This window comes from Kitasatospora sp. NPDC034035 (genome assembly GCF_055575755.1).
The window spans coordinates 159662-216598 of record NZ_JBVISA010000013.1; the positions used below are offsets into that span (position 1 = coordinate 159662).

Consider the following 56937-nt stretch of genomic DNA (forward strand, 5'->3'; position numbering starts at 1 on the left):
TCCAGGGTCAGCTTGTCGCTCTGCCCGTAGAGGTTGTGGGCGTCGGCGCCGCTCAGGCCCTTGACCCGGTACTGGGCGGGGGAGCCGGCGACGTAGTCGGGTCCGGTGCCGACCGCTTCCACGAACACGTGCTGCTCGCCGGCGGTGACGACGGTCTGCGGGCCGGAGCCGCTCTTGGTCGCGGCCGGGACGGTCACCGGGACGGTGCTGGCGTACTCGCGGCCGTTCGGGGCGACGAACACGGTGCCCTTCGGGAGGGCCCGGTCGCGCTCCGGGCTCTCGTTGCGCACCCGCATGACGCCGGCCGCCTTCTTCACCACGCCCGTCAGCTTCTCGTACCGCTGGGTGCCGCCGGCCACCAGGACCCGGCCGTCCGGCAGCGAGGTGTGTCCGCCGCAGAACATGTCGGCCGGGGTGGGTATCAGCTTGTAGGTGTTCTTGGCCGGGTCCCAGAGCAGGCTCTTGAAGGTGCCCGCGTTGAACTGCTTCTCGTCGTTGCCGGAGCCGGCCACGATCAGGACCTTGCCGGTGCGCAGCAGGGTGGCGTGGACGGCGTTGACCCGGAACTCGGCGGGCAGCGTCAGGGTCTGCCAGTGGCCGTACTGCGCCTTGTACTCGGGGCGGTTGATCACGTAGTGGTGGTACTGCTGGTTCGCGAAGCCGAGGACGGCCGGCGCGTTCATCCCGGCCACCGCCAGCGCGACGGTGCTGCCGAGGGCGAGGCGCTTGGTGCGGCCGGTCTGGTGGATCCTCACGGTGGTTGCTCCCTCAGTGGATGGGGGTGCCGCTCCCGGCCCGGTCGGGTGCGGGGAGGGTGAACGGCGGCTGCTCCGGTGCCGTCCGTGCGTGCGGTCCGGTTCCGGCGGCCGGCACCGCCCGGGGGTCGCGGGCGTGGCGCGGACGGCGCTTCTCCAGGAGGACGTTCGGGGTCGCCGCGGGGCCGCCGGTGACGGTGAGGGTGGCGGACGGCCGGGTGCGGCGGCGGCGTACGGCGTCACCGGCCAGGATCAGGATCGGCAGGAGGGTCAGCGCCAGGGCGATCCAGGCCCAGGTGCGCATCGCGACGTGGTCGTAGCCGGTGAAGTGGGAGGTGGTGAGCGCGCCGCCGAACACCAGCGTCCAGAACAGGTGGAAGCGGAAGGTGCCGAGACGGTCGGTGCTGGCCGAGCGGCCCTTCGGTGTCACCTCGAAACGGCTGCGGCGGCGCACCAGCGCCTGCAGCAACGAGGCCGCGTAGATCGGGCCGCAGAGTGCCGACATCACCATTCCGGCGACCCCGGAGGAGCCGGCCGGCTCGTGCGGGCTCACGTTGTGCTTGCGGTTCCAGGTGTAGAGCAGGAGTTGGAGCGCGGCGGCGTCGCTGTAGAGCATCATCCAGATCTCGGAGGAGACGTGGACGCCCGAGGCGCCGAAGCCCAGGTAGAGCACGCTGGACAGACCGCCGAGCAGCCAGGTGAGCGCGGCCATCGGGTAGAAGCCCACCATCAGCGAGTAGTTGAGCAGCCGGCCCGGCGAGAGCTGCCAGAATATCCGCCAGTACTGGGTGAGCAGGGTCTCGTAGGTGCCCCGGCTCCAGCGCAGTTGCTGGGAGAAGAAGTCGGTCCAGGAGGACGGGCCTTCGCCGACCGCGAGCACGTCCGGGGTGTACACGGACTTCCAGCGTTCTCCGCTCTCCGGGTTCCGGCTCCGGTGGAACTCCAGGCCGGTCGCCATGTCCTCCGTGATGGAGTCGTACAACCCGCCGATCGACTGGAGCGCGCGGATTCTGACGGCGTTGTTGGTGCCGACGAACATGGGCGCGCCGTAACGGTTTCCGGCGCGCTGGATGAGCGCGTGGAAGAGGTACTGCTGGCTCTCGGAGAATGTGGTGACGGCCGAGCCGGAGCTGCGGTAGTTCCCGTACACCTGGGGCCCGACCACGAATGCCACGTCGGGGTCGCGGAAGTAGCCGAGCATGCGCTCGCAGAAGTCCGGCAGCGGAACGTGGTCGGTGTCGACGGACACCCAGAAGTCGTAGTCGTCGCCGTGCGCCTGGAGCCAGGCGTTGTAGTTGCCGTGCTTGCTCCTGGCCCGGAACCGGCCCTTGGGGCGGTTCCAGTGCGGCCGCCCGGCGCGGGTGAAGTGGCGGACGCCGAGCTCGGCGCAGAGCGCCCGCATTGCAGGATCGTTTCCCTCGTCCAACAGCCAGATCTCGTACGGTCCGTCGTGCCGCACGGCGCGGGCCGCGGCCAGCGTGGTCCGGACCATCTCCGGCGGCTCCTTGCCCGGCACACAGGTGGTGAGGAACGCGACCCGGGTGCCCGGCTCCGGCGTCACGGGGATCGGATCGCGGGCGACCAGGGTCGCGTGGGTGTTGGAGACCACGTTGACCAGCCGGAACACCTCGACCACGGCGATGATCCCGATCATCACCTTGTCGCCGAGCAGCACCAGGGGGTTCGTCTCGTCCAGCCGCTCCGGCCAGTGCTCCGGCAGCAGCAGCCAGATCAGCAGCACCGCCTCCACCACGGGGGCGGCCGTCAGCAGCAGGACGGCCCGGATCCGGTGCGGCTCGCGGCGCAGCAGGCTGCGGTACCGGACGCGGTAGGGGGCGGCGGGGGGTTCGGGTTCGGTGAGGGGCTCGGGCTGGGCCCCGGGCCCGTGGTGGTGGCCGGAAGGCTCGGGGCAGTAGACCCCGCCGCCGAGGTCGTCGTCGTCCTCGTCCGGGTCGTGCGCCGGGCCGGCGAGACGGCTGAAGTGGCCGTAGTCGTACGGGGCTTCGGGTATCGGTAACTCGCTCAGGGCGGCGGCCTCGTCGAGCCTCCCGGTACCTCGCCCGCGGGCCGTTCCGGCGTTCTTTCGCCGTGTGAACGGCGTGGTCATGGCTGCTCCCCCCGGAGTTCCGCGCCTTGCTTCGCTGCTCGGCTCTGCTGGGCATTGCTCGGCTTTGCGTTGTCCCGACCTGGGCGCCGTCCGGGTGGAAAACCCCTGTTGAACTGCGGTTTCCAGGCAGTTTCCGGGGCTGTCGTCCTACGCATCCAGTGTGTGCGACCTGTGCGCCCGGTTCGGTCGCGCGCCCGTACGGCGGTCTCGAATGCCGGATCCCGATGCGCTTTCCGGTTTCCCCTCCGGGCGCGTGGGACCTTGACTTCCTCAACTCTCCCCGAGCGTCACGGTGATCGCAACCAATCCGAGCGATGCTCACCGCACAAGCATGAAGATGCCACGGTTCCCGGCCAATGTGGCGGGCATTGATGCTATTGCGGCGAATTCGGCATGAGAACGGCCGGACCAACCCCGAAGGGCGATCCGGCCGTTGGCCCGGGTGCGAGGGTCCTGGCACCAACCACTACTCGATCCTCTCGGGCGAGGCCGGTGCCGACCGCATCGTCCGCAGCCTGCTCGCGGACGCCCCCGCCGCGGGGTAGCCGGCCAGGCCCGTCCGGCCCGGCCCGGCCCGGGAACGGCGAAGGCCGGCGGGGTTCGAACACCCGCCGGCCGTACCGCCTCTGGCTCTACCGCCCCCGGCCCTACCGCTCCCGGCCGTACCCTTCCCGGCCGGGAGCGGGCCTCCGCCCCTCGGTGCGTCAGCCGGCCGTGCCGAGGAAGCTCTCCCAGCCGCCCGCCGGCGCCTGCCCGACGTTGAGCGAGCGCAGCTTGCGCAGCGTGGACTGGTCCTGCACCTCCAGCCACTCGACGAGCTGCTTGAAGGAGACCAGCCGGACGTCCGGCTTGCCCGCGATCTCCTTGAGCGCCTGCTCGACGGCGTCCATGTAGATGCCGCCGTTCCACTGCTCGAAGTGGTTGCCGACGAAGAACGGCGCGCGGTTGCTGTTGTACGCGCGCTCGAAGCCCGCGAGGTAGGAGTTCGCGGCCTGGGTGCGCCAGTCGTTGTACTTGGCCGGGTCGCCCTTGGTGCTGCCGCTGGACTGGTTTGCCAGGATGTTGTAGTCCATCGACAGGACCTGGAAGGTGTGCCCGGGGAACGGGATGGACTGCAGCGGGAAGTCCCACACCTTGCCGTCCTGCACCTTCTGCGGCCATATCTGAAGACCGCCCGAGGAGCTGGCGTCGTACTTCCAGCCGAGCTTGGCGATGGTCGGCAGCAGCGCCTTCTGCCCCTCCAGGCACGGGGTGCGGCCGCCGATGAGCTCCTTCTTGTAGTCGAAGGGGAGCGGGTCGACGTCGGTGAACCCGGTGTTGGTCCGCCACTGGGTGACGAAGCCGATGGCCTGGTCGATCTCGCTCTGCCAGTCCTCCGGGGTCCACATGTTGACCCCGTTCTTGTCCGGGCGGCTGGAGCAGAAGTGCCCGTTGAAGTGGGTGCCGATCTCGTGTCCGGCGAGCCAGGCCTGGCTGATGAGCTTGAGCGTGCTCTTGACCGCGCCGTCCGACAGGTACGGGATGTCGGAGGCTCCGACCGAGTGCTTCGGCGGGTGGTACAGCTCGGCCTTGCCCTTGGGCAGGGTGTAGATCCCGGAGAGGAAGAAGGTCATCGTGGCCTTGTACTGCTCCGCCAGCTTCAGGAAGCGGGGGAACTGGCCGTCGTCGGTGCCGCCCGCGCCGTCCCAGGAGAACACCACGAACTGCGGCGGCCGCTCGCCCGGCTTGAGCTTCTCGGGCTTGGGCTGGTTCGGCTGGGGGCCGGTGTCGGCGTTGGAGCCGTCGCCGATCGGGGTGCCCTTGGGCACCACGGGGGCCGGGCCGCCGGTGTTGCCGCCCTGGGTGGCACCCGTGCCGCCGGAACCGGGAGAGGTGGAGCCTTGGCCCGAACCGGATCCGCCGCTGGAGCAGGCCGAGACCGCGCCGAGGGCTGCGGTCGCAGCGGTTGCACTGAGCACCGTCCTGCGCGAGATGCTGGTCATGGTCTCCCCTGGGTGCCGATGCCGGTGGTGAGGGCGGTCCGCGGCCGCACCGGTCAAATCGGGCAATTGATGAGTATTCCGCCGTTAGCATGCCATGTTGCTGCGACGGCCTCCAAGGTCGCCGAGCTCCGACGACTCTCAACACGTAGGGCGCGTCCGGCTGGGCTGCACGGATTCGGCGTCTGTTGCCGTCCTGTGACGCTTCGCACTCCTCGCGGCCCGCGCAGTACGGTACCGCCGGTCTGCCCGGGTTCAGTGGGGGTTCGTCAGCGTTCGGCCCGGTTGATCGCCCTTTTGGGAAAACTTTTGCCCCTTGATGGGCGGAGCGGCCCGAAGGCAGAGGTCCGGCGAAGGCGGCCCTCCGGAGTGCGCCGGTCAGAGCGCGGCAAGCCGCCGGTTGCGGCGCACCATCCGCGCGATCGCGGTGCTGATCGCGGTGGCCGCCGCGCAGGAGACCACGAGGCTCAGCCAGGCGGTGTTGAACCAGTGGCTGTTCAGCCAGCCCAGCGTCACGATGTAGGCGGCCCAGATCAGTGCCGCCAGCGCCGACCAGTGCAGGAAGCGGTGCGGATGGGCGGGGGAGTGGCCGATGGCCACGTCGAGGACGGTCCGTCCGGCCGGGACGAACCGCGCGATCACCACCATCGCGGCGGCGGCGCCGTGCGGACGTTCGATCAGGGCCTCCTGGACCCGGGTCACGCTGGCCGCGAGTTTGGGGCGCCGGGCCAGCCGGCGGTGCAGCATGGGGGCGCCGCGCCGCGCCAGGTGGAGCAGGAGGACGTCGCCCAGGAAGGAGGCCACTGCCACGCCCAGGCCGAGCAGCAGCGGGGCCCCGTTGATCTGCGCCGTCTTGAGTACGGCCAGGATGACCAGCGTCCCGCTGGGAATGAAGGGGAGGAGGGCGTCGCCGAGCACGGCGAACAGAGCCAGGGCGCAGATCCACGAGGATCCGATCGCCGCCACGAAGTTCAAGGCCCTTACTCCCTCCACGCCGCCCGAGCGAGCAGGTGGCTGTAGGGGTCAACGCTAGCGCCTCGATTTTTCATGCCATGAAGCACCCCGGTATGCCGCAGATCACGACCGCGGGTTCCGGCCGCCGGTCGCGCTGCCGGGCCGCACGCGCGGGCCGGTGGCACAGGGGGGCGTCCCCTGTGGAGGAAGGCTGCCGCACATCGAACGAGCCCCCGGGGCGGGGTGCCGCGCCGGGGGCTCGCAGTGATCGTTCGGAGCTGGTCCAGCCCGACGATCTTGCTGGTGGAGTGCGGACCCCGCTCGGCGATCCGCTCCTGATCACCAGACTGCCGGACGCCGGCCGCCGTCGCGAGCCCCGGCGCTGGCGACTTCCGGCGCTGGCGTGAAGTCGCCAGCCGTGTCCGTCCGATGGCTTTCCGTCAGCCGAACGGTCGGTCGGTAGCCCCGAACGGAATGGCCGAAACGCGCCCGGACCGGAACCGAACGACACCCGGCCCCCGGGAACAGCGAGCCCCCGGCCGTGGTTGACCCGGGTCGGCAGCAGCGACCGCCGGGCCCACCCGGACCCGTGCGATCGCCACACGAAGGCCGGCTCAAGGACAGCCAGGAGGGCGGACGGCATGACCACCGAGGACCAGCAGGAGCACGGGACCGAGCCGGCGGCCGGCGCGGCGATCCGGGGCACCGCCCGCGGCGCGGCGCCCGCTCCGCTCTCGATCCTCGACCTGGCCACCGTCGGCGTCGGCTACACGCCGGCCGAGGCCCTGACGGCCACCACCGCTCTGGCCCGCAAGGCCGAGCAGTGGGGCTACCACCGCTTCTGGGTGGCCGAGCACCACGGCATGCCCGGGGTGGCCAGCTCGACCCCGGCCGTCCTGATCGCCCACCTCGGGGCCAACACCACGACGCTCCGGCTCGGTTCGGGCGGCGTGATGCTCCCCAACCACGCCCCGCTGGCCATCGCCGAGCAGTTCGGCCTGCTGGAAGCCCTGCACCCCGGACGCATCGACCTCGGGCTCGGCCGCGCCCCCGGCACCGACCCGGCCACCGCCCGCGCGCTGCGCCGCGGCAACGCCGAAGGCGCGGACGACTTTCCGCAGCAGCTCGCCGAGCTGACCCACTTCCTCGACGGCGACTTCCCCGCCGGGCACCCGTACGCCCGGCTGACCGCGGTGCCCAAGGGCGAGGGCCGCCCGCCGGTCTGGCTGCTCGGCTCCTCCGGCTTCAGCGCCCAACTCGCGGGCCGCCTCGGCCTCCCGTTCGCCTTCGCCCACCACTTCAGCAGCGCCAACACCCTCCCGGCCCTGGACCTCTACCGCTCGTCCTTCCGCCCCTCCGCCGTGCTCGCCGAGCCGTACTCGCTGATCGGTGTGAGCGCCGTCGCCGCCGACGACGAGCCCTCGGCCCGCCGCCTCGCCCGCTCCGCCGCGCTCGGCATGCTCCGGCTGCGGCGCGGCAATCCGGGCCCGATCCCCACCCCGGAGGAGGCCGAGCAGTACCCGTACAGCCCGGCCGAGGCGGACTTCATCGACAGCTGGCTCGACAACGTCGTGCTCGGCGACCCGGGCCGGGTCGCCGACGGACTGGAGGCCCTGCGCAAGCGGACCGGGGTGGACGAGCTGATGGTCACCTCGCACATCCACGGCCACGAGGCCCGCCTCCGCTCCTACGGCCTGATCGCCGAGGCGTACGGCCTGACGGCCACCGCCTGACAGCCACCGCCTGACGGCCACTGCCTGACAGCCACTGCCACGGCCACGGCCTGATCGCGGAGGCGTACGGCCCGACCGAGGCCCGACCGAGGCCCGGGGCCCGACGGCGGCCGCTACCGCCCGTCCAGGGCGGGGCGGCCCTCGCGGAGTATGGCCGCGACCAGCGCGGCCTCGCCCGGTCGGGCGAAGTACCAGCCCTGGGCGGTGTCGCAGCCGGTCAGCCGCAGCCGCTCGGCCTGGGCGGCGCTCTCGATGCCCTCGGCGGTGACGGTCAGGCCGAGGGCGTGGGCCAGCTGCACCATCGCGCCGACGATCTGCTCGTCGGCGTCGCTGCGGCGGGTACCGAGCTCGGGGAGGCCGGGGCGGTCCGCGGGGGCGGGGTCGCGGAAGCCTTCGATGAAGGTGCCGTCCAGTTTCAGCACGTGCACCGGCAGTCGGGAGAGGTAGGCCAGGTTGGAGTAGCCCGTGCCGAAGTCGTCGATCGCGATCCGCACCCCCATGTCCGCGAGCGCCTGCAGGGCCTGCAGCGGGCGCCCGCCGGGGCCGAGCAGGGCGCTCTCGGTGATCTCCAGCTGGAGCAGCCGGGCCGGCAGGCCGGTGTGTTCGAGGGCCCGGGCGACGTCGGCGACGACGTCGGAGTCCCAGATCTGGCGGGCGGCCAGGTTGACGCTCACGAAGGTCTCGGTGTCCGGGAATTCGGTGAGCCACTGCCGGGCCTGGCGGCAGGACTCCTCCAGCACCCACTTCCCGAGCGGCACGATCGCGCCGGACTCCTCGGCGAGCGGGATGAACCGGTCGGGCGAGAGCGTCCCGTAGCGGGGGTGGCGCCAGCGGACCAGGGCCTCGGCCCCGTGCACGGCGCCGTCGGCCAGGCCGACCAGCGGCTGGTACTCGATGGTGAACTCGCCGCGCTCCAGGGCCGGCCGCAGCGCGGTGGCGAGCAGCTGGCGGGTGAGCTGGTGGGCGCCGCGGTCCGGGTCGTAGAGGGTCCAGCGGGCGCGGCCGTCGGCCTTGGACCAGTAGAGGGTGGCGTCGGCGTCCTTGACCAGGTCGGTCGGGGTGGTCTCGTGCACGGAGCGCTCGACCACGCCGACGCTGGCGGTGATCACCAGCCGGTGCCCGGCGATGTCGAAGGGACGTTCCAGCACCTCCAGGATCCGGGCGGCCAGCTCGGTCAGCTGCTCGCTGCCCAGGCTGTCGGTGACCAGGACGGCGAACTCGTCGCCGCCCATCCGGGCCACCAGGTGGGTGTCGTGCCCGTCGAGCCCGCGCCGCAGCCGGGCGGCGACGGCGATCAGCAGCTGGTCTCCGATGTGGTGGCCGAGGGCCTCGTTGATCGCCGCGAAGCCGTCGAGGTCCAGGTAGCAGACACCGACCCGGCGGCTCCCGTCGGCGGCTGCGCCACGCGTGGGCTCCTCGGTCACCGTGAGGCAGGCGGCGTCGAGCCGTTCGAAGAAGTAGGCCCGGTTGGGCAGCCGGGTCAGCGGGTCGTGCTGGGCCTGGTACTCCAGACGGTCGCCGAGCCGGCGCTGCTCGGTGATGTCCTCCACCAGTGCGAGGGTGTAGAGCGGCTGCCCGGCGCCGTCCCGGATCAGCGAGACGGTGACCTTGCTCCAGACCTCGTGGCCCTCACGGTGTTTGAGCTGCTTCTCCACGCGGAACCGTTCCCGCTCACCGTGGACGAGCTCGGGGAACAGCCGGGCCGGCATGCCCTCCGGGTCGATGATCTCGTGCAGGTGGGTGCGGACCAGTTCGCCGACGCTCCGTCCGATCAGGGCGGCGAAGGCGGGGTTGACCTCGATGATCCGGTCTTCGGGATCGATCAGGGCCATCCCGATGACCGCGTCGCAGAAGGCGGCCCGGAACCGGGACTCGCTGGCCCGTAGCGCGGCCAGCAGCCGGTCGGGGCCGCCGTCCGCCCGGTCGGTCCCGTCGGTGGCGCCCCGGTGCGTGCCGTCGGTGAGTGGCGCCGAGCAGGTGGGGCAGAGCAGCACCTCGGGCTCCTCCAGCGTCCCGCAGGCGCCGCGGGCGGTAGTGGAACCGGCGACCAGCCCAGCGGCGGAACCGGAGACCGGTCCGGCGGCCGGGTCGAGGATCGGCGCGGCGAGGTGGTGGTGTGGTGATCCCTCGTGCCGCACGCCCGGGTGGTGCGCGTCGGCCCCCTCGTTCTGGCCCGGCACGGCATGCTCCCGTCCGCTGCTGACGCTTGACGATGGTTCGGCCGGTCAGTCGGGACTCCGGCGGCCGGCTCCGCGCTCTGTCGTGGTCCTCGGAGTCGGTCCGCTGCGGTGCGCCCGCCGTGGGGCGCTGTCGCGTGGGGACCCGCGTGAAGGACAGGGCGCTTCGGCCGATCATAGGCCGCGACGGCAACGCGCCGTGACCGCCGCCAGGGTGATTCGCCCGCTTTGTGATCATGGGTGTCGGTACGTGCGGACGCCCCCGGTGCACATCATGAGATGTGCGCCAGGGGCGCGTGCGCCGAAGCCGCGCCCCTGGGCGCCGGTTGCGCGCCGGGGTGGGACAGGCGCAGACGAAGCGGAGGCGGTGGAGGAAGATGCCGGGGCGTCAGGCCAGCTTCGCCGTGAGGGTGATGGTGGTGCCGGTCAGGGCCTGGCTGACCGGGCAGTTGGCCTTGGCGTCCTCGGCGGCCTTGACGAAGCCCGCCTCGTCCAGGCCGGGCACGTCGCCGGTGACGGTCAGGTGGATGCCGGTGATGCCCTCGCCCGGCTGGAAGGTGACATCGGCCTGGGTGTCCAGCGTGGTGGGCGGGGTGCCGGCGCCGGACAGGCCGGCCGAGAGGGCCATCGAGAAGCAGGCCGAGTGGGCGGCGGCGATGAGCTCCTCAGGGCTGGTCTTCCCGTTGGCCTGCTCGGCGCGGGCCGGCCAGGACACCGGATACGTGCCGATCCCGGACGAGACGAAGGTCGTCTGGCCCTTTCCCTGGAGGAGGTTGCCCTCCCAGGCCGTACGAGCGGTGCGGGTGGTTGCCACGATCGGTACCTCCATTACTGGGGGACTGCTCAACGGTCACTTCCGGTCATGCACGCACCAGCCTACGGGCAACCCGCTGCCCGGCCCGGCGTGTCACGCCGCGCCGGACGACGCCCGACGGCCCTGGTGGCGCCGGGTGCCGGCGGGGTGCCCGAGGGCACCGCCGGCTGTCCGGATCGTGGACGGATCAGCTCAACGGTGCGGGGCCCGAGCGGGGGCCCTGTTAGATTTGCCCGGGCCCGAGCCCGGCCGGCGTACGGTCGGGCGCCCACCCAGCAGACACCGGGAGCCGCCCCGATGACGGACCACTCCACGACCCCCGACGCCGGCCTGTCCGAGGGGATCGACGACGCCGTACGGGCTGAGCTGACCAGCCTGCGCGAGAGCATCGACAACATCGACGCCGCGGTGGTCCACATGCTGGCCGAGCGGTTCAAGGCGACCCAGCGGGTCGGCCGGCTCAAGGCCGAGCACAAGCTGCCACCGGCCGACCCGGCGCGCGAGCGGGACCAGATCAAGCGGCTCCGCGAACTGGCCGCCGGGGCGAAGCTCGACCCGGTCTTCGCTGAGAAGTTCCTGAATTTCATCATCGCCGAGGTCATCCGGCACCACGAGGCCATCGCCCGCGCCTGAAGGGGGAGCCGCGGCACCTGAGGGGGAGCCGGAGGGAAGGGGAGCCCAGTCCGGAGGGCCCCTGGATACGGTTCCGGAGCGATCTCGGAGCCTTCCCGGTCGCACTCCTGGGGCACTTTCGGAGCGCGGCGCAGGCACCCGCCGATGTCGGTGACGGCTAAATGCCCGATTTCGCCAGGCTCCACGGTTGGCGTAGCGTGCAGGTTTCCCCAGCCGGAGAGGTGGAGCAGCGACGATGGCGGTGAACCTGCCCGCAACGCCCAGCGGAGCTCCCGACGATTCCGCCACCCAGGACGCCCCGCACGCCCCGCATGCCCAGGACTCCCCGTACGCCCCGCACGCTCACCAGGCACCCGGCGGTCGCGCCGAGGCCCGCCGTCGGGCCCGCGGTTCGGGCGGGCGCCGGGCCACCCGCCCGAACGGGACGGGCCGTACAGGCCGTACAGGCCGGTCGGGTCGCCGTCCCCGGCCGTGGTGGATCGAGCTGCCGGCGATGGTCGTGGTCGGCCTGGCGGTCGCGCTGCTGATCAAGACCTGCCTGTTCCAGGTGTTCTCCATCCCGTCCGGCTCGATGGAGAACACCCTGCGGATCGGTGACCGGGTCGGCGTGAACAAGCTGGCGCCGCTGACCGGCTGGGAGCCGGAGCCGGGGCAGCCGGTGGTCTTCAAGGACCCGGGTGGCTGGCTGCCGCCGCAGCCCACCGACCCGAACCCGTTCACCAAGACCGTGAGCTCGGCGCTCAGCTTCGTCGGGCTGGTGCCGCCGAAGGACGACAACTACCTGGTCAAGCGGGTCATCGCGACCGGCGGCCAGACCGTGCAGTGCGAGGGCACCACCCTGAGCGTCGACGGGCGGAAGGTGGACGAGCCGTACCTGCACGCGGGCGACGACTCCTGCGCGGGCCTGGACTTCGGTCCGGTGAAGGTGCCCGCGGGCTACGTCTGGGTCGAGGGCGACCACCGCAGCGACTCGGCCGACTCCCGCTACCACCAGCGCGGCACCGGTGGCGGCGCCGTGCCGGTGAGCAACGTGGTCGGCCCGGTGGCGGGCGTCGTGTGGCCGATCAATCACCTCGACTGGTTCGGCTGGACCGGCCGCTGACCGCGCGCTCGGCGGCCACCCGCTCCCGGGCGCCGTGGCCGTCGCGGGCCCCGTCGGACCCGTCGCGAAGCCCGTCGGAGCCGTCGCGGGCCCCGTCGGAGGCGGCACGGACGGGATCCGCGTCCACCGCGACCCCGGCCTTCTCCTCCGCTCCCGACGTGCTCGCCTGAGCCGCGAAGGCCCCGGCCAGCACCAGCAGACCGCCCGCGATCTGCGGCAGCCCCAGGTGTTCGCCGAGCAGCACCCAGGCCAGCACGGTGGCGACCACGGCCTCCAGGTTGGCCACCACTCCGGCGACCGGCGGCGAGAGGTACCCGACGGAGATCACGCCGGTCAGGTAGGCGAGCACGGTCGCGATCAGGACCATCCACACGGCGGGGACGAACGCGGGCAGGGTGTGCCCGTTCATCACCACGTCGCCGCCGAGCGGGCCCCAGTCGGCCTGCCAGGGCCGGGTGACGGCGGTGAGCAGGACGGCGCCGATGAGCAGCCCGTACGCGCTGACGGCCAGCGGGTCGACCGGGCGCTCGCCGTGGCGGCCGGCGTCGGCGAGCACGAAGTAGCCGACCTGGCAGCAGGCCGCGCCGAGGGCGAACAGCACGCCCAGGGCGTCGAAGCTCAGGCCGTTCCAGACCTCGACCACGCAGGCCAGGCCGGCCACCGCGACGCCGGCGCCGATGGCCGCGCCCCGGCTGATCGGCTTGCGCTGGACGAACTTGACGTAGCCGATCAGCAGCGGCGGCCCGAGGTACTCGATGAGCAGGGCGACGCCGACCGGGATGCGGGAGATCGCCGCGAAGTAGCAGGCCTGGACGCCCGCCACGGCGAGCAGGCCGAAGCCGAGCAGCAGGCCGGGGCGGCGCAGTACGGCGTCCCGGTGCCGGTAGGCGATCGGGAGGAGGGCCACGGCGGCGCCGGTGACCCGCAGCCACACCACGTGCAGCGGGGAGAGACCGGCCTCGATCAGCGGCTTGGCCGCCGTACCGGAGCCGCCGAAGGCGAAGGCGGAGACCAGCGCGAGGCTGAGGCCGAGGGTTCTGCCCGAGGGGAGGGTGGACGGGGCCGTTGATCTGTGCACCGCCGCATTGTGACAGTCATACCGATACTTCGGTAAGGCGCCATTTCGGCATTTGGTCCTGCACTGAACTGTGCGCAGTGGCGCAATCACCGGGCCGACCAACCCAGCCGACCAACCGGGCCGACCAACCGGGCCGACCAACCCGGCCGATCAACCGCGCCGATCAACCGCGCCGATCGGCCGGTCAACGGCCTCCCCGCAGGTCAGCCCCCGGACTGCGACGAGGTCCCCGCCCCGGCCCCCGTGAGAGCGCCCGCCGCGCCCGTGGGCTGGGTGGTCGGCTGCGAGGTCGGGTCCGTGGTCGGCTGGGTGGTCGGAGTCGGCCGCGTGGTGGGTCGCCCGGTCGGCCGGGAGGTGGGTTGGGTGGTCGGCTGGGTGGTCGCGGGAGCCGTCGGTGCCGTGGTGGCCCCGCCGCCGGTGCCGTCCGACGGCGACGTCGGGCCGGAGCCCGACCCGTCGCCGGGCGGGGTGGTGGCGCCGCTGCTCGGACCGCCGGTGGGGGCGCCCGTCGACGGGGTGCCGCTCGGCGTGCTCGGGCTGGTCGGCAGGTCGGTGGCGCCCGAGGAGTCGCCGCCGTCGGCGGGGGTCGGGAAGTCGCTGACCGGCTGGCCCTTGAGCGCGGCCTTCATGTAGCCGGTCCAGATCTGCGCCGGGTACTGGCCGCCCGCCGCGCCGTCGATCCCGCCGACGCCGCTCAGACTGACCTGGGCGCCGGTGCCCGGGTCCTGGCCGAACAGCGCGACCGAGGTGACCAGCTCGGGGGTGTAGCCGACGAACCAGACGGACTTCTGGTCGTCGGTGGTGCCGGTCTTGCCCGCCACCGGGCGGCCGAGCGACTTGGCCCGCCAGCCGGTGCCGCCCGGGTCGTTCACCACGCCCTGGAGCATCGAGGTGACCTGGTTGGCGGTGTCCGCGCTGACCGCCTGGGTGGTCTTGTGCGCGGGCAGCGACACGGCCTCGCCGTCGCGGTCCACCGACTGCACCAGCCACGGGGTGATCTGCTTGCCGCCGTTGTCCAGCGTGGCGTACACGCCGGCCATGTCGAGCACGCTCGGGGTGGCCGCGCCCAGCGGGATGGAGGGGACCGGGTCGAGGCCCGGGGTGGTGCCGGGCAGGCCCAGCGCGATGCCGGTGTCCCGGACCTTCTGCAGCCCGGTGTCCTGCGCGAGCTGCGCGAACGCCGAGTTGACCGACCAGTCGGTGGCCTGCTGCAGGGTGATCTGGCCGTAGCTCTTGTCACCCTCGTTCGGCGGCGCGTACGGGGTGCCCTTGCCGCCGCGGACCTTCCGGCCGCTGGTGCCGTCGTAGACCGTGCGCGGGGTGACGGTGCGGCCGTCCTGGGTCTTGGCGTCGTTCTCGAAGGCGGCGGCCAGGGCGATCGCCTTGAAGGTCGAACCGGCCTGGTAGTCGCGCCGGGTCGCGTTGTCCACGTAGTGCTTCACGTAGTCGACGCCGCCGTACAGGGCGACGATGGCACCGGTCTTCGGGTCCACCGAGACGGCGCCGGCCTGGGCGGCCGCGTCCTTCTTCCGCTTGTCCGGGTTCAGGGTGTCGCGCAGCTGCGCCTGGACGGAGTCCTGCATGGCCTGCTGGCGGCCGGGGTCGATGCTCAGCTTGATCGTGTAGCCGCCCTTGGCCAGCTCGGTCTCGCTGATGGCCCCGTTCGAGGTCAGGTACTGGGTGGCCGCGTTCACCAGGTAGCCGGCCTGGCCGGACAGGCCCGGGTTCGGCTGCGGGTCCCGGACGTCCGGGAAGGTGGTCTTGGCCCGCTCCTCGCCGGGGAGCCAGCCCTCCTTGACCATGCCGTCCAGCACGTAGTTCCAGCGGTTGACGGCGTTCTGCTTGCCCGCCTCGGTGGCGGTGGCCACGTCGTAGGCGCTCGGCGCGTTCAGCAGGGTGGCCAGGTAGGCGCCCTGCGCAGGGGAGAGCGCGGAGGCGTCGACGCCGAAGTAGGCCTGGGCGGCGGCCTGGATGCCGTAGGCGCCGCGGCCGTAGTAGGAGGTGTTCAGGTAACCGGAGAGGATGTCGTCCTTGCTCTCGGTGGCGTCCACCTTGATGGCGATGAAGAGTTCCTTCACCTTGCGGGTGACCGACTGCTTCTGGCTCAGGTACGTGTTCTTCACGTACTGCTGGGTGATGGTGGAACCGCCCTGGGTGCCCTGGCCCTGGGCGGTGTTGACCGCGGCCCGGACCAGGCCCTGGATGTTGACCGCGCCCTCGTTGTAGAAGTTGCGGTCCTCGGCGGCCAGCGCGGCGTGCTGGGCGGCGGGGGAGACCTTGTCCAGGGTGACGTTCTGCCGGTTGGTCTGGCCGGTGCGGGTGATCACCGAACCGTCCGAGTAGAGCCAGGTGTTGCTCTGCGCGGTCGCGGCGGCGTGCGCGTCCGGGACCTTCACCAGCGTGATCCCCAGCACGAACAGGCCGATGCCGAGCAGCAGCGCCGAGGCGAAGCCGAGCAGGGTCATCCGCCAGGTCGGTATCAGCCGACGCCAGCCGGTGCGCTTCGGACGGCGCGGCTTCCTGCCGCCGGACCCGCCGGAGCCGCCGGACCCGCCGGCGACACCGGACACACCGGCGAGACCGGCCGCGCCGGTGGGGCGCTTGAACCGCTTGACCGGCCGGAGACTGATCGACGGCGTGCGACGGCCGCTCTGGGCGTTTCGGGACAAAGCGCGGCCTTTCCTGCGGGCGGACCGAAGCAGCCTGCACGGGCGTGGGGCATCGGCGGGTGGGGGCATCGGCGGTGGGGACCTTTGTCCCGATTCCGGTTCTACTGCCCTGGACGAGCGGGACGGGCCCGATGGCTCCGTCGGATCGGCGATCGAGACCGACATCACACGCAAATCGGACGTCGAAGGCCAAAAAATCGGGGAGCCCCTCGCAGTGCGAGAGGCTCCCCAATGTCTGTGCGCCGCCAGGGACTCGAACCCCGGACCCGCTGATTAAGAGTCAGCTGCTCTAACCAACTGAGCTAGCGGCGCCTGCTGACCTGGAAAACAATACACGGTCCCGAGGGGTGCCTCGAACCGCCCCGGTCGACCGGCGTCCGATCCGTCCCTTTCCTTCCGGTTGGGCTGGAGTTCGCCGCTGGTTAGGGTGGAACCGTGCCCAGCCCCCAGCCAGGACAGCGCACCGCGCGGACCACGGTCGCCGCCCTGCTGCTGCTCAGCGCCGTGGCGTACACCGCCTGGGTGCTGGAGGTCGTGCTGAGCACCGGCCTCGACCCGGTGCAGGCGTACGTCAGCGAACTCGCCGCCGAGGACCAGCCGCTGGGCGGCCTGTTCCGGGCCACCGACCTGGCCGCCGGGCTCTGCCTGCTCGCCGCCGCCGGCACCGCCCTCGCGAGCGGCCTCACCGGCGGCCCCGCCACCGGCCGCGCCGGGGATTCCCGGCGCGGCCGCTGGGCGCTCGCCGGCTGGTCCGCCCTGGGCCTGTTCGGCGCCGCGACCGCCGCCGACTCCCGGCTGCCGCTCAGCTGCACCCCCACCAGCGACGAGATGTGCGCGGCCCGCGAGACCGCCGGGCTCGTCCCCGCGACCCACACCACGCACGCCGTCACCAGCAGCCTCGCGATGCTCGGGGCGCTCACCGCGCTGGTCGCGCTCACCGTCGCCGCCCGCCGTTACGGCTGGTGGCCGCCGGTGCGCCGGCTCGGGCCCTGGCTGCTGGGCGCCGAACTGCTCGCCACCGCCTGGAGCCTCGCCGCGATCGCCGCCTTCCAGGCCGGGCGCGGCACCTGGGCGCTCGGGGCCGGCCAGCGGCTGCAGGTGTTGCTGGTCGCGCTCTGGCTGGCCGTCCTGGCGGTGGGCGTCGCCCGGTCCACCGCGTCCGCCCGGTCCACCACGTCCGCCCGGCCGGACGGGCCGGAGCAGCGCCACCAGGCCGGGCCGCTCCCGGAACGGAGGCCGACATGACCGCACCCGGCGACCCCGGCACCCCCGGAGGCCCGCACACCCCCGGCGACCCCCGCCGGCCCGACGACCCCGGCACCCGGGCGTGCTTCCTGCGCATCGACGGCGTCCCGCTGCACGTCCGCATTGAGGGCAGCGGCCCGGTCTGCCTGCTCAGCGGCGGCCTCGGCAGCAGCTGGTTCGACTGGGACCTCGTCGTCCCCTTCCTCACCCCGTACCGCACCGTGGTCCGCTTCGACCGGCCCGGTTACGGGCTGAGCGCCGCCGAGCCCGCCACCGGGCGGCCCGCCCCGACGGCGGCCGGCGAGGCCGGGCGGATCCGGGTGGTGCTGGACGGCCTCGGGCTGCGCGAGCCCTGCACCGTCGTCGGCCACTCGCTCGCCGGTTTCCACGTCGAGGCCTTCGCCCGGCTGCACCCGGAGCGGACCGCCGGGCTGGTCCTGGTCGACGGCAGCGTCGAACCGGCGGCCCGGCCGTACCCGGCGCCCGGCGCGCGCGACCTGGCGGCCCGGGCGGCGGCCGGCGCCGCCACCGCCCTCGCCGTGCCGTACCTGCTGGGCCCGACCGCCCGCCGGATGGCGGCCCGGCTGTCCACCGTCCGCCGCGAGGACCTCGCCCCGGCACCGCTGGTCCGGCACTGCTACCGCACCGGCCGGGCCCTGCGCGCGCTGCTGCGGGAGAACGCGCGCTACCTCGACGTGGCGGCCGAGCTGGACGGGCTGCGGCGCACCCGGCCGCTGCCCGAGGAGCTGCCGGTCACCGTGCTGGCCGCCGACGACGGCTGCCGGACCCGCCGCACCGAGGCCTGGCTGGCCGAGCAGCGGGAACTCGCGGCGCTGCTCGGCGCCGACTTCCGCACCACGGCTCCGGCCGGGCACCTGGTGATGTTCGACCGCCCGGACGCCGTGGCCTCGGCCGTACTCGACACGAGCTGAGGTCCTGGGCGGATCGGCTCGCCCTCCGTTCCCTGCTGCAGTCGGCGTTCCAACCGGGCCGTCCCGGTCGCGGTGGGAAGGTCCACCCGCTCCGGAAACGCCTCAGGCCGCCCACCGGAGTGGACGGCCTGAGACCTTGCCATGTGCGCCGCCAGGGACTCGAACCCCGGACCCGCTGATTAAGAGTCAGCTGCTCTAACCAACTGAGCTAGCGGCGCCTGCTGACGTCGAAGACATTACACGGCGCCGGGCCGATCCGCCGAATCGTATTCGGGTGATCACTCTTTGTGATGATCCGCAGGTGGCGGCTCCGGGTGGTGGCAGGCCGCCTGGTGGTCCGCCCCCGGCGCGCTGCCGGTCAGCGCCGGCCGTTCCTGCTCGCAGCGGGCCCGGTCCGCCGGGGCCGTGAGCCCGGCGTAGCGCGGGCAGCGGGTGCGGAAGGGGCAGCCGGTGCGGCGCTCGGTGGGGGAGGGCGGGTCGCCGGCGAGCAGGATGCGGTCGCGGGCGCGCTCGGCGGCGGGGTCGGGGAGCGGGACGGCGGAGAGCAGGGCGCGGGTGTACGGGTGACGGGGGCGGTCGAAGACGGCGGAGACCTCGCCCTGCTCGACCGTCCGGCCGAGGTACATCACGCTGACCCGGTCGGCGAGGTGCCGGATCACCGAGAGGTCGTGCGAGACGAACAGGTAGGAGAGCCCGAGCTCCGCCTTGAGCGCCTGCAGCAGGTTGAGCACCCCGGCCTGGATGGAGACGTCCAGTGCGGAGACCGGTTCGTCCAGCACCAGCAGTTTGGGGCGGACGGCGAGCGCCCGGGCGATCGAGACGCGCTGGCGCTGCCCGCCGGAGAACTGGTGCGGGTAGCGGACGGCGTGGTCGGGGTCGAGGCCGACCTGGCGGAGCAGTTCGGGCACCCGGCGGGCGATCTCCGCGCGGGGGGTGCGCTGGGCGAGCAGGGGTTCCGCGACGATGTCGCCGATCGGCATCCGGGGGTCGAGGCTGGCCATCGGGTCCTGGAAGACGATCTGCAGTTCGGCGCGGAGCCGGTGGACTTCGGCCCGGGTCAGCTTCGCGGTGTCGTGGCCGAGCAGTTCGATCCGGCCGGTCTCCGGGGCGCCGAGCCGCAGCAGTTCGAACAGGGTGGTGGACTTGCCGGAGCCGGACTCCCCGACCAGGCCGAGGGTCTCGCCCTCGCGCAGGTCGAGGTCGACGCCGTCCACCGCGTACACCTCGCCGACCTTGCGCTTGAACACCGTGCCCTTGCGTAGCGGAAACGTTTTGCCGAGGCCGCTCACCGCCAGCACCGGCGCCAGGTCGGCGCGGTCGCCGGGAGCGGAGGCGGCGGGCAGCTCCGGCACGGGGTAGACCTCGGACGGCGCGGGCCGCCGCTCGGCGAGCTCCGCCGACCGCACGCACGCCGACAGGTGTTCGTCCGCACCCTCCGAAGCCGGCCCGGGGACGGCCTCCAGGACGGGCTCCGCTGTCGAGCAGCGCTCCTCCGCCAGCGGGCAGCGCGCCGTGAACGGGCAGCCCGGCGGCAGCTCGGCCATCGGCGCCGGGGCGCCGGGGATCGGCACCAGCGGACCGCCGCGCCCGTCCAGCCGGGGCAGCGCGCCGATCAGCCCGAGCGAGTACGGGTGGTGCGGGGCCGAGAACAGCTCGTCCACGGCGGCCGTCTCGACCACCCGCCCCGCGTACATCACCGCGACCCGGTCGGCCGTTCCGGCGATCACCCCGAGGTCGTGGCTGACCAGGACGAGCGCGGCGCCGGTCTCCCGGCGGGCGGTGCGCAGCACGTCCAGCACCTGGGCCTGGATGGTGACGTCGAGTGCGGTGGTGGGCTCGTCGGCGAGCAGGATGTCGGGCTCGTTGGCGACGGCCATGGCGATCATCGCGCGCTGGCGCATGCCGCCGGAGAACTCGTGCGGGAAGCTGTCCAGGGCCCGGTCGGGTGCCGGGATGCCGACCAGGTCGAGGAGTTCGGCGGCCCGGCGCCGCGCGGTGGCCTTGTCCACCCGCTGGTGGATGCGGACCGCCTCGGCGATCTGGTCGCCGATCCGGTAGACCGGGGTGAAGGCGGAGAGCGGGTCCTGGAAGACCATGGCGACCCGGCGGCCGCGGATCGCCGCGAGCTCCCTGCCCGGCAGCCCGACCAGCTCCCGTCCGTCCAGCCGCACCGATCCGCTGACCTGGGCCGTCCCGGGCAGCAGCCCGAGCACGGAGAGGGCGGTGACGGACTTGCCCGAGCCGGACTCGCCGACGATGCCGAGGGTCTCGCCGCGCCGCAGGGTGAGGTCCACCCCGCGGACGGCGGGGACCGGGCCGTGCGGCCCGGCGAAGTCGACCCGCAGGTCCCGGACGGCGAGCAGCGGGGTTTCGACGGTGGTGGTCACGGGTGCTTCCTACGGGAACGAAGGCTGCTGACGGAACGACGGCTGTCGGCGGAACGGCCGGAACGGGCGGAACGGCGGGAACGGGGAGAGCGGCGGGGCGCGGTGCCGGAGGTGGGGTCGAGGGCGTCACGCAGCCCGTCCCCGATCAGGTTGACGGCGAGGACGAACAGCACCAGCAGCCCGGCGGCGAAGTAGAACAGCCAGGGGAACACCGGGGCCTCGCTGGTCCCGGCGGCGAGCAGGGTGCCGAGCGAGACGTCCGGCGCCTTGACCCCGAAGCCGAAGTAGGAGAGCGCGGTCTCGCTCATCACGGCGCCGCCGACCGCGATGGTGGCGTCGATGATGAGGAAGGAGGCGACGTTCGGCAGGATGTGCCGGCTGATGATCCGCAGCGGTCGTACGCCCATGAACCGTGCGGCGCGGACGAATTCGCGCTCGCGCAGGGAGATGGTCATCGAGCGGACCACCCGGGCGGTGATCATCCAGTTGAACAGTGCGAGCAGCAGGACGAAGGCGATCCAGCCGGCGCTCTTCAGCCGGGACGAGACGACGGTGATGACCAGGAAGGCGGGGAAGACCAGCAGCAGGTCCACCACGAACATCAGCGCCCGGTCCGCCCAGCCGCCGAAGTAGCCGGCGCAGGCGCCGACCACGGACGCCAGCACGGTGGAGAAGAGCGCCACCAGCAGGCCGATGATCAGCGACTTCTGCAACCCGCGGACGGTCTGCGCGAACACGTCCTGACCGACCCCGTTGGTGCCGAACCAGTGGTCGGCGGAGGGGGGTTGGTGCAGCGCGGAGAAGTCGGGGGTGGCGTAGTGCCAGGGCGTGAGGTACGGCCCGCCGAAGGCGAGCGCGAACAGCAGCAGCACGATGACGGCCCCGGCGAGGGCCCCGCGGGCGGCGAGCAGCCGGGCCAGGACGAGCCGTCCGCGGCCGCTCGCCCGGGGCGCGCCGACCGAAGCCGCGGGTGCCGTGAGTGCCGTGGGCCCTGTGGGTTCGGTGGGCTCGGCCGGTTCGACGGAGAGGGTGGTCATCTCGGGTCTCCTCCGGTCAGGACCGCACGCGCGGATCGAGGGCGGCGTGCAGGGTGTCGGCGAGGAAGCCGGAGGCGAGGACGACGACCGCGGTGAACAGGTTGATCGCCACCACCGAGTTGACGTCCTGTTCGTTGATCGACTGGATCAGCCACTCGCCCATGCCGTGCCAGCCGAAGATCGTCTCGGTGAAGATCGCGCCGGTGAAGATGCCCAGGAAGCTGTAGGCGAACATGGTCGACATCGGGATCACGGCGGTGCGCAGCCCGTGCTTCAGCAGCGCCCGGCCGCGGGTGAGGCCCTTGGCCTCGGCGGTGCGCAGGTAGTCGGAGCCGAGCACGTCGAGCATGGTGCCGCGCTGGTAGCGGCTGTAGGTGGCGAGGCCGCCGAGGGCCAGCGAGATGGTGGGCAGCAGCAGGTGCAGCGCCCAGTCGGCGAGGTGGGTGCCGAGGCCGCCGGCCAGTCCGGGGGTCTCGTAGCCGGTGAACGGGATCACCTCGTGGCCGGCCGCGTCCTTGGCGGCGATGGCGCCGTTCTTGAGGAACAGCGCGACCAGGAAGACCGGCGTGGAGAGCAGCACGAAGGACAGCACGGTCAGCAGCCGGTCGGAGATCCGGTACTGGCGGACGGCGCTCCACGCCCCGACGGCGATGCCGAGGACGATGCCGAGCAGGCTGCCGATCAGCAGCAGCCGCAGGGAGACCCACACCCGCCGGCCGAAGTCGTCGGTGACCGGGGTGTCGTGGATGGTCCGGCCGAGATCGCCGTGGAGCAGCCCGCCGGCCCAGTGGCCGAAGCGCTCGACCACCGGGGTGTGGTCGTTCAGGTTGAGCGCGGTGAGCTGGCGTTCGACCGATTCGGCGGACGGGCGGGGCAGCTTGGCGTCGAAGTAGGTGCGGGGCTGCAGGGCTGTCGCGGAGATCGCGTACGCCAGGAAGACGGCGGCGATCAGCAGCACCGCGTAGTAGCTCAGCCGCTTCGCCAGGTAGCTGAGCATCAACGGCCGCCCGGGGTGGGGGCGGGGCCGACGCGTCTGGTGGGCATCGGGTGGTGGCCTTCGGTCGGGGCCCGGTCCGGGCGTCAGGTGGCAGGGGTGGCAGGTGAGTTGGGAACGTGCAGGTCAGAGTGAAACACCTGGGGACGGCGGTGGTGTTGCGGCGGTATTGCCGCCTGTGACGTTTGGATCAGGCGTTCGCTCCTCCCCCTGGTGGCGGATCTGATCCGCTGTTACGTTCCTCTGGCTCGGTGCCGGTTTGAGTGCCCATGCTCAAGCCTTGTCACACCTCGCGCGGCACAACTCCCGCATCGCAGAACTCACCCAGGGGGACCTCATGGACGCTTCCACTACGGCCCGCCGTCTCGGCAGGACGGCCGCGCTTGCCGTCGCCGTCGCGCTGGCGGTCACCGCGTGCACCTCGGGCGGGAGCGGTTCGGGCGACGGCGTGGCCAAGAGCGAGCCGCCGAGACAGGACTCCCAGGACATCAACGCCAAGCCGCTGGACCAGGTCAAGGACGGCGGCGAGGTGCGGCTCCCGCTCTACCAGTGGATCACCCAGTGGAACCCGTTCCAGGTGGACGGCACCTACGGCGACGCGATCTCGATCATGCGCACGCTGGAGCCGTCGCTCTTCAACACGGACGCCTCGGGCACCTTCCAGCCCAACCTCGACTACCTGGTGGAGGCGAAGGTCACCTCGACCTCGCCGCAGGTGATCACCTACAAGCTCAACCCCAAGGCCAAGTGGTCCGACGGCAAGCCGCTCGGTTACCAGGACTTCAAGGCGGACTGGCAGGCCAGCAACGGGAAGGACGCCGCGTACAACATCTCCGATCCGTCCGGGTACGAGCGGATCTCGGCCGTCGAGCAGGGCGCCGACCCGAGCGAGGTGAAGGTGACCTTCTCCGAGCCGTACGCGGACTGGCAGAACCTGTTCCGCCCGCTGATCCCGGCCGCCGGGATCTCCACCCCGGACGACTTCAACAAGGGCTGGGTGGAGAAGATCCCGATCACCGCGGGCTCCTTCAAGGTCGGCGTCGCGGACAAGACCGCGCAGACCCTCACCCTCGTCCCGGACCCGGCCTGGTGGGGCACCAAGCCCAAGCTGGACCGGCTCACCTTCCGGGTGATGTCCCAGTCCGCGACCACCCAGGCCTACCTCAACAACGAGATCGACCTGGCCACCGCCGGCACCGCCACCGCGTACGGGCAGCTCAAGGACGCCAAGGACACCGTGATCCGCGCGGCCAGCCCGTGGGACGAGGTGCACATCTCCTTCGGCGGGGGCGGCGCGCTGGCGGACCAGCGGGTCCGCCAGGCGCTCGGCAAGGCGCTCGACCGTTCGGCGCTGATCAAGATCGCCAACAACGGGGTGCCGGTCGAGTTCAAGCCGCTCGGCAACCACGTCTTCATGCCCAACCAGAGCGGCTACCAGGACAACTCCGGCGAGTGGGCCAAGTTCGACCAGGCCGCCGCCAAGAAGCTGCTGGACGACGCCGGTTGGAAGGAGGCCGGCAGCGGCCAGCCGCGCACCAAGGACGGGCAGCCGCTGGAGCTGCACTGGGTGATCAACGACGCCACCCCGCAGGCCCAGCTCGACCTGGCCACCGCGGCGGCCGCGATGTGGCAGGCGGCCGGGGTCAAGGTCGCCCTGGACAAGGTGCCGTCCAACGACTTCTTCACCAAGTACGTGAACCCGGGCAAGTTCGAGATCGCGAGCTGGCGCAACACCGACTCGTTCCCGCTGTCCAAGAGCCTGACGAACTTCCGCCTGCCGGTGGGCGACAACAGCTTCGAGAACCCCTCACGCCTGGGCACCCCGGAGATCGACGACCTACTGAAGAAGGCGGCCGGGACGGTCGACCCGACGGAGGCCGCGAAGCTCTACAACCAGGCGGACGCGAAGATCTGGGAGCTCGGCCACACCGTCGAGCTCTACCAGCGGCCGGTCGTGCTGGCGGTGCGCAAGGGCCTCGCCAACTACGGTGCCTTCGGGCTGGCGGGGGAGGACTACAGCAAGGTCGGCTGGGAGAAGTAGCCGTCGCGGACACGGCGAGGCGGGCCGCACGGCAGGCGCTGGCGAGCAGCGCGGTGATCACGAGGCCGGTGGTGCGACACGGGAAGGTCGGCTCTGCCGCCCCCGCTGTCCCGCCACCGGCCTTGACCTTCCGCGTTGCCCGCAGGCCGCCCGTGTCATGGAGCCCCGCAGGGCCCGCGCTTTTCCGACCGGGGATGAATCTAGCGGCGCTCCGGTCCCGCACGGCGCAGCGCGCGGGGCGCGCCCGGAAACCCGCCGCGCTGTCACCCGGTTCGCGCACCGGAGCGTCAACTGGGGCTGACGGAAAGGAAAAAAGGGACCTTCGGGGTCACCGCGCCCGGGGGCGCCCGAGGCTGCCGTACCGGCGCGCTGCCCTTCCCGCTGCCCTTCGCGCCGCCCGGCGTACTGCCCGGCGTACGGTCCGCGCCGGTGCGTGCGCCGGGCCCGGGGCGCTGCCAGGATGCGCGGGACGACCCGCCCCTCCCGATCCCGGAGCAGCTCCGATGGCCAGTGAACCCGCCGCCGCGGCGCCCCGCGCGCACCACGTCGACCCGCCGCCGGTGCGCCGGATGATCCCGCGCGACCGCGACGAGCCGCACCGGGTCGCCACCCCGCTGGAACTCTTCTTCGACCTCTGCTTCGTGGTCGCGGTCGGCCAGGCCGGGCGCGAACTGGCCCACTCCCTCGCGGCCGGGCACTACGAAGAGGGGCTGCGCGGCTACGCGCTGGCTTTTTTTGCGATTTGGTGGGCCTGGATGAACTTCACCTGGTTCGCCTCCGCGTACGACTGCGACGACGTGCCGTACCGGGTCACCACGCTGGTGCAGATCGCCGGGGTCCTGATCCTCGCGGCCGGGGTGCCGCGGCTGTTCGCCACCCAGGACCTGGTGCTGGCGATCACCGGCTACGTGGTGATGCGCCTCGCGATGGTGACCCAGTGGCTGCGCGCCGCGGCCGGCGAGCAGGGCGAGGCGCGCCGGGTCGCGGTGCGGTACGCGGTGGGGATCACGATCTGCCAGGTCGGCTGGATGGTGCTGCTGTTCCTGCCGCACGGTGCGCGCCCGTACGTCATCCCGATCGGCGTGCTGTGCGAGCTGGCCGTGCCGGTGATCGCGGAGCTGCGGATGCAGACCTCCTGGCACCCGCACCACATCTCCGAGCGGTACGGGCTGTTCACCCTCATCGTGCTCGGCGAGACGGTGGCGGCGGCGACCGTCGCGGTGCAGTCGGCGGTGGACGAGCACGAGGAGCTGGGCCGGCTGGTGCCGGTGGCGATCGGCGGTCTGCTGATCTGCTTCGCCGCCTGGTGGATCTACTTCGCCCGGCCGGTCCACGAGCACCTGCGCTCCAACCGGCAGGCCTTCGCCTGGGGGTACGGGCACTACCTGGTGTTCGGTTCGGCGGCGGCGATCGGCGCCGGGCTGGAGGTGGCGGTGGAGTCGGCCGTGCACAAGGCGGAGATCTCCGAGACCGCCGCCACCGCGACGGTCACCGTGCCGACCGCGGTCTACCTGGTCACGGTCTGGTTCCTGCACTCCCGGCACACCAAGCGCGGCATCGTCGCCCAGGCGGTGGCGCCGGGCGGGGCCGCGCTGGTGCTGGCCTGCACCGCGCTCGGCGGCTCCGGGGTCCTGGCGGCGGGCCTGGTCTGCGCGCTGATGGTGACGGTGGGCGTGCTGATCCACAGCCGGGAGGGGCGGGTCCGGGGCGCTGCCTAGGGCCGCCCCAGGGGCCCGGTGCGTTGCCCAGGACCGCCCCAGAGGTCCGGGGCGCTGCTTAGGACCGCCCCAGCAGCACCGGTTCGTGTCGTGCCAGCCAGGCGAGGTAGGCCGGGTTGACCTTGGCCAGATCCAGGTAGGCGGCGCGCAGTTCGCCGTACAGCGCGTCCAGTGCGGGCGGGCTGAGCGCGCGCGGGCGCCAGGTGAACAGCAGCCGGACGGCCAGCGGGTCCCCGTGCACCGGGCGGACGACCGTGCCGGGCCCGGGCGGGGCGGTCGGCTGGCAGGGGCGGACGGCCTCGCCCGAGGCGACCAGCTCGGCGGCGGTGGCGTTGTCCCGCACCTGCAGCACCCGGGGGTTGAGCCCGGCTTCGCTGAACACCCGGCGCATCGCCGCGTACTCGTGGTCGGCGGTCGGGTCGACCATCCAGGTGTCCTCGGCGAGTTCGGCGAGGCGGACGACCGGGCGGGCGGCGGCCGGGTGCCCGGCGGCCAGCTCGACGTACTGCGGCTCGCGGGCCATCAGCACCCGCTGCTCGGCGTCCGGCGGCACCCGCAGCGGGAATCCCTCGCTCTCGTGCACGAAGGCCACGTCCAGCTGGTCGGCGGCGACCATCCGCAGCAGCGCGCTGGCCGAGACGTCGACGTGGATGGTGGTGTCGGTGTCGGGCAGCCGGTCGTGCACCCGGCGCAGCCAGGCCGCGACCGCCCGGCTGCCGACGCTGCCGATGCGCAGCCGCCGCTGCCGGCCGGGGCCGGTCGCGTCGCGGGCCTCCTGTCGGGCGGCGGCCACCAGCGCGGCCATCTCGGTGATCACCGGCCGGGCCCGGGAGAGCACCGAGTGGCCGAGCGCGGTGGGCCGGCTGCCGGTCTGCTCGCGGGTGAACAGGGTGCCGCCGATGGCCCGTTCGATGCGGTGCAGCTGGGTGGTGAGGGATGGCTGGGTCATGCCGAGCTGGAGCGCGGCCTTGCGGAGGCTGCCGGTGTCGGCGATGGCGCACAGCACCCGGAGGTGTCTCACGTCGAGCTCCACGTCGGGAGCATAGACGCCATCGAGCCATCTCGCCAAGGACATGACAGGCAATCAAAGGCCCGCCGGCGGCCCGCCGGGCGGTTCGCACGCCAAACCGCACGGCAGGCCGCGTGACGGACCGTACGGCAGACCGCGTGACGGACCGTACGGCGCAACCCCGCCGGTATGCGGCGGTGCTATCGCCGGTTGACATCATCCGCGACGGGCCCGGGCGGGTCGAAGCTCGGGGGCAGCAACCCGCCCCGGCCACCGGCCGAGGCGGCCCCCCACCGTGCGCCGCCGCCGTTGCCCGGCCCCCACCGGCTCCGGCGAGGCCGCGCACCGCGCATTCGGAGCCCCCACATGAAGCGATCCGTGCTGTCCGCCGCCCTGGGCCTCGCCCTCGCGGCCGGCCTCGCGACCCTGCCCGCCACCGCCATCGCCGCGCCGGCGGCGCCCGCCGCCCCGGCCGCCCACGCCGTTCAGGGCTACACCCCGGCGACGTACGCCGGTTCGGCCGCGGAGGCCGCGGAGGCCGCGAACAACCGGGCCTTCTTCCAGGCCGTGGTGGCCTCGGTCAAGGCCAAGCGGGCCGCCAACCCGTGGCTGCAGACCGTCACCGTCACCTACGACACCGCCAACGCCCCGTCCTTCACCAGCCAGATCGCCACCGCCGCGCAGATCTGGAACGGCTCCGTGCGCAACGTGCGGCTCCAGGAGGCCGGTGGCAACGCCGACTTCTCGTACTACGAGGGCAGCGACAGCCAGGGCTCGTACGCCAGCACCGACGGGCACGGCCACGGCTACGTCTTCCTCGACTACCAGCAGAACCAGGAGTACGACTCGGTGCGCGTCACCACCCACGAGACCGGGCACGTACTCGGCCTGCCCGACGACTACTCCGGCCCGTGCAGCGAGCTGATGTCGGGCGGCGGCCCCGGCCCCTCCTGCACCAACCCGTACCCCGACGCCAACGAGCGCGGCCAGGTCGACTACCTCTGGGCGAACGGTCTCGCGGCGGCCGACCAGGCTGTCCGGTAGCCGAGTTCGGGGCGCGGCGGGCCGCTCGGCCGGAATCGAGCGGCCCGCCGCTCTGGGTACTTCCCCGCTCCGGAGCCTAGCCGCCGCCCGAACGGAATGCCAGGGGAACGGTTGGGTCAAGGCCAGGGAAAGGCGGCTCGAATCGGCGAGAGCCCAGGGGTATTGCACGGAGCTATCGCGGATTGACATCATCCGCCCGCCCGCCGGGCTGCCCGAAGCTCTGGGGACATCACCCGTTGACCAGGTGTCCCCCCGGGCCGGCCCCCAACCGGCCACGGCACCACAGGAATCGGAGCCCCCACATGAAGCGATCCGTGCTGTCCGCCACCCTCGGCCTCGCCCTCGCGGCCGGCCTCGCCGTGCTGCCCACCACCGCCGCGGCCGCGGCCCCGGCCGCCCCGGCCGTGCAGGGCTACACCGCCTCGACGTACGCCGGTTCGGCCACCGAGTCCGCGGACAACCAGGCCTTCTACCAGGCCGTGATGGCCTCCGCGAAGGCCAAGCAGGCCGCCAACCCGGGCCTGGCGACCGTCGTGGTCACCTACGACGCCAGTTCGGCCCCGACCTTCCGCAACCAGATATCCCAGGCCGCGCAGATCTGGAACAGCTCGGTCGGCAACGTCCAGCTGCGGTCCGGCTCGGCCGCCGACTTCCGCTACTACGAGGGCAACGACAGCCGGGGCTCGTACGCCAGCACCGACGGGCACGGCAGCGGCTACATCTTCCTCGACTACCAGCAGAACCGGCAGTACAACTCGGTGCGGGTGACCGCCCACGAGACCGGGCACGTGCTCGGCCTGCCGGACCACTACTCCGGCCCGTGCAGCGAGCTGATGTCGGGCGGCGGCCCCGGCACGTCCTGCACCAACCCCTACCCGAACGGCACCGAGCGCAGCCGCGTCAACTCCCTCTGGGCGCGCGGCTGACGCTCCCGACGGACCCCGGACCGGCCGCCCCTCGCGGCCGGTCCGGGGTCTCCGCCGTGGGTTCCGGGATCGGTCACTCAAGGGCCTCGTCGCTGCGGGGCGTTGTCGGTGCCGCGTGCGAGCATGCGGCGAGACCGTACGCCCCCGACCGCAAGGTGCCGCCATGTCCCGTTCCGTCCCCGACCGGCTCGACGACCTTCCGTACGCCGAACTGCTGCGCCCGCACGCCGGCCCGCTGCGCAGCGACGAGCGGTACGACACCGCGCACTTCGACGGCGGCGAGCACACGGACGAGTCGGGCGCCGGGGCGGCCTTCCTGGAGTGCGCCTTCACCGGCGTCGCGCTCAGCGGGGTCAAGCTGCGCCAGGCCCGGTTCAACGAGGTCTGGGTGCAGGCCGGCCGCTGGGTGGCCTGCGACCTCAGTGACTCCGAGTGGCAGGACAGCGCCTTCGTCGGAGGTGTGCTGGCCGGGGTCGCCGGGTACGGCTCGGCGCTGCGCCGGGTCGTGTTCCGCGGCTGCAAGCTGGAGGCGGTCAACCTGCGGGCGGCCGTGCTGCGGGACGTCGTCTTCGAGGACTGTCTGCTGCGCGACGTGGACTTCGGCGAGGCGAAGCTGACGGGGGTGTCCTTCCCCGGCTCGACGCTGGAGGAGGTCCGGCTGCGCGGGGCCACGCTGAGCAAGACCGACCTGCGCGGCGCCGTCCGGCTCGGGCTGGCCGACGGCCACCAGGGGCTGCGCGGCGCGGTCATCAGCTCCACCCAGCTGCTGGAGCTGGCGCCCCAGTTCGCGCAGGCGCTGGGCATCGACGTGAAGGACCGCTGACGGCGGGCCGCCTCCGTCCCTCCCCGGCGTTTCCGTCGTGCGTTCAGCCCGGCGTCGCTCGGTGACACCCGGACGAACAGTCCGCCAATCCTGCTGCACGCATCTGGTGGCCGCTCCGTCCGAGGTGGAAACTGCTGCGCGATCGATGAGCCCGACTTGTGTACACAACATCGCCAGCGAAGGGACGGACTGGGCTGATGGCCGAGTTGAGTCGTAGGAAGTTCGTCACGCTGTCCGGCGCCGCCGCGGCCGGTCTCGCCGTGGCCGGCACCGGTGCGGCGGGAGCCGCCCCGGGCGCGCCCGCGGTGGCCTCCACCACCACGCTCCAGCAGACCGGCACCATCACCGACGCGCAGCACGTGGTGATCCTGATGCAGGAGAACCGCAGCTTCGACCACTACTTCGGCACGCTGCGCGGCGTGCGCGGCTTCGCCGACCGCAGCGCGATCCAGATCGCCGGCGGCTACAGCGTCTTCAACCAGCCCAACGGCCTGCTCAGCCGCCAGTACCCGTGGCAGTTCAGCCAGACCAAGCCGGCCGGCGGCGCCGACCCCGAGCGCCTCGCCCAGTGCAACGGCGACCTCAGCCACGGCTGGAGCGACCAGCACAAGGCGTGGAACGGCGGCAAGATGGACTCCTGGGTCGCCGCCAAGGGCAACGTCCGCACGCTCGGCTTCCTCACCCGCCAGGACATCCCGTTCCACTACGCGCTGGCCGAGAACTGGACCATCTGCGACGCGTACCACTGCTCCGTCCTGAGCGCGACCGGCCCCAACCGCACCTACCACTGGTCCGGCCAGATCGACCCGGCCGGCACCGCGGGCGGCCCGGCCTACGACGGCGGCGACGAGAAGGGCCTGCGCTGGCAGACCTACGCCGAGGCCCTGGAGAACGCCGGCGTCAGCTGGAAGGTCTACCAGAACGCCGCCGACAACTACGGCGACAACGCCCTCGCCTACTTCAGCCAGTTCTCCGGCGCCCCGGCCGGCAGCCCGCTGGCCGTCAAGGGCATGGGCTCGGTGCCCAAGGCCACCGGCAAGACCCCGGACGACATCGCCGCCGCGATCAAGGCCGACGTGCTGAACGGCACCCTCCCGCAGGTCTCCTGGATCGTCCCCGACCAGGCCTCCTCCGAGCACCCGTACGCCACCCCGGCCGACGGCGCGCACTTCGTCCACATGGTGATCGACGCGCTCAACGCGGACCCGAACGTCTTCAACTCGTCCGTCCTGTTCATCAACTACGACGAGAACGACGGCTTCTTCGACCACGTCCCGCCGCCGGTCGCCCCGGCCGGCACCCCGGGCGAGTTCTACAACGGCACCAACATCGGCCTCGGCTTCCGCGTCCCGCTGATCGCCGTCTCGCCCTGGACCCGCGGCGGCTGGGTCAACTCCGAGACCTTCGACCACACCTCGGTGCTGCGCTTCCTGGAGACCTGGACGGCCGCCCTCGGCACGCCCGCGCAGTGCGTGAACATCAGCGACTGGCGCCGCCGCGTCTGCGGCGACCTGACCAGCGCGTTCGACTTCGCCAACCCGGTCTACGGCCTGCCCGCGCTGCCGGACACCTCGCAGACCATCGGCCTGTCCGCCTGCGGTCCGCTGCCCAACCCGGCGCCGGTCAACAACCAGCTGCCGCTGCAGGAGAGCGGCACCCGCCCGGCCCGCGCCCTGCCCTACCAGCCGAACGCCAACCTGGACCACCTGGAGTTCGGCTCCGGCGGGGTGATGAAGGTCTGGATCACGATGGCCAACCAGGGCGCGGCGGCGCTGAAGTCCGCGCACTTCGCCGCCTACGCCAACGCCTACCGCAGCGGCGGCCCGTGGCAGTACACCGTCGACCCGGGCGGCAACACCAGCGACTTCTTCAACTGCGGCACCGGCTTCGGCGGCGGGCCGTACGACCTGACGGTGGTCGGCCCCAACCGCTTCCTGCGCCGTTTCAAGGGTGACGCCACCAAGGCGGGCAAGGACGCGGCCGTCACCGCCTCGTACGCGATCGAGCCGGGCACCGGCAAGCTCGCCCTCTACTTCACGCTGGCCAACAACGGCGGCACGCCGCTGACCTTCACCATCGCGTCCAACAACTACCGCACGGACGGCCCCTGGACGTACCAGGTCCCGGCCGGCGGCAGCGTCAGCGACTTCTTCAACGCCGTGGCGTACACCAACGGCTGGTACGACTTCACGGTGACGGTGGACGCGGACAGCAGCTGGTCCCAGCGCTTCACCGGCCACCTGGAGGCGGGCACGCCCAGCATCACCGGCTGACGACCGCCCTCACCGCGTGCAACGGCGGCCCCACGACCCGGTACCTCGGGTGGTGGGGCCGCCGTCGTCCCCGAGCGGGCCCTCCCGTCACCTTCGCCGGAACAGGTGGTGTGCGTCACGCCGCTCGGGCTGGGCACGACCTCCAGGTGGAACCGGTCGAGCAGCCCGTCGGGGGACTCCCAGAGCCGCAGTCCGGATCCGAGCACCACCGGCGAGACCGCCACGTGCACGGTGGCGACGAGGCTTTCCTGCCGGCGGCCTCTCCCGCGGATGCCCGCCGTCACGGACGCGCGGCTGACTCCGGGCGGCTTCAGAGCCGGTCGTAAATGGTGCCGAGCTGCCGCAGGACGTCGGTCGCGACGTCCAGGGCGGTGGTGTCGTGGCGGGCGAGTGCGGTGTCGAGTGCCCGGACCAGGGCGTCCTGGCGTTCCTGGTGGCGGCTCCGGCCGGTGTCGGTGAGGGCGACCAGCACGGATCTCTTGTCACCGGCGGGGCGCTCGCGAGTGACGTAGCCGGCCGCGACGAGGCCGTTGACCAGCTGGGTGGTGGCGGCGCCGGTGGTCTCGGTGGCGGCGGCCAGTTGGCCGATCGGCAGCGGGCCGGTCTCTGCGAGGGCCCGCAGGGCGCGGGCGTGGGTGAGGGAGAGCGCGCCGGGGGTGCGGGTGGCGCGTCCGCGCAGCCGGGAGTCGGCGGCGCTGAGGCTGTAGGCGGCGCGCGCGAGCGAGTCCAGGGCCCGGTCGCGGGCGGCGCCGGACGGCGGTTCGGGCTCGGGCTGGGCCTGCGGCTGTGACATGGGGTGGTCTCCGTGGTGCGGGCGAGGGGCGAGTTGACAGGAGTTTAGCCTAAGTACTTAATAGATAAGTACTTAGCTAGGCATTGCGGAGCGGGGTCGGGTACCCCGTCGAGAGAGGACACCTGTCATGACCGCACGATCCACCGGCCAGAGCTGGGCCCTGGACATCGCCCTCGCCCAGGGCGGCTTCGACGCCCTGCACCCCCAGGCGAAGGGCACCCTGGAGCAACTGGGCCACGACCACACCGACTTCGACAAGGTCTTCGACCTGGTCCGGAGCGGCGTGATGCTGCCCAAGGCGTGGGCCACCATCGCCGGCCAGGCCGAGGAGCGCGCCGCCCACCACGAGCGCGGCGGCTTCGCGCAGACCGCCGCCGACCTCTACGTGCGCGCCTCGGTGATGTGGGGCCGCGCCCAGTACTCCGTCTTCGACGCCACCGACCCGCGCAAGCTCGCCTTCCGCGAGCGCGCCAACCACTGCGTCGAGCGCCTGGGCGCGCTGCGCGGCAACCGGGTGCGCCGCGTCGTCCTCGACTTCGAGGGCAAGCAGATCTTCGCCCTCCTCCACCTGCCGGCCGGAGACGTCAGGAACGCCCCCGCGGTGATCCTCGGCCCGGGGATGGACATGATCAAGGAGGACTACATCCACGCGGCCGAGCGGTACTACACCTCGCGCGGCATCGTGGCCCTGTCCATCGAGGGCCCCGGCCAGGGCGAGAGCCGGGCGAACGGGCTGACCGTCGACCTGACCAACTACGAGCGTGCCATCAGCCGTTACATCGACCACCTGGCCTCGCTGCCGGAGGTCGACGCGGCCCGGATCGGCATGTTCGGCATCTCGATGAGCGGCTACTGGGGCTCCCGCGCCGCGGCCACCGACCGCCGCCTCGCCGCGCTGGCCGCCTTCGAAGCCGTCACCGGCGACTTCACCACCATCTTCGAGCGCGCCCAGCCCACCTTCAAGAACAACTACATGTTCATGGCCGGCTACAGCGACGAGGACGCCTTCGACCGCGACCTGGTCGCCCGCATGCCGTTGGGCGACCTCGTCCGGGAGATCACCTGCCCGGTCCTCTACGGCATCGGCGAGTTCGACGAACTCACCGTGCTGGAGGAGGCGCTGGCCAACTACGAGCGGGTCCGCGCCCCCAAGGAGATCCGCGTCTACGAGAACGAGTTCCACCCGCTGGGCGGCACCGCCGCCGAGGTGTTCCGGTTCGGCGCCGAGTGGGTCGAGCGCGCCCTGAACGGGGAGTTCGCCGAGCCGGGCCGCGACGTGCGCCACTACGTCCACGACGACGGCCGCACCACCGACGGCACCGCCGACCCCACCTGGTGGCTCGGCACCGTCCCCACCCGGATCAGCGACGCACGCCGGGCGTAGCAGGCAGGCTCAGCCGAACGGGCCGCGCGGGAACCACGGATCGCGGACCTCCCGGGGCCCGTACGGCGTCAGCAGGGTCAGGGTGCACGGCGAGGCCGCGTACTCGGTCAGCTGCACCGCGCCGTGCATCAGCAGCAGGTCGTGGGCGCCGGGCAGCCGCCCGTCCGGTGCGGCGAGCGGGCCGACCCGCCGGCGCGGTCCGTCGTGCGGGTCCTCGGCGGTGCGCCGGGCGTGGCTTCCGGAAGGTACGACGGTCACAGCGGGCTCCAGACGGTGGCGTCAGTTCGGCCGACGGCTCCACCCTGCGCCCGGCCGGCGCCACCCGGCTACGGCCGTTGGGCGCGTCCACCCGGGACCAAAGGCTCAACCCGCGCGGCGCCCTGCCCCCGACCCGTCCACCCGGCCGCCGCTGCTCCCGGCCCGAGGTGCGCCCGTTCGCACCCGGTGTGAGAGTGGGGGCAGCCCGGCATTCCGTCATTCCCTCCGGAGGAGGAGCCATGGGCATCTTCGACAGGTTGTTCCACCGCGCGCCGCACGAGGCCGGCGGGCCGGACGCCTCCCAGCGGGCCGCCCTCGCCCACGACGAGGCCGTCGACGCGTTCGGCGACGAGGTCGAGCGCACCCGCGAGACCCAGGACCGGCTCACCCGGGACCGGCTCTCCCAGGAGGAGGCCGACCGGCGCGCCGCCGAGAACATGACGGCCGAGGGCGATCCCTGGGACTGACTCGCCACCGGTCGTGGCCCCCACGTCCAGCGGCCCCCCGTGTCACCGCTCCCGCGGCGGCAGCGGGGGGCGCCGCAGGTCCGGCCGGGGCGTGGACTCCGGCGGGGGCGCCGCGGCGGGCGCGTCCTCCAGCAGCTCCAGGGCCAGTTGGACGGCGGCGACCAGTTCGGGGTGGCGTCCCCGGGCCCAGTCCCGCGGGGTGCGCAGCACGTGCACGTCGGGCTCGACGCCCCGGTTCTCCACCGTCCAGCCGAGGCCGCCGCCGAACCAGGAGGCGTTCTTCGGCACCGAGATCTGGGTGCCGTCGCCGAGGGTGTGCCGTCCGGACATGCCGACCACTCCGCCCCAGGTGCGGTTGCCGACCACCGGGCCGAGCCCGAGCAGCTTGATCGCCGCGATGATCACGTCCCCGTCCGAGCTGGTCGCCTCGTCGGCGAGGGCCACCAGCGGGCCGCGCAGTGCGTGCCGGGGCCAGCGGACCGGTTGGCGGTCCCGGGTGAAGTCCCAGGCCAGGACGTGCCGGGTGAGCTTCTCCAGGACCAGTTCGGAGACGTTGCCGCCGGCGTTGCCGCGCACGTCCAGTACCAGTGCGGGCTTGTCCAGTTCGCGCCGCAGGTCCCGGTTGAACTGTGCCCAGCCGGAGCCGCCGAGGTCCGGGATGTGCAGGTAGCCGCACCGCCCGTCGCTGAACTCCCGGACCAGGGAACGGCGTTTGGACACCCAGTCCTGGTAGCGGATGGGCCGTTCGTCGGTCAGCGGGGTGACGGCGATCCGCCGCACCGGGCCGTCCGGGCCGCTGCGCAGGGCCAGTTCCACGGTGGTGCCGCCGGTGCCGGCCAGCAGCGGCAGCGGCCCGCGCACCGGGTCCACCGGGCGTCCGCCGACGGAGAGCAGTTCGTCGCCGTCCCGGACGCCCTGGGCGGCCAGCGGGGCGCGGGCGCGCGGGTCGGAGGACTCGCCGGCCAGCACCCGGTCGACCAGCCAGCGCCCGTCGGGGGCCCGGTGGGCGGTGGCGCCGAGCAGGCCGAGCGGCTGCTGGGCGAGCGAGGGCCCTTCGGCGCGCCGGGACGGGGTGACGTAGGCGTGCGAGGTGCCCAGTTCGCCGAGGAGTTCGCGCAGCAGGTCGGCGAAGTCGTCGGGTGAGCAGACGCGTTCCAGCAGCGGCTCGTACTGGGCGACCAGGGCGGGCCAGTCCAGGCCGGACATCCGCTCGTCCCAGAACTGGTCCCGGACGATCCGGGCGGCCTCGTGGTAGGCCTGGCGCCACTCGGCGGCCGGGTGGACGGTGTGGGTGATCCGGCGCAGGTCCACGCTGGTGCCGGCGGAGGGGGCGGCGACGGGGATCACCCGGAGCGTGCCGGCCGAGTAGACGGCGATCGAGCCGCCGTCGCCGGAGACCGCGTAGCCGTCCAGCTTGTCCACCAGCGTGCTGCGGGTGCCCCGGGCCAGATCGAAGTGCTCCAGCGAGGGGCGGCCCGAGGTGTCCTCCGGGCTGGCGAAGGTCTGCCCGAGGGTGCCGGCGATCGGCCAGCGCAGCCAGACCAGGCCGCCGCGCACCGCGTCGGTGGCCGAGTACTTGGAGGCGATCACCGGGAACTGCAGCAGCCGTTCGGCGATGCCTTCGGGCTCGACCCGGACGGTGCCGTCGCCGCCGCCGTCCCCGCGCGGGGCGCCGTCCTCGACCGGCGCGGTGAACGGCGAGGGCGTGTCGGCAGTGAGCGGGACGAGGTACGGGCGGCAGCCGACGGGAAAGGAGAGGTCGCCGGTGTGCACGTCGTGGACCGGGTCGAAGCCGCGCCAGGACAGGAAGGCCAGGTAGCGGCCGTCCCGGGTGAACACCGGCTGCTCGTCCTCGAAGCGGCCGTCGGTGACCTCGGTGATCGACGCGGGCGCCTCGGTGCGGGTGAGCCGGATCCGGCGCAGCGAGCGCCCGGCGACCGGCTGGGACCAGGCGATCCAGTGCGAGTCGGGGGAGAACCGGGCGCTGGAGACCGGCCCGTACTCGGAGGCGGCGAGCTCGCGCACCTCGCCGTCGGCGGCGGAGACCAGCAGCAGCCGCCCGTCCGAGGCGGCGGCGGCGAGGCGGCTGCCGTCGGGGGAGGCGGTGAGCTCCAGGACGCGGCCGAGCCGGCCGGCGGCGAGGATCCGGTGGCGGTGCTTGTCCCCGCTGCCGGACCCGGGGGTCCCCTCGTGCCCGGGCAGCGGCATCACCTCGATCGCGTCGGCGCCTTCCGCGTCGGTGACCCAGGCCGCCTCGCCGGTGTGCCCGAGCAGCACCGGCAGCCGGGTCCGCACTCCCGGGGTATCGGCGAGCGCGCGGGCCGGGCCGTCCTTGTGGGTGAGCCAGTACTGGCTGCCGCGCACGGTGATCACCCCGGCCCGGCCGCTCTGGTCGCAGGCGAGGTCCTTGACCTGCGACGCGGCGCCGACCTGGTACGGGCGGCGGCCGACCCGGGCGCCGCCGAGCGGGACGTCCAGCCGGCGCGGGGCGGGGGCGTCCAGGCCGTCCAGCAGCCAGAGGTCGCCGGCGTGCTGGTAGACGATCCGGGTGCCGTCGGTGGCGGCTTCGCGGGCGTAGTAGGAGGCGTGGTCGGTGTGCCGGCGCAGGTCGGTGCCGTCCGGGCGGCAGGAGTAGAGGTTGCCGATGCCCTCGTGGTCGGAGATGAAGGCCACCCGGTCGCCGAGGGGCCCGGCGACCGGCATCGGGGCGGCGAGGTGCCCGGTGTGGTCGGGGAGGATCCGCTCGCCGTCCGCCCAGAGCCGGCCGACGGCGCCGCCCCGGTAGCGCTTCCAGGCGGCGGGCTCGTGCGGGGCGGCGCCGGTGAGCAGGACGGTCCGCTCACGGCTCATCTGGGCGTCGCCGACCGGGCCCCAGGGCATACGCCGGCCGGGGGAACCGTCCGGGGGCAGGGCGTGCGCCCAGGTGTAGTGGCCGAAGGGCTCGTGGAAGGAGGTGACGGCGAGCACCTCGCCGTTTGGCAGCCAGCCGCGCACCCGGGTGTCCTGGCTGCCCCAGAAGCTGAGCCGGCGGGCCTCGCCGCCGTCGACCGGGGCGGTCCACACCTCGGGGGTGAGGCTCAGCCAGCTGGTCCAGGCGAGGGTGGTGCCGTCGGGGGAGAAGCGGGGGTGGCTGACCCGGGTACGGTCGCAGGTGACCCGCCAGGCCCGGCCGGTGACGGCGCCGCCGGTGTCCAGCGGGGCGATCCAGACGTCGTCCTCGGCGGTGAAGGTGAGCAGGCCGCCGTGCAGGTGGGGGTGGCGGAGGTAGCCGGGCGGGGTCACCCCTCCATCCTTCGACGGGGTGTCACACCCGGCAACCGGGACGGGCCGCCGGGGGCGCACGGAGCGGGTCCGCACGCCGACGGGGACCACGCTTGCACCTGACACCGGTGTGAGGTCCAACCATGGTCCCCATGGCGACCACACAGCTCCCGACTCCGGTACTCCGCAAGCCCTTCCCGCTCCCCTCCCTGCTCGCCCTGGCCACCGCCGTCTTCGTCACCGCGCTCACCGAGAACCTGCCCGCCGGGGTGCTGCCCGGCATGAGCGAGTCCCTCGGCGTCAGCGAGTCGGCCGCCGGGCAGACCGTCACCGTCTACGCGATCGGCTCCGCCGTCACTGCGATCCCGCTCACCGCGGCCACCGCCGGCTGGGGCCGCAAGCGGCTGCTGCTCACCGCGATGGGCGGCTTCGCGGTGGCCAACACGGTGACGGCGGTCTCCGGCAACTACCCGCTCACCCTGGCCGCCCGCTTCCTCGCGGGCGTCGCGGCCGGCCTCGCCTGGGCGCTGCTGGCCGGGTACGCCCGCCGGCTGGTGCCGGTCGAGCAGCAGGGCCGGGCGATGGCCGTCGCGATGGCGGGGGTGCCGGTGGCGCTGTCGCTCGGGGTGCCGGTCGGCACCTTCCTCAGCCGGATGTTCGCCTGGTGGGTGCCGTTCCTGGCCATGACGGCACTGGCGGTCGGCGTGGTCGGCTGGATCACGGCGATGCTGCCCGAGCAGCCCGGGCAGCCGGACGGCGAGCGTGCCCCGGTCCGGCACGCGCTCACCGTGCCCGGCGTGCTGCCGGTGCTCACCATGACGGTGCTCTACGTGCTCGCGCACACCATCCTGTTCACCTACATCGCGCCCTTCCTCGACGGGGCCGGCCTCGGCGGCGCCACCGGCACCGTGCTGCTGGTCTTCGGCCTGGCCTCGATGGCGAGCATCTGGCTCACGGGTGCCCACATCCACCGTCGGCTGCGGCAGTTGACGATCGGCGGCGCGCTGCTGGTCGCGGTGACGGCGGGCGCCCTCGCGGTGTGGTCCGGCAGCGCGCCGCTGGTGTACCTCGCGGCGCTGCTCTGGGGCCTGGGCTGGGGCGGTGCCCCGACCCTGCTGCAGACCGCCCTCGGCGACGCGGGCGGGGAGCAGGCCGACGCCGCCCAGGCCATGCTGGTGACCCTGTGGAACATCGCGATGGCGGCCGGCGGAGTGGTCGGCGGCCTGGTCCTGAGCGGCCTCGGCACCGGCGCCCTGCCGTGGGCGGTCCTCGCGCTGATGCTCCCCGCCCTCGCCGTGGCCGTCGGCGCCCGCCGCCACGCCTTCCCCCCGGTGCGCGGCTGACGTGCCGGCCGGATCCCGTGGCCGGATCCCGCGGCCCGATCCCATGGCGCGATCCCGGCCGTACACAGCCCGAAGTGCCGGAAGGCCCCTCGCTTTCGCAAGGGGCCTTCCGGTTGTCTGTGCGCCGCCAGGGACTCGAACCCCGGACCCGCTGATTAAGAGTCAGCTGCTCTAACCAACTGAGCTAGCGGCGCCTGCTGACGTGGGAGACATTACCTGGTCAGCGGCCGAAACACACAATCGGCCCGGAGGGTGCCACGGCGGGCCCGGAGTCCTCGGCCCGGGCCTCACATGGTCAGCACCACCTTGCCCCGGACGTGCCCGGTGCCGACCATCCGGTGGGCCTCGCCGGCCCGCTCCAGGGGGAGGGTCTCGGCGATCTCCAGCCGCAGTCCGCCCGCCTCCCACAGCCGGACCAGCTCGGCCAGTCGCTCGGCCGTGCGCGGAGCCCGCAGCTGCCGCACGCCCAGCCGCTGGGCGCCCGGGTAGTCGACCACGGTGCCGATCCGGTCCCGGTCGGCGACCAGCTCGACGGAGGCCTCCAGCGCGCCCCGCCCGGCGGCGTCGAAGGCGACGGTCACCCCCTGCGGCGCCGCCGCCCGGACCCGCTCGACCAGCCCCTCCCCGTACGCGACCGGGATCGCGCCCAGTTCGCGCAGGTAGGCGTGGTTGCGCTCGCTCGCGGTGCCGACCACGGTCGCCCCCCAGGCCTGGGCCAGCTGGACGGCCACCGTGCCGACCCCGCCCGTGGCACCGTGCACCAGGAGGGTGTCGCCGGGGCCGACCCCGAGCAGGGTGAGCGCCGCGTGCGCGGTCTGGCCGGAGGCGGAGAGCGAGCCGGCCAGCTCCCAGGGCATCCCGGCCGGCTTGGCCACCAGCTGGGCCGCGTCCACCGTGACCAGCTCGGCGTGGCTGTCCAGCACCCGGAAGCCCAGCACCTCGTCGCCGACCTTCCAGTCCCCGCCGTCCGGCCCCAGCCGGTCCACCACCCCGGCGAACTCGTTGCCGAGGACGAACGGCGGCTCGACCGCCAGCCCCGGCGGCCGGAACCCCTCCCGGATCGCCAGGTCCACCGGCTGCACCCCGGCCGCGTACACCCGTACCCGCACCTCGCCCGGGCCGGGCTGCGGATCGGGCACCTCGCCCACCCGCAGGACCTCCGGACCGCCGGACCGCGTCACGGTGACTGCCTTCATGTCTGCTCCCCGCCCCCGAACCGAACGTCGAACCTGGACCGAACGTCGAACCTGAACCGATCCTCGAACCGAACTGATCATCGAATCTGAACTGATTCTCGGACCTGAAGTCCGCTTGAGGTCAAGCCGTTATTCGGCGCGTCTTCACTGATGGGCGCATTGTCAGATTTATCCTGGGCGGCGCTCAGCCGTCCGTCGTCGAGAGGAACCTCCCCGTGGGCCAGCTGCCCCTGTTCTTCCTGGTGCTGCTCGCCTCCGTGGTCACCATGCCGCTCGGACGCAGGACGGGCGTGCCGCAGCCGGTCCTGATGACCCTGCTCGGCATCGTCATGGCGCTCGTCCCGCAGATCCCGGACGTCACCATCGAGCCCGAGCTGATCCTCCCGCTGGTCCTGCCGCCGCTGATCTTCGCGGTCGCCCGGCGCTCCTCGGTGCGCTACTTCAAGGCCAACGTCCGCTCGATCCTGCTGCTGGCCGTCGCCCTGGTGGTGGTCACCACGGCCGCCGTGGCCGGCACGGTGCACTGGCTGCTGCCCACCCTGCCGCTGGCCGCCGCGATCGCTGTCGGCGCGCTGGTCTCCCCGCCCGACCCGGTCGCCGCCGTCGCGGTCGCCGGCAGTGTCGGCCTGCCCCGCCGCCTGGTGTCGATCCTGGAGAGCGAGGGCCTGTTCAACGACGTCACCGCGATCGTCATCTACTCGCTGGCCATCGAGGCCGTGGTCAGCGGCGACTTCTCGGTCGGCCACGCGGTGCTGCGCTTCGTCCTGTCCGCGGTGCTGGCCGTGGTTGTCGGCGTCGCCCTCGGCTGGGTCAACGCCAAGCTCGCCGAGCGCCTGGACGACCCGACCCAGCAGGTCGCGCTCAACCTGCTGGTGCCCTTCGCCGCCTACACCATCGCCGAGGAGATCCACGGCTCCGGCGTGCTCGCCGTCGTGGTCTGCGCGCTCTACCTCGCCGAGCGGGCCTCCGACGCCGACGCCGTCTCCTACCGGCTGGTCGGCAACGCCTTCTGGGAGGTGGTCGAGATCCTGATCACCGGCGTCGCCTTCGGCCTGATCGGCCTGGAACTGGCCACCGTGCTCAAGGAGGCCGGCCGGGGCTGGACCGGCTTCCTCGGCGACGCCGCCGTCGTGATCGGCGTCGTCGTGGTGGTCCGGCTGCTCTGGCTGCTGCCGGCCGGCTGGGTGTCCCGGAAGCTGCGCAGCGGCGAGGACGAGGACACCCCGTTCAGCTGGAAGGAGAGCGTGGTCCTCTGGTGGTCCGGCATGCGCGGCGTGGCCACCGTCGCCCTGGCGCTCGCCATCCCGCTCACCCTGCACTCCGGCGCGGACTTCCCCGAGCGCGGCCGACTGGTCTTCATCGCCTTCAGCGTGGTGCTCTTCACCCTGCTGGTGCAGGGCCTGACCCTGCCGTGGCTGGCCAAGCGGCTCCGGCTGGACATCGACCAGGACGCGCACGAGCAGGCCGTCCGGCAGCTCTGGTGGCGGGCCGCCAAGGCTGGGCTCAGCCGACTGGTCGAGCTGGAGGAGCAGGACCGGCTGCCGGCCGAGGTCGCCGACCGGCTGCGGGACCGTCAGCACGACCGGCTGGCCCGGCTCTGCCCGGAGAACTACGCCGAGGAGGAGGCCGCCGAGGCCAAGCTGCGGCTGTCCCAGTGGCGGGCCGCCCGGGACGTCGAGCAGGAGATGATCGCCGCCTCCCGCCGCGAGATGCTCGCCGCCCGCAGCGAGCTCGGCGCCGATCCGGAGCTGGTCGACCGGGTGCTGCGCGGGCTCGACCTGCGCTCGGAACGGAAGTGACGGGCTGTCCGCCGTGGCGGGGCGGAATGTGCGCGACCGCCCCCGGGGTTGCATAGGCTGAACCCGGGCAGGCCGTCAACGGAGTCGGCGCACCACCAGTACCCGCACGACCTCGCGAAGCACCCTCACGCCTGGCCCTGCCGGTTTCTGCACCCAGATGAATCGAGGACCCACCGATGTCGGAGACCCGCGCCGACGCCCGCACCCCGCTGGACCGCACCCCCCAGTGGGCCGCCCTGGCCAAGCACCGGGCCGAGCTGGGCGACACCCACCTGCGCGAGCTGTTCGCCGCCGACCCGGAGCGCGGCCGCCGCCTGACCCTGCGGGTCGGCGACCTGCACGTGGACTACGCCAAGCACCTGGTCACCGACGAGACGCTGGAGCTGCTGCGCGAACTCGCCGCCGCCACCGGCGTCGCCGAGCTGCGGGACGCGATGTTCCGCGGCGAGAAGATCAACAACACCGAGCACCGCGCCGTCCTGCACACCGCGCTGCGCGCCCCGCGCGAGGCCGTGATCGAGGTCGACGGCGAGAACGTGGTGCCCGCCGTGCACGCCGTCCTCGACAGGATGGCCGCCTTCGCCGAGCGGGTGCGCAGCGGCGAGTGGAAGGGCCACACCGGCAAGCGGATCCGCGCCGTCGTCAACATCGGCATCGGCGGCTCCGACCTCGGCCCCGCGATGGCCTACGAGGTGCTCCGCTCCTTCACGCAGCGCGACCTCGACGTCCGCTTCGTCTCCAACGTGGACGGCGCCGACCTGCACGAGGCGGTCCGCGACCTCGACCCGGCCGAGACGCTGTTCATCGTCGCCTCCAAGACCTTCACCACCATCGAGACCATCACCAACGCGGTCTCCGCCCGCGACTGGCTGCTCGACGGCCTGGGCGCCGGCACCGAGGCGGTGGCCAAGCACTTCGTCGCGCTGTCCACCAACGCCCAGGGCGTGCAGGACTTCGGCATCGACACCGCCAACATGTTCGAGTTCTGGGACTGGGTCGGCGGCCGCTACTCCTACGACTCGGCGATCGGCCTCTCGCTGATGATCGCCATCGGCCCGGACGCCTTCCGCGAGATGCTGGACGGCTTCCACCTCGTCGACGAGCACTTCCGCACCGCCCCCGCGGAGGAGAACGTCCCGCTGCTGCTCGGCCTGCTGGGCGTCTGGTACGGCGCGTTCTTCGACGCCCAGGCGCACGCGGTGCTGCCGTACTCGCACTACCTGTCCAAGTTCACCGCCTACCTGCAGCAGCTGGACATGGAGTCCAACGGCAAGTCGGTGACCCGCGACGGCACCCCGGTGGACTGGCAGACCGGCCCGGTGGTCTGGGGCACCCCCGGCACCAACGGCCAGCACGCCTACTACCAGCTGCTGCACCAGGGCACCAAGGTGATCCCCGCCGACTTCATCGGCTTCGCCGAGCCCGTCGCCGACCTGCTCCCGGGCCTGGTCGCCCAGCACGACCTGCTGCTGGCCAACTTCTTCGCCCAGACCCAGGCGCTGGCCTTCGGCAAGACCCCGGAGGAGGTCGCGGCCGAGGGCGTGCCCGCCGAACTCGTCCCGCACAAGACCTTCAAGGGCAACCACCCGACCACCACGATCCTGGCCGGCGAGCTGACCCCGTCGGTGCTCGGCCAGCTGGTCGCGCTCTACGAGCACAAGGTGTTCGTCCAGGGCGCGATCTGGAACATCGACTCCTTCGACCAGTGGGGCGTCGAGCTGGGCAAGGTGCTCGCCAAGCGGATCGAGCCGGTGCTGCTCACCGGCGAGGGCGCCGAGCAGCTGGACAGCTCCACCGCCGAGCTGGTCGCCCGCTACCGCGCGCTGCGCGGCCGCTGAGCCCCGGCCGGGCCGTCCGCTCCGGCGGGCGGCCCGGTCCGGTCCGTTTCTCCCGAGGCCGGAAATGCCGGAAGGCCCCTCGCTTTCGCAAGGGGCCTTCCGGCTGTCGGTGCGCCGCCAGGGACTCGAACCCCGGACCCGCTGATTAAGAGTCAGCTGCTCTAACCAACTGAGCTAGCGGCGCCTGCTGACAGAGAAGACTGTAGCAGCGCCGTGCGGCCGAGCCAAAATCGAATACCGGTCGCTCCGTGTTCACCCGCCGGTCACGACGGCCGCCCCGGCGGGCACCGGTACGCCCGGCTCGCGCGCCGCCCGGACGCAGGCCCACAGCACCACCGAGGCGCCGGGCAGCCAGGGTTCCCGGTCCTCCGGGGCGACGATCCACCGGCCGGCGCCCTGGCCGGGGGAGTCCGGGCTGTTCACCATGCGCTGCAGTGGCGGCACGGTCACCGCGTCGCCCTTGCCGTGGCACAGCAGCGGCGGCACGTCCCGCGCCCACTCCTCCCAGGCCAGCAGCCGGCGCAGCCGGGGTGCCGCGCCCGGCTGGACGAACAGCAGGGTCCGCCCCCGGTAGGCCGCGACCGGGCCGCAGCCCGGGCCGGAGGCCCACAGTTCGTCCAGCACCCGGCGGCCGAACAGCGCCGGCATGCTGATCACGTCGAAGGCGCGCCCGCAGGGCAGCACCGAGGGCGCCCACGGGCGGGTCTCCCAGAGGGCGCGCATGCTGCGCGGGTACTCACTGGCGGAGGCGAGCCAGGCCTCCCCGGCCACGCTGACGTACTCCACCGACTGATGCGTCCAGATGTCCACGCACAGCAGCGTGCGCCGTGTGTGCCCCCGGCACGGCGGAAAGCGCGGTTCGCCGGACAGGGCGGCGGGGACTCGCGTACCCTCCGCCGCTGGCATATGCCGGAGGCCCGGGAAATCAGTCCTCGTGGCGGCGCGGCTGGAGCAGGGTGCGGCCGTACTCGATCATCTTGGCGGCGTAGTCCGGGGTCCAGTCCGCCCGTACGGCGACGTCGGCGTCCGACAGCGCGTCGAACCGGCGCGGATCGGCCAGCTGGGCGGCGGCGACCGCCTGGAAGTCGGTGGCCCGTTCGGCGGCCGCCCGGAAGGCCAGGGCCAGCTCGGTGGAGCGGCGCAGCAGCTCCGCCGGGTCCTCGATCGACTCCAGATCGAAGAATCGTTCCGGCTCCGGTTCGGCGGACTGCGGCTCGAACAGCAGCTGCGCCGGACGCACGCGCCTGGTGGGCTCGGTCGACTCTGTAGGGGAGTCGGGCATGGACGGACACCTCCGGGGTCTCGATGGGGCGGGCGGAGCTGCTCCGGGCTGCGCCGCCCGGGTTGTGGCCGTCGTCCATTGTCTCGCGGCGGCGGCCGGTAACGGAACGGTGCGCGTGCGGGCGCTATTCCCCGGCGCGCGCCGGGGGGCGTGCCTCGTGCGCCGCGTGACCTGGTCGTATGCGAATCGGTTGGCAGGGCGTTCGGTCGTACCAGCCACTCACAGAACCGGGAGATCCGCATGCATATGCGCAAGGTCCTGCCCGTCGGCGTCCTGCTGGCCACCCCCGCCCTCCTCGGCCTGGCCTCGGTGGCGCCGGCCTCCGCCGCCGAGACGGCGAAGGTCGTGGTCGGGCAGCCGAGCAACCCCGGCGGCTTCTCGACGGCGACCTGCCCGAGCGGCACCCACCTGACCGGCGGCGGCTACCGGCTCCAGCCCGACGCGGAGGGCCCGGTCCGCGCCAACGGGCCGACCCTCGACGCGACCGGGTGGAGGGCGCAGGCCGAGCGGGGGTCCGTCGTGGCCTACGCCGTCTGCGAGACCGAGGACTGACCCGCCGGCCCGCTAGCGCAGGTGGACCCGGTGGCCGCTCAGGTGGTGCAGCACCTGGTGGTTGGCCTCCCAGCCGTCCGGGAAGGCCACCGGGACGCCCAACTGCACCGGCTCGGTCGCCGGGTGCTCGTCCAGCAACTCGGCGATCCCGGCCCGCGCCACCACGATGCAGGCGTGCCGGTGGCGGGAGGCGAGCACGCAGAGCCGGCCGGTCTCCAGGTGGAAGGCGGTCGCGTCCGGGCGGCCGGAGAGCGGGTGCAGCACCACCGTGACGTCGTACTCGCGGCCCTGCAGCCGGTTGGCGGTGTCCACCGTCACGGCGGGCCCGGCCGCGCCGTCCACCGGGACGCCCGCCTTGAGCAGGGCCGCGCGCACCGCCGCCGCCTGGTCGCGGTGGGCGGTGCCGACGGCGATCCGGTCCGCGGTGAGCGGTGCCTCGCCCTGCTCGGAGTGCGCGGTCAGCCCGCGCTCCAGCAGCCGGCGCACGGTCGCCGCGACCGCCGCCACGGCCTGCGGGTCGGTCCGCACGGTGTGCCGGGCGGGCAGCTCCAGCAGCGCCCAGCCGTGCTCGGCGGCCCGGTCGATCGCCGCGTCCAGCGCCGAGCCGTCGGGGCGGACGGCGGCCGTCAGCCGGCGGTCGTCCGGCCCGGTGCCGGAACGGAACGGCGTGTACGGGTAGAAGGCCCGGGAGATCAGCGGCGCAGCGCTGGCGGGCAGCCGCCAGGAGACCGGCAGCCGGTGCGGCTCGATCTGCGGGTTGTGCGCCAGCAAGGTGACCACGGCGCTGCCGGACGGGTCGTACGACAGGCCGGCCCACTGCGCGGTTCCGACCACCGTGAACGGGTCCAACTGGCCCGGGTCGCCGACGAACAGCGCCCGCTCGAACAGCCGGGCCACCGCGAGCAGGGCGTCCGAGCGCATCTGGTACGCCTCGTCGACGATCGCGTGCCGCCACGGCGCCTCGGCCCGCACCCACTGCCACTTGGCGGAGGTGGAGATCACCACGTCGTGCTCGACCAGGTCGGCGACCTTGTCGGAGGGTGTGACGTTGGCGTGCTTCAGCACCTCCGGACCCGGACGGGAATCCGCGGCGTGCAGCCGCCCGATCGTCAACTCCGGCGCCTTCTCGGCCAGTCGGCCCACCAGGTCGTCCACCTGGCCGTTGGTCTGGGCGACGATCATCAGCCGCTCACCGGCCTCGACCAGCTCACGGGCGGCCCGCACCACGAGCGTCGACTTCCCGGCGCCGGGCGGGGAGTCCACCACCACGCCGCGCGGGGCGCCGACCGGCGGGCGGACGGTCGCCGCCAGGATCCCGGCCACGGCGGCGTCGGCGGCCGCGCCCGGGGCCTGCTGGGGCGTCGGCCGGGCTGTCGGGCCCGGCTGGGGGGTCGAGATGGTCATCACTCCCACTCCTCGAAGGCGGACGGGGCGGCGGCGGACGGGCCGGGGAGCACGGCGCCGGGCGGGCCGGGGACGGGCGCGGCGCCGGGCGGGCCGCCGTGCGTCCAGGGGGTGTCGTCCGGCTCGGGCAGCGGCGCGGACTGGCGGACCGTCAACTCGAACAGGGTGAAGGTGACCGGCTCGCCGGGCTCGGGCAGGCTGCCCGGCTCCGGCTCCTTCCTGCGGCCCATGCCGGACAGCACCCGCAGCGTGACGGTGCCCTCGGCGGTGTCGACCGCCACGATCTCGGCCTTCTGCGCGGACGGGCCGTGCACCCGGTACGCCTCCCGGCCGAGGTCCGCGTGCGGACGGTCGGCGGTGCGCAGAGTGACCAGCGGGCGGGGCTTGGGGGAGCGGCCGGTGGTGTCCCAGTCCGGCACCACCTCGGTCACCACGCCGCTGAACGCCTCACCGGCGAGGCGGTGTTCGGCCATCGCCAGCGGGTCGTCCAGCGCCTCCTGGACGTCCAGCCGGGCCTGCTCGCGCTCGCGCTGGGCGAGCTTGCGGGCGGCGGTGACGGCGTCGTCCTGCCGGGGCTGCGGCGGCTCGCCGGCCGCCAGACGGTCCCGGTGGCCGGTGAAGGACCAGCGGTCGGCGGTCCAGCGCTCCTCCAGGTGGCCGGCCGGCGGCAGCTCGCGCAGCAGGTCCAGGCCCTGCCAGACGTCCCGCCAGGTGGGCAGCAGGACGGCCGTCAGCGCCTCCTCCAACTGCCCGACCGCGGCCCGCACGGCCGCCCGGGCGCGCTCGGCGGCGGCCTCGTCGCGCTGCTCGGTGCTGTGCTGCAGGGCGCCCACGGCGGAGTCGTAGCGGGTGATCGCCGGGGCGAGCACGGCCTCGTCGAAGCGGGGGTCGGTGGCCGGGCCGGCCGGCGGGTGCAGCAGCTGACCCCGGTCGTCCCGCGCGGACTCGGCCAGCTCGGCCGCCTCGGCACCGGTCAGACCGGGCGGCGGGCGGTGCCAGGCCAGCCGGGCCGCCAGGTGCTGGTCCTCCAGGTGGCTCTGGCCGGTGGCCCAGTGCCGGGCCAGCAGGCCGGTCATCGGCAGCAGCAGACCGGAGCCCGGCACTTGGGCGCGGTCGGTGAGATGGGTCAGCCAGCGGCCCAGCAGCGGCACCCGGACCGGCGCCGGGTAGGGGCCCGGCTCGGCGTCCTCGGCGGTGCGGCGGAAGCGGGTCGAGCGGCCGATCAGGGCGAGGTGCTGCACCCCCGCGCCGTTCGGCACGACCAGCTGCGGGGCGTCCGCGCACAGCTCGCGGAACACCTGGGTCTTCTCGCCGGTCTCCGGGTCCTTCTCGGAACCCTCGACCTGCTCGACGTCGTCGGCGAAGGACTCCAGGTAGGGCAGCAGGTCGGCGGCCAGCGCGGCGAGGAAGTCGAACCGCAGGGTGCGGTTGAGCGGCTGCGGCACCAGGTGCAGCCGGGGCGCGTCCCGGTCGGTGCCCAGCATCACCGCCAGCGGCGCGCCGGCCTCGCCGGCCGCGGTCAGCGGGACCAGCACCATCGGGCGGTCGGACAGGTGCCGGTGCCGGACGGTGGCCAGCGGCTCGGCCCGGCCGCTGCGGACGGCCTCCAGCCGGGCCAGGGTGGTCAGCAGACTCATGCGCCCGCCTCGCTGCGCTCGTTCATGCGTTGATCCCCAGCCAGGGCCAGGGCCAGGGCCTCCGCGCGGAGGGCGGCCGCGTAGGCCAGGCGCTCGGCGGCGTCGTCCGTAGCGCCGGTCTCGGTGCCGGAGGCTGCGGCCAGCGCGCCGGCGACCGTCCGGATGCTGCCCAGCTCGCCGCGCACGCCCCGGCCGAGCTGCTCGACCCGGTCGCCGCAGCGGGCCCGGGCTCGGCAGTGGAAGCCGAGCTCGCAGGTGGAGAGGCAGTCCGGGCTGTACGCGGCGGGCACCGCCTCGACCGAGGCGGTCAGCCGCTCGGTGGACCGCGTCGGCGCGCCCGCCTCGTCGGACGCCAGGTCGAAGTCCGCGTCCGGCGGCAGCGCGTCCAGCAGCCGGCCGATGCCGGTCATCCGGCTCAGCTGGCGGCGGGTGGTGGCCAGCTCGCGGCGGACGTCGACGGCGACCGCGGTCGGCCGGTTGCCGAAGTCCTTGGGGCAGACCAGCAGCACGCTCGTCCGGGGGCTGCCGGGCAGCCGCTGCTCGGTGTACGGGTCGTCGCTCAGGGGCACCCCGGCCGCCGCGGCGGCGGCCTGCTGGAGTGCCAGCACGTACACGGCGGCTTGGCGGGCGGCGGCGCCGACCTTGGCCGGGTCCGCGCTGCCGTCGACCACCGGGAAGGACTTGATCTCGACCACCGTGCACCGACCGCCGTGCACCACGAGCGCGTCCGGCTCCAGGTAGGCGGTGCTGCCGGCCACGTCCAGGCGCAGCAGCGGGTGGTCGAGCAGCGTCCAGGCCTCCGGGTCGGCGGCGGCCCGGGCCAGCGCCTGGACCGTCCGTTCGGCGCGGACGGCCGGGCCGGAGCGCTGCAGCAGGTCCGGCACCTCCAGCGGGGCGTGGCCGTCCGTCGGGACGTCGAGGTGGCGGCGCAGCGGCTCCAGCAGGGCGGCGTAGTCGTCGGCCTTCAGCCGGGACTCGAAGATCACGCCGCGGGCGATCGCGAAGGGGGACTGGCCGAAGGGGGCGGGGCGGCCGAGCCGGGCGGCCAGCGCCGATTTGTCGATCCCGGCCGCGTCGAGCACCGCGCGGCGGTGGCAGCCGGGATTGGCGGCGAGCGCGGCGAGGGAGCGGGCGTTCAGGCTGCGCTGCGGGGCCGGTCCGCGCAGCTCGGCGAGCCGCTGGGCGAGCGGCTCAGCGGACCCGCCGGGCGGGACGTTCGTCGAGACGTTCATGGTGCGGCCCAGTGTCGCATCCGGGTCCGACAACGCGGTGCGGACCGGCCGCCGGGCGACGCGGCGGGTGGCCGGAACCGGTGCCCGCGGCCGTCCGCACCGGCCCGCGATCGTGGCCGCAACCCGGGTGGGGGATCATGGAGCCCGGTGCTCAAGGGTGAGACCGACCGTTGCCGCCCCGTTGCGAGGAGCCCCCCATGCCCGCCCGAATCGTGCTGGTCCGCCACGGCGAGACCGAGTGGTCCGCCACCGGCCGCCACACCGGCCGCACCGACATTCCGCTGACCGAGGAGGGCCGCGCGATGGCCCGGGCCCTCGGTGCCCGCCTCGCCAAGGCCCCCTGGAACGGGCTGCCGGAGGCGCTCGTCTACACCAGCCCGCTCGGCCGCGCGAAGGAGACCTGCGCCCTGGCCGGCTTGGGCGATCGCGCGGTGGATCGTCCGGAGCTGATGGAGTGGGACTACGGCCTGTACGAGGGCCGCACCGGCGTGGACATCCGGGCCACCGACCACCCCGGCTGGCTGATCTGGCGGGACGGCGTGCCCGGCGGCGAGAAGCTTTCCGAGGTGGCGGCCCGGGTGGACGCCTTCCTCGCCGACCTCAACCAGGAGCACGGCGTCCCGGAAACGGACACCACCGTGATGCACTGCGCCGACCGGGACGTCGTCCTGTTCGCGCACGGCCACCTGCTGCGCATCCTGGCCGCCCGCTGGCTGGGCCTGCCGCCCGAGTTCGCCCAGCGGTTCAAGCTCGGCACGGCGGCGCTGTGCGTGCTGTCCTGGGAGTACGGCGCCCCGGCCGTGGAGATCTGGAACGACCTCTCCCACCTGGACGGGCTGAACGCCGGGCACTGAACGCAGGGCACTGAGCGCCGGGCCGCGCCGTCCTGCGCCGGCTCCCGGCGCGGGCACTGAACGCCGGGCACGGACGCCCGCGGCGTCCCCGGGCGGCGGCCGCCGGCCTAGGCGGCGGCCGCCCGGTCGTACTCGGCCAGGAACCGGCGCACCTCGGGCACCGCGGCGTGCGGGCGCAGCCGACCGGCGGTGTCCGCCAGCATGCTCCGGATCCGGGCCGAGCGGACGTCGGCGAACAGCGCGACGGCGGACGAGCCGTGGTGTGCCGCGCCGGCCACGTCCCCCCGGCCGAGCCGGTCGTGGGCCAACTCGGCGGTGTACAGCACCCGGTTGCGGACGAATTGCGGCTTCTGCAGCCTTATGGCCAGCCCGGCCTGCTCGCTGGCACGGTCCCAGTCGCCGAGCGCGGACCAGCACTGCGACTGGAGGCCCGCGATCTCGGCCTCGCCGAAGAAGGACATCCACTCCGGATCGGCCTCGGAGGGGCCGTGGTCGAACAGCGCGTACGCCCGGCCGAGCGCGCGTTCGCAGGAGGTGCGGTCCTGCAGCACGGCCCAGGCGCCGGCCTCACGCATGGCCAGCAGGGCGAGCAGCCGGTCGGAGCCCAGCTCCCGGGCGGCGACCTGCCCGGCCTGGGCGGCGCGCAGCGCCTCGCGGGGGCGGCCGGCGTCCCGGGCGAGGAAGGCACTGTTGCAGAAGACGTGCGCCTCCAGCGCGGAGTCCCCGGCCATCCGGGCGGTTGCCAGCGCTTCGGCGTAGAGCGAGCGGGCGTCCGCGAGCCGGTTCGAGTCGTGTGCCAACCAGCCCACCGAGATGGCGAGTTCGCCGGCTCCGGCCTGCAGTCGGCGTTCCGTCTCGGCGCTGTACTCGCCCTCGTTGAGCAGCACGTACGCATTGCGCAGCGACTGCCCGGCGAGCTCGTACAGGGCGTCGGCGCCGTGCGCGTCGTCGGCCAGCCGGATGTCCCGGACGGCCTGTTCGACACCGAACACCTCGGCGGCGCCGACCCGCCGCAGCGGCGGCACCGGCCCGGGCCGGCCGGGCACCAGGGGGTCGGTCGAGAGCAGCGACGGTGCGGCGAACTCCGCACCGGGCAGGGCACCTTGGCCGGTGAGCACACCGGAGGCACCGTCGGCACCGGCCTGTCGACCGGCGGCCACGGCCGACCGGTCGATGCCGATCACGGAGGCCAGCGCGGTGGTGCCGCCGGCCAGGAACGTACGGCGACGCACGTCGTCGTTCTCCTCGTCGAGATAGGGCGATCCATCGGGCCCCCGGGGCACCGCGCCAGGGCTCGGCCACGGGGGGCCGTACGGAGCGGTTGGATCCGCGTACGGCGAGGCAGCGTACGGGAGTTGAGTGGAGAGTGGTGAGCGCGGGGCGGGCAGGGGCGGGAACGGCGGGTGGAGCGGAGGCGGTTCGGTCCGTCCGCCGCCGTCCGCCGAGCGGCGGCGGACGGCGGCCCGGGGGGCGAAGCCGAGGTCTTCGAGCGTGTGGCCCGGCCACATGTGCCGGAAGACCCGCTCGTAGGCGTAGTTGGGGCAGCGGATCTCACCGGACTCGACCCGTCCGACGTAGCGTGCGTCGCAGGAGACGTGCTCGCCGATCTCGCGCGCGGCCCGGCGTACCGCCATGGCGAACTCGCCCGGCGAGCGGTCGCCGCGCAGCGCGCGCATCACGGTGTTGGGGAACGGTCGGTTCGGCTCGGCCGGTGGGGTGGCTGCCATGGCGCCGAGAGTACTCGGAGTCACCGACCGGCCACATTGGGTTGGCGGGAGATGTGCTGACAATCCCGGGCAAAACAGGCGATGTTGCGGGATATCTGCCATGAAATGCCATGCCTTGCTGTAAGGCGCCCCGTGGCCTCAGGTGCATCCTCCGCGTTGTCCTGATACGTGGAAGCCCAGGCCGTCGCCCCGGCCCGTCCCAGCCCGGTGGCCCCTCCGGGCGGCTGTGCTTCCGGATCCGACGAGGTACAGGAGGGCCCATGATGGCCACCGGACTGCCGCAGCACCGACCCGTCGCGGGGGGCGTGCTCGCCGGCGCAGCCCCCGCCCTGCTGCCCGACCCCGCCGACGACCGGATCCCCGGCCGGGGCCCGGTCGAGGGCGGCCGCGCCTCCTGCGGCGGCCCCCGGCGTGAGCGCGCTGTCCCCGACGAGGTCACCCTCGTCACCGCCTGCGACACCGTGACGGTCGCCCTGCGGCACGGCCTGGAGGCCGTCGACATCCTGAGACTGCGCCGCGCCTGCGGGGCCGTGCTGCAGAGCCGCAACGGCAGCACCCTCTCCTTCCTCGTCCCGGCCGGCGCCTGGGAGACCTGGCACCTGCCGGGAAGCTCCTGTACGGCCGGCGCGCTCGTCCCCGCCGCCACCGACCCGCGCTGGGTGATCCCACCCGCCGGCTCCGGCTGCACCGCCCGCCCCACCGACGCCTGGGTACTCCGCTCCGCCCTCTGCGAGGCCGCCTGCACGCTCACCGCGGGCGGCCTCGGCCCGTTCTAGCGGGCGTGCCGTGCGGATCCCGCCGGGCCCGCGAGCACCGCTCGCCCCGCCGGCCGGGTCCCCGTGGCGCGCCCTTGAGCGGGGCTGTATCGCCGTGGTGGCGACTGGTGCCCCGCGCCGGCCGAGACAGGTCCCCCATGCCTGCGGCGGCAGGTGCCCGCGCGCCTGCGGCGGCAGCTCCCCCCGCGCGCCTGCGGCGGCAGCTCCCCCTGCGCGCCTGCGGCGGCAGCTCCCCCCGCGCGCCTGCGGCGATAATGGCCCCCATGGGACGAAGCAGCAGAGCCGCGCGCGGCAGCGAGACGGCGGTCACCACCGGCGTGGGCGGGCGCACCCACGCCCAGGGGCCGCTGACCCGTCCCGTCGGCTCCGGCCTGGCCGAACTGCGGCCCGACCAAGACCGCCCGGCCGCCTGGTCGCTGCTGATCGACGGCGCCCCGCAGTCCCTGGTCGACCTCGCCGACCCCACCCACCTCGGCTTCGAGTACCAGCGCCGGCTCGGCCACCTGATCGACCTGGTCGCCCCGCCCGGCCGCCCGCTGACCGTCCTGCACCTGGGCGGCGGGGCCCTCACCCTGGCCCGTTACGTCGCCGCCACCCGGCCGCGCTCCCGCCAGCAGGTCGCCGAGATCGACACCGCGCTCACCGAACTCATCCGCGCCGAACTGCCGTTGGAGCGCGGCTGGCAGATCAAGGTGCGCGGCGGGGACGCCCGCAGCGTGCTGGAGCGCACCCCCGAGGGCAGCGTCGACCTGGTCATCACCGACGTCTTCTCCGGCGCCCGCACCCCGGCCCACTGCACCACCGTCGAATTCACCTCGCTCGCCGCCCGCGCCCTCGCCCCCGGTGGTTGGTACACCGCGAACATCGCCGACGGCGGCGCCCTCCCCTTCGCCCGCTCCCAGGTCGCCACCCTCGGCGCGGTCTTCCCCGAGCTCTGTCTGATCGCCGACCCGGCCGTCCTGCGTGGCAAGCGCTTCGGCAACCTCGTACTCGCCGCCGCCCACACCCCCCTCCCGGCCGCCGACCTCACCCGTCGCGCCGCCTCCGACTCCGCCCACGCCCGCGTCGAACACGGCCGGACCCTCGGCGACTTCGCCGCCGGAGCCACCCCGGCGACGGACGCCACGGCCGCGCCGTCCCCGGAACCGCCGCCGGGCGTCTTCCACTGACGGACGGCGGTCGCTGTTTCCGCAGGCAGGCACCCCGAGAGAAGGCTCACCATCGGCGGAACGGTGCCGGCAGGGCCGGTTCGCGGGCGCCATCGCGCTCCCTGACGGCCGTAAAGCCATTGGCAGGCGACCGAGTTGCTCGCGGCCGCCCGTTCAGTGCCCGCCTGTTGAGTGCCCGCCTGTTCAGTGCCCGCGCGGCAGCCCGCGGTGCTTGCACATGGCCGCCCCGGTGAGCAGCAGCCCGGCGGCGATGGGGGCGAGGACGGCGGTCGCGGTGGCGGAGCCGTCGGCCACGGCGGTCACCGTGGCGGTGTCGGCGACGACGAGCGTCTCCGGCGTCCCGCCGGCGCCCGGCACGGCGACCGCCGTGGCAGGGCCTGTGGGGGCCGGCGCGCGTTCGGGGTCGGCGGAGGTCCCGGCAGGGGTGTCGGCCTCGGACGTCTCCGGGGCCGGCGGAGCCTCCGAGGCCTCGCGCTGCCGCGGAACGGTGGAGCGGGTGGTGCCGGGCTGCGGCCGCTCGGCGGAGGGCAGTCCGGTGGGCTCGCCTTCGCGGGAGGCGCGGGCCTCGGCGGGCCGGGCCTGGGCGGGGACGGTGTCGAGCAGGCCGGAGGCGAGCGCGAAGGCGTCGGGCACGGCGGCCCGCTGGCCGGGCAGGGGCAGGCCACCGGCCCGGATCTGCTCCTGCAGGGTGTCGCCGACCGTCCCGGGGGCCCCTTCGACGGTGCCGCCGCCGGAGACTTCCCCGGCGAGCCCGGGAGAGCGGCGCGGCGCCCCGCCCGTCGACGGCCCCGGCCCGACGGGGTGTTCGGCTGACTGGCCGTCGAGCGCTGGTCCGTCGAGCGCCGGTGCATCGAGTGTCGGCCCGGCGGGCGCCGGTGCGCCGTACGGGGCGTGGTGCGCGGCGGGTCGGGCAGGTTCCCGCGGTGGGTCGGCGGACGCCGCGTACGCGCCGGCTGCGCCGAGGCCCCAGAGCTGTGCGAGCAGGGCGCCGGCGGCCGCGACGGCGCGGGGGCGGGGCAGCCAGCGGGCGATCCCGCGCCGGTCTCCGGCGATGCCGCGCCGGTCTCCGGCGACGCCGCGGGGGACGGGTTCCTGGGGCTTGGTCGCGTGATTGGCTCGCACGTGAGTTGAGAACGAGCGGACGGGCGGTGAGGTCACGCCCAGCCGTCACGGACAGTCATCGTGCGAGCGGCCCCGGGGCGGCGTTCCCGGGGCCACCGACCGCGCGGCGGTCAGGAGTTGGGACGCAGGGTCCAGGTGACCGTCATCACACCGGTGACGGCGCCGTCGGTGCGGGTGATCTCGACGGTGACCGGGAACTCCGGTCGGCCGCCGGCGTCCAGCTCGGCGACGACGTCGGCGGCCGGGCGCCCGAGCACGGCGGTCGCGGTGACCTCGCCCATGGCGAGCTTCTTGTACGCGATCTCGGCGTTCACGGCCAGCGGCACGGCCCGGGACAGCTGGTCGCCGAAGGCGGCGAGCACGATGCAGCCGCTGGCGGACTCGGCGAGCGTGAACATCGCGCCGGCGTGCGG

The 56937-nt window shown here is 73.6% G+C and carries 44 protein-coding genes, 4 tRNA genes and 1 pseudogene (2 of these 49 only partly in view); 20 read left to right on the forward strand and 29 right to left on the reverse strand.

What is annotated here, in order from left to right; all coding sequences use genetic code 11:
- From glxA to ACZ52J_RS20390, 4 genes are all read right to left on the reverse strand, one after another.
- Positions 1-755, reverse strand: partial view of a radical copper oxidase GlxA gene (gene glxA / locus ACZ52J_RS20375; RefSeq protein ID WP_465620502.1) — the 5' end (the start) only. Its footprint begins 1180 nt before the window's first position; the window shows 755 of its 1935 coding nt (coding positions 1-755); its start codon is at positions 753-755; its stop codon lies beyond the left edge, outside the window.
- A 13-nt stretch (positions 756-768) separates the two neighbouring features.
- Positions 769-2862 carry a glycosyltransferase family 2 protein gene (locus ACZ52J_RS20380; RefSeq protein WP_465620504.1) on the reverse strand — a complete coding sequence of 698 codons (2094 nt, stop codon included), beginning with the start codon at positions 2860-2862 and terminating at the stop codon, positions 769-771.
- A gap of 704 nt (positions 2863-3566) precedes the next feature.
- Positions 3567-4844, reverse strand: coding sequence for a polysaccharide deacetylase family protein (locus ACZ52J_RS20385; protein ID WP_465620506.1), 1278 nt, complete (start codon positions 4842-4844; stop codon positions 3567-3569).
- 375 nt (positions 4845-5219) lie between these two features.
- Positions 5220-5807 carry a DedA family protein gene (locus ACZ52J_RS20390; protein ID WP_465620609.1) on the reverse strand — a complete coding sequence of 196 codons (588 nt, stop codon included), beginning with the start codon at positions 5805-5807 and terminating at the stop codon, positions 5220-5222.
- A gap of 629 nt (positions 5808-6436) precedes the next feature.
- On the opposite strand from ACZ52J_RS20390, the gene ACZ52J_RS20395 reads away from it, so the two are divergent.
- Positions 6437-7528: an LLM class flavin-dependent oxidoreductase gene (locus tag ACZ52J_RS20395; protein WP_465620508.1), complete on the forward strand. Its 1092-nt coding sequence runs from the start codon at positions 6437-6439 to the stop codon at positions 7526-7528.
- Between the two features lie 113 nt (positions 7529-7641).
- Here ACZ52J_RS20395 and ACZ52J_RS20400 read toward each other — a convergent pair whose 3' ends face one another.
- Entirely contained in the window at positions 7642-9522 is a 1881-nt protein-coding gene (locus ACZ52J_RS20400) for a putative bifunctional diguanylate cyclase/phosphodiesterase (protein WP_465620611.1), read from the reverse strand.
- A 571-nt stretch (positions 9523-10093) separates the two neighbouring features.
- Positions 10094-10519 (reverse strand): OsmC family protein, encoded by a 426-nt coding sequence (locus ACZ52J_RS20405; protein ID WP_465620510.1) that lies wholly within the window; start codon positions 10517-10519, stop codon positions 10094-10096.
- 297 nt (positions 10520-10816) lie between these two features.
- On the opposite strand from ACZ52J_RS20405, the gene ACZ52J_RS20410 reads away from it, so the two are divergent.
- Both ACZ52J_RS20410 and lepB read left to right on the forward strand, forming a co-directional pair.
- A complete protein-coding gene (locus ACZ52J_RS20410; RefSeq protein WP_030060240.1) occupies positions 10817-11152 on the forward strand; it encodes a chorismate mutase in 336 nt (111 codons plus the stop codon).
- Positions 11153-11387: 235 nt separating this feature from the next.
- Positions 11388-12254, forward strand: coding sequence for a signal peptidase I (lepB, locus tag ACZ52J_RS20415; RefSeq protein WP_465620512.1), 867 nt, complete (start codon positions 11388-11390; stop codon positions 12252-12254).
- On the opposite strand, the gene ACZ52J_RS20420 is transcribed toward lepB, so the two are convergent.
- The 3 genes from ACZ52J_RS20420 to ACZ52J_RS20430 form a co-directional block, all read right to left on the reverse strand.
- Positions 12217-13332: an EamA family transporter gene (locus tag ACZ52J_RS20420; RefSeq protein ID WP_465620514.1), complete on the reverse strand. Its 1116-nt coding sequence runs from the start codon at positions 13330-13332 to the stop codon at positions 12217-12219. The genes lepB and ACZ52J_RS20420 overlap by 38 nt on opposite strands.
- Positions 13333-13535: 203 nt before the next feature.
- Positions 13536-16001 carry a transglycosylase domain-containing protein gene (locus ACZ52J_RS20425; protein ID WP_465620516.1) on the reverse strand — a complete coding sequence of 822 codons (2466 nt, stop codon included), beginning with the start codon at positions 15999-16001 and terminating at the stop codon, positions 13536-13538.
- Between the two features lie 238 nt (positions 16002-16239).
- A tRNA-Lys gene (locus tag ACZ52J_RS20430) sits at positions 16240-16313 on the reverse strand.
- A 123-nt stretch (positions 16314-16436) separates the two neighbouring features.
- Between ACZ52J_RS20430 and ACZ52J_RS20435 the strand changes: the two genes are divergently transcribed.
- Together ACZ52J_RS20435 and ACZ52J_RS20440 are read left to right on the forward strand one after the other, a co-directional pair.
- Positions 16437-17246 (forward strand): DUF998 domain-containing protein, encoded by an 810-nt coding sequence (locus ACZ52J_RS20435; RefSeq protein ID WP_465620518.1) that lies wholly within the window; start codon positions 16437-16439, stop codon positions 17244-17246.
- Positions 17243-18178 (forward strand): alpha/beta fold hydrolase, encoded by a 936-nt coding sequence (locus tag ACZ52J_RS20440; protein ID WP_465620520.1) that lies wholly within the window; start codon positions 17243-17245, stop codon positions 18176-18178. The genes ACZ52J_RS20435 and ACZ52J_RS20440 overlap by 4 nt, the downstream gene beginning before the upstream one ends.
- A 144-nt stretch (positions 18179-18322) precedes the next feature.
- Here ACZ52J_RS20440 and ACZ52J_RS20445 read toward each other — a convergent pair.
- The 4 genes from ACZ52J_RS20445 to ACZ52J_RS20460 all read right to left on the reverse strand — a co-directional run bounded on the left by ACZ52J_RS20445 (position 18323) and on the right by ACZ52J_RS20460 (position 22599).
- A tRNA-Lys gene (locus ACZ52J_RS20445) sits at positions 18323-18396 on the reverse strand.
- 60 nt (positions 18397-18456) lie between these two features.
- Complete coding sequence (locus ACZ52J_RS20450; RefSeq protein WP_465620522.1) at positions 18457-20565, reverse strand: ABC transporter ATP-binding protein; 2109 nt, start codon at positions 20563-20565, stop codon at positions 18457-18459.
- Positions 20562-21602 carry an ABC transporter permease gene (locus ACZ52J_RS20455; RefSeq protein ID WP_465620524.1) on the reverse strand — a complete coding sequence of 347 codons (1041 nt, stop codon included), beginning with the start codon at positions 21600-21602 and terminating at the stop codon, positions 20562-20564. Before ACZ52J_RS20455 ends, ACZ52J_RS20450 begins: the two co-directional genes overlap by 4 nt.
- A gap of 16 nt (positions 21603-21618) precedes the next feature.
- Positions 21619-22599 (reverse strand): ABC transporter permease, encoded by a 981-nt coding sequence (locus ACZ52J_RS20460; protein ID WP_465620526.1) that lies wholly within the window; start codon positions 22597-22599, stop codon positions 21619-21621.
- 334 nt (positions 22600-22933) lie between these two features.
- Here ACZ52J_RS20460 and ACZ52J_RS20465 point away from each other — a divergent pair, with 334 nt between their 5' ends.
- Together ACZ52J_RS20465 and ACZ52J_RS20470 are read left to right on the forward strand one after the other, a co-directional pair.
- Positions 22934-24637 (forward strand): ABC transporter family substrate-binding protein, encoded by a 1704-nt coding sequence (locus tag ACZ52J_RS20465; protein WP_465620527.1) that lies wholly within the window; start codon positions 22934-22936, stop codon positions 24635-24637.
- Positions 24638-25140: 503 nt separating this feature from the next.
- Positions 25141-26355 carry a low temperature requirement protein A gene (locus ACZ52J_RS20470; protein ID WP_465620529.1) on the forward strand — a complete coding sequence of 405 codons (1215 nt, stop codon included), beginning with the start codon at positions 25141-25143 and terminating at the stop codon, positions 26353-26355.
- A gap of 58 nt (positions 26356-26413) precedes the next feature.
- Here ACZ52J_RS20470 and ACZ52J_RS20475 read toward each other — a convergent pair whose 3' ends face one another.
- A complete protein-coding gene (locus ACZ52J_RS20475; protein ID WP_360497099.1) occupies positions 26414-27388 on the reverse strand; it encodes a LysR family transcriptional regulator in 975 nt (324 codons plus the stop codon).
- 342 nt (positions 27389-27730) lie between these two features.
- Between ACZ52J_RS20475 and snpA (ACZ52J_RS20480) the strand changes: the two genes are divergently transcribed.
- From snpA (ACZ52J_RS20480) to ACZ52J_RS20495, 4 genes are all read left to right on the forward strand, one after another.
- The gene (snpA, locus tag ACZ52J_RS20480; RefSeq protein WP_465620531.1) at positions 27731-28408 is read left to right on the forward strand and encodes a snapalysin; all 678 of its coding nucleotides are present in this window, start codon (positions 27731-27733) and stop codon (positions 28406-28408) included.
- Positions 28409-28710: 302 nt separating this feature from the next.
- Entirely contained in the window at positions 28711-29334 is a 624-nt protein-coding gene (snpA, locus tag ACZ52J_RS20485) for a snapalysin (RefSeq protein WP_360497105.1), read from the forward strand.
- Positions 29335-29497: 163 nt separating this feature from the next.
- Positions 29498-30157 carry a pentapeptide repeat-containing protein gene (locus ACZ52J_RS20490; RefSeq protein WP_465620534.1) on the forward strand — a complete coding sequence of 220 codons (660 nt, stop codon included), beginning with the start codon at positions 29498-29500 and terminating at the stop codon, positions 30155-30157.
- Between the two features lie 197 nt (positions 30158-30354).
- Positions 30355-32430 (forward strand): phosphocholine-specific phospholipase C, encoded by a 2076-nt coding sequence (locus tag ACZ52J_RS20495; protein ID WP_465620536.1) that lies wholly within the window; start codon positions 30355-30357, stop codon positions 32428-32430.
- An 87-nt stretch (positions 32431-32517) separates the two neighbouring features.
- Here the strand turns inward: ACZ52J_RS20495 and ACZ52J_RS20500 are convergent.
- Both ACZ52J_RS20500 and ACZ52J_RS20505 read right to left on the reverse strand, forming a co-directional pair.
- A pseudogene (locus ACZ52J_RS20500) lies at positions 32518-32672 on the reverse strand (dihydrofolate reductase family protein); the annotation flags it as partial.
- 68 nt (positions 32673-32740) lie between these two features.
- On the reverse strand, positions 32741-33223 hold the full coding sequence (locus tag ACZ52J_RS20505) for a MarR family winged helix-turn-helix transcriptional regulator (RefSeq protein ID WP_465620538.1): 483 nt from the start codon (positions 33221-33223) through the stop codon (positions 32741-32743).
- Between the two features lie 127 nt (positions 33224-33350).
- On the opposite strand from ACZ52J_RS20505, the gene ACZ52J_RS20510 reads away from it, so the two are divergent.
- Complete coding sequence (locus ACZ52J_RS20510) at positions 33351-34607, forward strand: alpha/beta hydrolase (protein ID WP_465620540.1); 1257 nt, start codon at positions 33351-33353, stop codon at positions 34605-34607.
- 9 nt (positions 34608-34616) lie between these two features.
- Here the strand turns inward: ACZ52J_RS20510 and ACZ52J_RS20515 are convergent, their stop codons facing one another.
- Complete coding sequence (locus ACZ52J_RS20515) at positions 34617-34865, reverse strand: hypothetical protein (RefSeq protein WP_465620542.1); 249 nt, start codon at positions 34863-34865, stop codon at positions 34617-34619.
- A 239-nt stretch (positions 34866-35104) separates the two neighbouring features.
- Between ACZ52J_RS20515 and ACZ52J_RS20520 the strand changes: the two genes are divergently transcribed.
- On the forward strand, positions 35105-35332 hold the full coding sequence (locus tag ACZ52J_RS20520; protein WP_465620544.1) for a hypothetical protein: 228 nt from the start codon (positions 35105-35107) through the stop codon (positions 35330-35332).
- A 42-nt stretch (positions 35333-35374) separates the two neighbouring features.
- Here ACZ52J_RS20520 and ACZ52J_RS20525 read toward each other — a convergent pair whose 3' ends face one another.
- Positions 35375-38614: a S41 family peptidase gene (locus tag ACZ52J_RS20525; protein ID WP_465620546.1), complete on the reverse strand. Its 3240-nt coding sequence runs from the start codon at positions 38612-38614 to the stop codon at positions 35375-35377.
- A gap of 131 nt (positions 38615-38745) precedes the next feature.
- On the opposite strand from ACZ52J_RS20525, the gene ACZ52J_RS20530 reads away from it, so the two are divergent.
- Positions 38746-39936 carry an MFS transporter gene (locus ACZ52J_RS20530; RefSeq protein ID WP_465620548.1) on the forward strand — a complete coding sequence of 397 codons (1191 nt, stop codon included), beginning with the start codon at positions 38746-38748 and terminating at the stop codon, positions 39934-39936.
- 120 nt (positions 39937-40056) lie between these two features.
- Here the strand turns inward: ACZ52J_RS20530 and ACZ52J_RS20535 are convergent.
- Positions 40057-40130, reverse strand: a tRNA-Lys gene (locus tag ACZ52J_RS20535).
- Positions 40131-40223: 93 nt separating this feature from the next.
- Positions 40224-41132: an NADP-dependent oxidoreductase gene (locus ACZ52J_RS20540; RefSeq protein WP_465620550.1), complete on the reverse strand. Its 909-nt coding sequence runs from the start codon at positions 41130-41132 to the stop codon at positions 40224-40226.
- Positions 41133-41347: 215 nt separating this feature from the next.
- On the opposite strand from ACZ52J_RS20540, the gene ACZ52J_RS20545 reads away from it, so the two are divergent.
- Positions 41348-42931, forward strand: coding sequence for a Na+/H+ antiporter (locus ACZ52J_RS20545; protein ID WP_465620552.1), 1584 nt, complete (start codon positions 41348-41350; stop codon positions 42929-42931).
- A 176-nt stretch (positions 42932-43107) separates the two neighbouring features.
- A complete protein-coding gene (pgi, locus tag ACZ52J_RS20550) occupies positions 43108-44769 on the forward strand; it encodes a glucose-6-phosphate isomerase (RefSeq protein WP_465620553.1) in 1662 nt (553 codons plus the stop codon).
- A 110-nt stretch (positions 44770-44879) separates the two neighbouring features.
- Here the strand turns inward: pgi and ACZ52J_RS20555 are convergent.
- The 3 genes from ACZ52J_RS20555 to ACZ52J_RS20565 form a co-directional block, all read right to left on the reverse strand.
- Positions 44880-44953, reverse strand: a tRNA-Lys gene (locus ACZ52J_RS20555).
- Between the two features lie 68 nt (positions 44954-45021).
- On the reverse strand, positions 45022-45579 hold the full coding sequence (locus ACZ52J_RS20560) for a bifunctional DNA primase/polymerase (protein WP_396288811.1): 558 nt from the start codon (positions 45577-45579) through the stop codon (positions 45022-45024).
- A gap of 115 nt (positions 45580-45694) precedes the next feature.
- Positions 45695-46051, reverse strand: a complete 357-nt coding sequence (locus tag ACZ52J_RS20565; protein ID WP_465620555.1) for a hypothetical protein — start codon at positions 46049-46051, stop codon at positions 45695-45697.
- A 240-nt stretch (positions 46052-46291) separates the two neighbouring features.
- On the opposite strand from ACZ52J_RS20565, the gene ACZ52J_RS20570 reads away from it, so the two are divergent.
- Complete coding sequence (locus ACZ52J_RS20570; RefSeq protein ID WP_465620557.1) at positions 46292-46603, forward strand: hypothetical protein; 312 nt, start codon at positions 46292-46294, stop codon at positions 46601-46603.
- A gap of 12 nt (positions 46604-46615) precedes the next feature.
- Here the strand turns inward: ACZ52J_RS20570 and ACZ52J_RS20575 are convergent, their stop codons facing one another.
- Genes ACZ52J_RS20575 through ACZ52J_RS20585 form a run of 3 tightly spaced genes read right to left on the reverse strand, consistent with a single transcriptional unit; the run spans position 46616 to position 50876 of the window.
- Complete coding sequence (locus tag ACZ52J_RS20575; RefSeq protein ID WP_465620559.1) at positions 46616-48007, reverse strand: AAA family ATPase; 1392 nt, start codon at positions 48005-48007, stop codon at positions 46616-46618.
- A complete protein-coding gene (locus ACZ52J_RS20580; protein WP_465620560.1) occupies positions 48007-49644 on the reverse strand; it encodes a hypothetical protein in 1638 nt (545 codons plus the stop codon). The genes ACZ52J_RS20575 and ACZ52J_RS20580 overlap by 1 nt, the downstream gene beginning before the upstream one ends.
- A complete protein-coding gene (locus ACZ52J_RS20585; protein ID WP_465620561.1) occupies positions 49641-50876 on the reverse strand; it encodes a hypothetical protein in 1236 nt (411 codons plus the stop codon). Before ACZ52J_RS20585 ends, ACZ52J_RS20580 begins: the two co-directional genes overlap by 4 nt.
- Positions 50877-51073: 197 nt before the next feature.
- Here ACZ52J_RS20585 and ACZ52J_RS20590 point away from each other — a divergent pair, with 197 nt between their 5' ends.
- Positions 51074-51730 (forward strand): histidine phosphatase family protein, encoded by a 657-nt coding sequence (locus tag ACZ52J_RS20590; protein WP_465620562.1) that lies wholly within the window; start codon positions 51074-51076, stop codon positions 51728-51730.
- A 107-nt stretch (positions 51731-51837) separates the two neighbouring features.
- Here ACZ52J_RS20590 and ACZ52J_RS20595 read toward each other — a convergent pair whose 3' ends face one another.
- Positions 51838-53457 carry a tetratricopeptide repeat protein gene (locus ACZ52J_RS20595; protein WP_465620564.1) on the reverse strand — a complete coding sequence of 540 codons (1620 nt, stop codon included), beginning with the start codon at positions 53455-53457 and terminating at the stop codon, positions 51838-51840.
- 260 nt (positions 53458-53717) lie between these two features.
- On the opposite strand from ACZ52J_RS20595, the gene ACZ52J_RS20600 reads away from it, so the two are divergent.
- Entirely contained in the window at positions 53718-54233 is a 516-nt protein-coding gene (locus ACZ52J_RS20600) for a hypothetical protein (RefSeq protein WP_360497164.1), read from the forward strand.
- Positions 54234-54496: 263 nt separating this feature from the next.
- On the forward strand, positions 54497-55402 hold the full coding sequence (locus ACZ52J_RS20605; RefSeq protein ID WP_465620566.1) for a spermidine synthase: 906 nt from the start codon (positions 54497-54499) through the stop codon (positions 55400-55402).
- Between the two features lie 183 nt (positions 55403-55585).
- Here the strand turns inward: ACZ52J_RS20605 and ACZ52J_RS20610 are convergent, their stop codons facing one another.
- Both ACZ52J_RS20610 and ACZ52J_RS20615 read right to left on the reverse strand, forming a co-directional pair.
- Positions 55586-56524, reverse strand: coding sequence for a hypothetical protein (locus tag ACZ52J_RS20610; protein ID WP_465620568.1), 939 nt, complete (start codon positions 56522-56524; stop codon positions 55586-55588).
- Between the two features lie 110 nt (positions 56525-56634).
- Positions 56635-56937 carry the 3' portion of a DUF4442 domain-containing protein gene (locus ACZ52J_RS20615; RefSeq protein WP_465620570.1) on the reverse strand. It continues 144 nt past the right edge of the window, so the window shows 303 of its 447 coding nt (coding positions 145-447); the start codon falls outside the window, past its right edge — the gene reads right to left on this strand; its stop codon occupies positions 56635-56637.

Bases quoted from the DNA above. Each gene is read 5' to 3' on its own strand.
- ACZ52J_RS20440 (WP_465620520.1), top strand. From the start codon at position 17,243: ATGACCGCACCCGGCGACCCCGGCACCCCCGGAGGCCCGCACACCCCC.
- ACZ52J_RS20575 (WP_465620559.1), bottom strand. From the start codon at position 48,007: ATGACCATCTCGACCCCCCAGCCGGGCCCGACAGCCCGGCCGACGCCC.
- ACZ52J_RS20530 (WP_465620548.1), top strand. From the start codon at position 38,746: ATGGCGACCACACAGCTCCCGACTCCGGTACTCCGCAAGCCCTTCCCG.
- ACZ52J_RS20495 (WP_465620536.1), top strand. From the start codon at position 30,355: ATGGCCGAGTTGAGTCGTAGGAAGTTCGTCACGCTGTCCGGCGCCGCC.
- ACZ52J_RS20460 (WP_465620526.1), bottom strand. From the start codon at position 22,599: ATGCTCAGCTACCTGGCGAAGCGGCTGAGCTACTACGCGGTGCTGCTG.
- ACZ52J_RS20395 (WP_465620508.1), top strand. From the start codon at position 6,437: ATGACCACCGAGGACCAGCAGGAGCACGGGACCGAGCCGGCGGCCGGC.
- ACZ52J_RS20490 (WP_465620534.1), top strand. From the start codon at position 29,498: ATGTCCCGTTCCGTCCCCGACCGGCTCGACGACCTTCCGTACGCCGAA.
- ACZ52J_RS20605 (WP_465620566.1), top strand. From the start codon at position 54,497: ATGGGACGAAGCAGCAGAGCCGCGCGCGGCAGCGAGACGGCGGTCACC.
- ACZ52J_RS20520 (WP_465620544.1), top strand. From the start codon at position 35,105: ATGGGCATCTTCGACAGGTTGTTCCACCGCGCGCCGCACGAGGCCGGC.
- ACZ52J_RS20455 (WP_465620524.1), bottom strand. From the start codon at position 21,602: ATGACCACCCTCTCCGTCGAACCGGCCGAGCCCACCGAACCCACAGGG.
- ACZ52J_RS20565 (WP_465620555.1), bottom strand. From the start codon at position 46,051: ATGCCCGACTCCCCTACAGAGTCGACCGAGCCCACCAGGCGCGTGCGT.
- lepB (WP_465620512.1), top strand. From the start codon at position 11,388: ATGGCGGTGAACCTGCCCGCAACGCCCAGCGGAGCTCCCGACGATTCC.
- ACZ52J_RS20465 (WP_465620527.1), top strand. From the start codon at position 22,934: ATGGACGCTTCCACTACGGCCCGCCGTCTCGGCAGGACGGCCGCGCTT.
- ACZ52J_RS20380 (WP_465620504.1), bottom strand. From the start codon at position 2,862: ATGACCACGCCGTTCACACGGCGAAAGAACGCCGGAACGGCCCGCGGG.
- ACZ52J_RS20385 (WP_465620506.1), bottom strand. From the start codon at position 4,844: ATGACCAGCATCTCGCGCAGGACGGTGCTCAGTGCAACCGCTGCGACC.
- snpA (WP_465620531.1), top strand. From the start codon at position 27,731: ATGAAGCGATCCGTGCTGTCCGCCGCCCTGGGCCTCGCCCTCGCGGCC.
- ACZ52J_RS20570 (WP_465620557.1), top strand. From the start codon at position 46,292: ATGCATATGCGCAAGGTCCTGCCCGTCGGCGTCCTGCTGGCCACCCCC.
- snpA (WP_360497105.1), top strand. From the start codon at position 28,711: ATGAAGCGATCCGTGCTGTCCGCCACCCTCGGCCTCGCCCTCGCGGCC.
- ACZ52J_RS20585 (WP_465620561.1), bottom strand. From the start codon at position 50,876: ATGAACGTCTCGACGAACGTCCCGCCCGGCGGGTCCGCTGAGCCGCTC.
- pgi (WP_465620553.1), top strand. From the start codon at position 43,108: ATGTCGGAGACCCGCGCCGACGCCCGCACCCCGCTGGACCGCACCCCC.
- ACZ52J_RS20470 (WP_465620529.1), top strand. From the start codon at position 25,141: ATGGCCAGTGAACCCGCCGCCGCGGCGCCCCGCGCGCACCACGTCGAC.
- ACZ52J_RS20590 (WP_465620562.1), top strand. From the start codon at position 51,074: ATGCCCGCCCGAATCGTGCTGGTCCGCCACGGCGAGACCGAGTGGTCC.
- ACZ52J_RS20540 (WP_465620550.1), bottom strand. From the start codon at position 41,132: ATGAAGGCAGTCACCGTGACGCGGTCCGGCGGTCCGGAGGTCCTGCGG.
- ACZ52J_RS20510 (WP_465620540.1), top strand. From the start codon at position 33,351: ATGACCGCACGATCCACCGGCCAGAGCTGGGCCCTGGACATCGCCCTC.
- ACZ52J_RS20410 (WP_030060240.1), top strand. From the start codon at position 10,817: ATGACGGACCACTCCACGACCCCCGACGCCGGCCTGTCCGAGGGGATC.
- ACZ52J_RS20505 (WP_465620538.1), bottom strand. From the start codon at position 33,223: ATGTCACAGCCGCAGGCCCAGCCCGAGCCCGAACCGCCGTCCGGCGCC.
- ACZ52J_RS20580 (WP_465620560.1), bottom strand. From the start codon at position 49,644: ATGAGTCTGCTGACCACCCTGGCCCGGCTGGAGGCCGTCCGCAGCGGC.
- ACZ52J_RS20595 (WP_465620564.1), bottom strand. From the start codon at position 53,457: ATGGCAGCCACCCCACCGGCCGAGCCGAACCGACCGTTCCCCAACACC.
- ACZ52J_RS20600 (WP_360497164.1), top strand. From the start codon at position 53,718: ATGATGGCCACCGGACTGCCGCAGCACCGACCCGTCGCGGGGGGCGTG.